54 protein-coding genes, 1 tRNA gene and 1 pseudogene (2 of these 56 cut by a window edge) are annotated in these 57671 nt (G+C 56.2%); 23 read left to right on the top strand and 33 right to left on the bottom strand.

Annotated elements, in window-relative coordinates:
• The 7 genes from ACR0CW_RS05405 to ACR0CW_RS05375 form a co-directional block, all read right to left on the bottom strand.
• A protein-coding gene (locus ACR0CW_RS05405; RefSeq protein ID WP_480787062.1) for a baeRF12 domain-containing protein crosses the window boundary here: on the bottom strand, positions 1 to 75 show its 5' end (the start). 390 nt of this gene lie to the left of the window's left edge; 75 of the gene's 465 nt are visible here — the first part of the coding sequence; its start codon is at positions 73 to 75; its stop codon lies off the left edge, out of view.
• 415 nt (positions 76 to 490) lie between these two features.
• Positions 491 to 1429, bottom strand: a complete 939-nt coding sequence (gene arcC, locus ACR0CW_RS05400) for a carbamate kinase (RefSeq protein ID WP_480787061.1) — start codon at positions 1427 to 1429, stop codon at positions 491 to 493.
• A 3-nt stretch (positions 1430 to 1432) separates the two neighbouring features.
• On the bottom strand, positions 1433 to 2431 hold the full coding sequence (argF, locus tag ACR0CW_RS05395) for an ornithine carbamoyltransferase (protein WP_480787060.1): 999 nt from the start codon (positions 2429 to 2431) through the stop codon (positions 1433 to 1435).
• Between the two features lie 55 nt (positions 2432 to 2486).
• On the bottom strand, positions 2487 to 3713 hold the full coding sequence (locus ACR0CW_RS05390; RefSeq protein WP_155151242.1) for an arginine deiminase: 1227 nt from the start codon (positions 3711 to 3713) through the stop codon (positions 2487 to 2489).
• Between the two features lie 29 nt (positions 3714 to 3742).
• Positions 3743 to 5089 (bottom strand): amino acid permease, encoded by a 1347-nt coding sequence (locus ACR0CW_RS05385; RefSeq protein ID WP_480787059.1) that lies wholly within the window; start codon positions 5087 to 5089, stop codon positions 3743 to 3745.
• A 9-nt stretch (positions 5090 to 5098) separates the two neighbouring features.
• A complete protein-coding gene (locus ACR0CW_RS05380) occupies positions 5099 to 6586 on the bottom strand; it encodes a YfcC family protein (protein ID WP_480787058.1) in 1488 nt (495 codons plus the stop codon).
• A gap of 405 nt (positions 6587 to 6991) precedes the next feature.
• Positions 6992 to 7591, bottom strand: coding sequence for a superoxide dismutase (locus tag ACR0CW_RS05375; RefSeq protein WP_170325347.1), 600 nt, complete (start codon positions 7589 to 7591; stop codon positions 6992 to 6994).
• Positions 7592 to 7690: 99 nt separating this feature from the next.
• Between ACR0CW_RS05375 and ACR0CW_RS05370 the strand changes: the two genes are divergently transcribed.
• Complete coding sequence (locus ACR0CW_RS05370; protein WP_480787057.1) at positions 7691 to 8452, top strand: FkbM family methyltransferase; 762 nt, start codon at positions 7691 to 7693, stop codon at positions 8450 to 8452.
• 631 nt (positions 8453 to 9083) lie between these two features.
• On the opposite strand, the gene ACR0CW_RS05365 is transcribed toward ACR0CW_RS05370, so the two are convergent.
• The 4 genes from ACR0CW_RS05365 to ACR0CW_RS05350 all read right to left on the bottom strand — a co-directional run bounded on the left by ACR0CW_RS05365 (position 9084) and on the right by ACR0CW_RS05350 (position 14360).
• Positions 9084 to 9650 (bottom strand): sarcosine oxidase subunit gamma, encoded by a 567-nt coding sequence (locus ACR0CW_RS05365; RefSeq protein WP_480787056.1) that lies wholly within the window; start codon positions 9648 to 9650, stop codon positions 9084 to 9086.
• Positions 9643 to 12657 carry a sarcosine oxidase subunit alpha family protein gene (locus tag ACR0CW_RS05360; protein ID WP_480787055.1) on the bottom strand — a complete coding sequence of 1005 codons (3015 nt, stop codon included), beginning with the start codon at positions 12655 to 12657 and terminating at the stop codon, positions 9643 to 9645. The genes ACR0CW_RS05365 and ACR0CW_RS05360 overlap by 8 nt, the downstream gene beginning before the upstream one ends.
• A 43-nt stretch (positions 12658 to 12700) precedes the next feature.
• Positions 12701 to 13030 carry a sarcosine oxidase subunit delta gene (locus ACR0CW_RS05355; RefSeq protein ID WP_155151273.1) on the bottom strand — a complete coding sequence of 110 codons (330 nt, stop codon included), beginning with the start codon at positions 13028 to 13030 and terminating at the stop codon, positions 12701 to 12703.
• Positions 13031 to 13115: 85 nt separating this feature from the next.
• Positions 13116 to 14360, bottom strand: a complete 1245-nt coding sequence (locus ACR0CW_RS05350; protein WP_155151276.1) for a sarcosine oxidase subunit beta family protein — start codon at positions 14358 to 14360, stop codon at positions 13116 to 13118.
• Between the two features lie 176 nt (positions 14361 to 14536).
• Between ACR0CW_RS05350 and ccmI the strand changes: the two genes are divergently transcribed.
• From ccmI to ACR0CW_RS05335, 3 genes are read left to right on the top strand one after another with little or no spacing between them, the layout of a single operon-like run.
• Complete coding sequence (gene ccmI, locus ACR0CW_RS05345) at positions 14537 to 15760, top strand: c-type cytochrome biogenesis protein CcmI (protein ID WP_480787054.1); 1224 nt, start codon at positions 14537 to 14539, stop codon at positions 15758 to 15760.
• The gene (ruvX, locus tag ACR0CW_RS05340; RefSeq protein ID WP_155151282.1) at positions 15757 to 16221 is read left to right on the top strand and encodes a Holliday junction resolvase RuvX; all 465 of its coding nucleotides are present in this window, start codon (positions 15757 to 15759) and stop codon (positions 16219 to 16221) included. The genes ccmI and ruvX overlap by 4 nt, the downstream gene beginning before the upstream one ends.
• Before the next feature lie 17 nt (positions 16222 to 16238).
• Complete coding sequence (locus ACR0CW_RS05335) at positions 16239 to 16472, top strand: DUF1289 domain-containing protein (protein WP_155151285.1); 234 nt, start codon at positions 16239 to 16241, stop codon at positions 16470 to 16472.
• A 612-nt stretch (positions 16473 to 17084) separates the two neighbouring features.
• Here the strand turns inward: ACR0CW_RS05335 and ACR0CW_RS05330 are convergent.
• The 5 genes from ACR0CW_RS05330 to ACR0CW_RS05310 all read right to left on the bottom strand — a co-directional run bounded on the left by ACR0CW_RS05330 (position 17085) and on the right by ACR0CW_RS05310 (position 20887).
• Complete coding sequence (locus ACR0CW_RS05330; protein ID WP_155151288.1) at positions 17085 to 17813, bottom strand: SpoIIAA family protein; 729 nt, start codon at positions 17811 to 17813, stop codon at positions 17085 to 17087.
• A gap of 36 nt (positions 17814 to 17849) precedes the next feature.
• Positions 17850 to 18635: a hypothetical protein gene (locus tag ACR0CW_RS05325; RefSeq protein WP_480787457.1), complete on the bottom strand. Its 786-nt coding sequence runs from the start codon at positions 18633 to 18635 to the stop codon at positions 17850 to 17852.
• A complete protein-coding gene (locus tag ACR0CW_RS05320; RefSeq protein ID WP_480740091.1) occupies positions 18629 to 19453 on the bottom strand; it encodes a sulfite exporter TauE/SafE family protein in 825 nt (274 codons plus the stop codon). Before ACR0CW_RS05320 ends, ACR0CW_RS05325 begins: the two co-directional genes overlap by 7 nt.
• Positions 19454 to 19481: 28 nt before the next feature.
• On the bottom strand, positions 19482 to 20444 hold the full coding sequence (dusA, locus tag ACR0CW_RS05315) for a tRNA dihydrouridine(20/20a) synthase DusA (RefSeq protein ID WP_480787456.1): 963 nt from the start codon (positions 20442 to 20444) through the stop codon (positions 19482 to 19484).
• A 356-nt stretch (positions 20445 to 20800) separates the two neighbouring features.
• Positions 20801 to 20887: transfer RNA gene (locus ACR0CW_RS05310), tRNA-Leu, on the bottom strand.
• 143 nt (positions 20888 to 21030) lie between these two features.
• Here ACR0CW_RS05310 and ACR0CW_RS05305 point away from each other — a divergent pair.
• Together ACR0CW_RS05305 and lipB are read left to right on the top strand one after the other, a co-directional pair.
• Complete coding sequence (locus ACR0CW_RS05305; RefSeq protein WP_480787053.1) at positions 21031 to 21690, top strand: DsbA family oxidoreductase; 660 nt, start codon at positions 21031 to 21033, stop codon at positions 21688 to 21690.
• Positions 21691 to 21726: 36 nt separating this feature from the next.
• Positions 21727 to 22386 (top strand): annotated as a pseudogene (lipB, locus tag ACR0CW_RS05300) (lipoyl(octanoyl) transferase LipB); the annotation flags it as partial.
• 306 nt (positions 22387 to 22692) lie between these two features.
• Here the strand turns inward: lipB and ACR0CW_RS05295 are convergent.
• Positions 22693 to 23637, bottom strand: coding sequence for a cation diffusion facilitator family transporter (locus tag ACR0CW_RS05295; RefSeq protein WP_480787052.1), 945 nt, complete (start codon positions 23635 to 23637; stop codon positions 22693 to 22695).
• A gap of 80 nt (positions 23638 to 23717) precedes the next feature.
• Between ACR0CW_RS05295 and ACR0CW_RS05290 the strand changes: the two genes are divergently transcribed.
• Complete coding sequence (locus tag ACR0CW_RS05290; protein ID WP_155151333.1) at positions 23718 to 24131, top strand: MerR family transcriptional regulator; 414 nt, start codon at positions 23718 to 23720, stop codon at positions 24129 to 24131.
• A gap of 13 nt (positions 24132 to 24144) precedes the next feature.
• Here ACR0CW_RS05290 and ACR0CW_RS05285 read toward each other — a convergent pair whose 3' ends face one another.
• Positions 24145 to 24561, bottom strand: coding sequence for an HIT family protein (locus ACR0CW_RS05285; protein WP_480787051.1), 417 nt, complete (start codon positions 24559 to 24561; stop codon positions 24145 to 24147).
• A gap of 145 nt (positions 24562 to 24706) precedes the next feature.
• Between ACR0CW_RS05285 and ACR0CW_RS05280 the strand changes: the two genes are divergently transcribed.
• The 6 genes from ACR0CW_RS05280 to ACR0CW_RS05255 all read left to right on the top strand — a co-directional run bounded on the left by ACR0CW_RS05280 (position 24707) and on the right by ACR0CW_RS05255 (position 31285).
• The gene (locus ACR0CW_RS05280) at positions 24707 to 25690 is read left to right on the top strand and encodes an AraC family transcriptional regulator (RefSeq protein WP_480787050.1); all 984 of its coding nucleotides are present in this window, start codon (positions 24707 to 24709) and stop codon (positions 25688 to 25690) included.
• Positions 25691 to 25807: 117 nt separating this feature from the next.
• The gene (locus ACR0CW_RS05275; RefSeq protein WP_480787049.1) at positions 25808 to 26998 is read left to right on the top strand and encodes a sterol desaturase family protein; all 1191 of its coding nucleotides are present in this window, start codon (positions 25808 to 25810) and stop codon (positions 26996 to 26998) included.
• Between the two features lie 162 nt (positions 26999 to 27160).
• Entirely contained in the window at positions 27161 to 28819 is a 1659-nt protein-coding gene (gene ctaD, locus ACR0CW_RS05270; RefSeq protein ID WP_155151342.1) for a cytochrome c oxidase subunit I, read from the top strand.
• Between the two features lie 208 nt (positions 28820 to 29027).
• Positions 29028 to 30056 (top strand): bestrophin family protein, encoded by a 1029-nt coding sequence (locus ACR0CW_RS05265; protein ID WP_480787048.1) that lies wholly within the window; start codon positions 29028 to 29030, stop codon positions 30054 to 30056.
• A gap of 93 nt (positions 30057 to 30149) precedes the next feature.
• Positions 30150 to 30749: a 2-hydroxychromene-2-carboxylate isomerase gene (locus ACR0CW_RS05260; protein WP_170335062.1), complete on the top strand. Its 600-nt coding sequence runs from the start codon at positions 30150 to 30152 to the stop codon at positions 30747 to 30749.
• A gap of 44 nt (positions 30750 to 30793) precedes the next feature.
• Positions 30794 to 31285: a DUF2244 domain-containing protein gene (locus ACR0CW_RS05255; protein WP_480740072.1), complete on the top strand. Its 492-nt coding sequence runs from the start codon at positions 30794 to 30796 to the stop codon at positions 31283 to 31285.
• 19 nt (positions 31286 to 31304) lie between these two features.
• Here the strand turns inward: ACR0CW_RS05255 and ACR0CW_RS05250 are convergent, their stop codons facing one another.
• A complete protein-coding gene (locus ACR0CW_RS05250; RefSeq protein WP_155151353.1) occupies positions 31305 to 31790 on the bottom strand; it encodes a GatB/YqeY domain-containing protein in 486 nt (161 codons plus the stop codon).
• Between the two features lie 183 nt (positions 31791 to 31973).
• Between ACR0CW_RS05250 and carA the strand changes: the two genes are divergently transcribed.
• Positions 31974 to 33140 carry a glutamine-hydrolyzing carbamoyl-phosphate synthase small subunit gene (gene carA / locus ACR0CW_RS05245; RefSeq protein ID WP_480787047.1) on the top strand — a complete coding sequence of 389 codons (1167 nt, stop codon included), beginning with the start codon at positions 31974 to 31976 and terminating at the stop codon, positions 33138 to 33140.
• An 88-nt stretch (positions 33141 to 33228) separates the two neighbouring features.
• On the top strand, positions 33229 to 35100 hold the full coding sequence (locus ACR0CW_RS05240) for a glycosyltransferase family 2 protein (RefSeq protein WP_480787046.1): 1872 nt from the start codon (positions 33229 to 33231) through the stop codon (positions 35098 to 35100).
• 6 nt (positions 35101 to 35106) lie between these two features.
• Here ACR0CW_RS05240 and ACR0CW_RS05235 read toward each other — a convergent pair whose 3' ends face one another.
• On the bottom strand, positions 35107 to 35754 hold the full coding sequence (locus ACR0CW_RS05235; protein ID WP_155151360.1) for a GntR family transcriptional regulator: 648 nt from the start codon (positions 35752 to 35754) through the stop codon (positions 35107 to 35109).
• 99 nt (positions 35755 to 35853) lie between these two features.
• On the opposite strand from ACR0CW_RS05235, the gene ACR0CW_RS05230 reads away from it, so the two are divergent.
• The 3 genes from ACR0CW_RS05230 to ACR0CW_RS05220 all read left to right on the top strand — a co-directional run bounded on the left by ACR0CW_RS05230 (position 35854) and on the right by ACR0CW_RS05220 (position 38105).
• Positions 35854 to 36498 (top strand): pyrimidine 5'-nucleotidase, encoded by a 645-nt coding sequence (locus ACR0CW_RS05230; protein WP_480787045.1) that lies wholly within the window; start codon positions 35854 to 35856, stop codon positions 36496 to 36498.
• Positions 36499 to 36585: 87 nt separating this feature from the next.
• Positions 36586 to 36834 (top strand): hypothetical protein, encoded by a 249-nt coding sequence (locus tag ACR0CW_RS05225; protein WP_480740067.1) that lies wholly within the window; start codon positions 36586 to 36588, stop codon positions 36832 to 36834.
• Positions 36835 to 36908: 74 nt separating this feature from the next.
• The gene (locus ACR0CW_RS05220) at positions 36909 to 38105 is read left to right on the top strand and encodes a UbiH/UbiF family hydroxylase (RefSeq protein ID WP_480787044.1); all 1197 of its coding nucleotides are present in this window, start codon (positions 36909 to 36911) and stop codon (positions 38103 to 38105) included.
• Positions 38106 to 38119: 14 nt separating this feature from the next.
• Here the strand turns inward: ACR0CW_RS05220 and ACR0CW_RS05215 are convergent, their stop codons facing one another.
• On the bottom strand, positions 38120 to 39247 hold the full coding sequence (locus ACR0CW_RS05215) for an aminotransferase class V-fold PLP-dependent enzyme (RefSeq protein WP_480787043.1): 1128 nt from the start codon (positions 39245 to 39247) through the stop codon (positions 38120 to 38122).
• 234 nt (positions 39248 to 39481) lie between these two features.
• Here ACR0CW_RS05215 and ACR0CW_RS05210 point away from each other — a divergent pair, with 234 nt between their 5' ends.
• A complete protein-coding gene (locus ACR0CW_RS05210) occupies positions 39482 to 40183 on the top strand; it encodes a GntR family transcriptional regulator (protein WP_480740060.1) in 702 nt (233 codons plus the stop codon).
• A 5-nt stretch (positions 40184 to 40188) separates the two neighbouring features.
• On the opposite strand, the gene ACR0CW_RS05205 is transcribed toward ACR0CW_RS05210, so the two are convergent.
• Together ACR0CW_RS05205 and ACR0CW_RS05200 are read right to left on the bottom strand one after the other, a co-directional pair.
• The gene (locus ACR0CW_RS05205; RefSeq protein WP_155151377.1) at positions 40189 to 40647 is read right to left on the bottom strand and encodes an Lrp/AsnC family transcriptional regulator; all 459 of its coding nucleotides are present in this window, start codon (positions 40645 to 40647) and stop codon (positions 40189 to 40191) included.
• Complete coding sequence (locus ACR0CW_RS05200; RefSeq protein WP_155151379.1) at positions 40644 to 41099, bottom strand: Lrp/AsnC family transcriptional regulator; 456 nt, start codon at positions 41097 to 41099, stop codon at positions 40644 to 40646. Before ACR0CW_RS05200 ends, ACR0CW_RS05205 begins: the two co-directional genes overlap by 4 nt.
• Before the next feature lie 131 nt (positions 41100 to 41230).
• On the opposite strand from ACR0CW_RS05200, the gene ilvC reads away from it, so the two are divergent.
• Positions 41231 to 42253, top strand: coding sequence for a ketol-acid reductoisomerase (gene ilvC, locus ACR0CW_RS05195; RefSeq protein ID WP_155151382.1), 1023 nt, complete (start codon positions 41231 to 41233; stop codon positions 42251 to 42253).
• A 187-nt stretch (positions 42254 to 42440) separates the two neighbouring features.
• Positions 42441 to 43343 (top strand): DMT family transporter, encoded by a 903-nt coding sequence (locus ACR0CW_RS05190; protein ID WP_480787042.1) that lies wholly within the window; start codon positions 42441 to 42443, stop codon positions 43341 to 43343.
• Here the strand turns inward: ACR0CW_RS05190 and glmM are convergent.
• The 9 genes from glmM to ACR0CW_RS05145 form a co-directional block, all read right to left on the bottom strand.
• Positions 43340 to 44683, bottom strand: a complete 1344-nt coding sequence (gene glmM / locus ACR0CW_RS05185; protein ID WP_480787041.1) for a phosphoglucosamine mutase — start codon at positions 44681 to 44683, stop codon at positions 43340 to 43342. The two genes, ACR0CW_RS05190 and glmM, sit on opposite strands and share 4 nt — an antisense overlap.
• Before the next feature lie 34 nt (positions 44684 to 44717).
• Positions 44718 to 45716 (bottom strand): dihydropteroate synthase, encoded by a 999-nt coding sequence (gene folP / locus ACR0CW_RS05180; RefSeq protein WP_480787040.1) that lies wholly within the window; start codon positions 45714 to 45716, stop codon positions 44718 to 44720.
• Entirely contained in the window at positions 45713 to 46633 is a 921-nt protein-coding gene (locus ACR0CW_RS05175) for a dihydroneopterin aldolase (RefSeq protein ID WP_480740049.1), read from the bottom strand. Before ACR0CW_RS05175 ends, folP begins: the two co-directional genes overlap by 4 nt.
• A gap of 102 nt (positions 46634 to 46735) precedes the next feature.
• Positions 46736 to 48112, bottom strand: coding sequence for a multicopper oxidase family protein (locus tag ACR0CW_RS05170; protein WP_480787039.1), 1377 nt, complete (start codon positions 48110 to 48112; stop codon positions 46736 to 46738).
• A gap of 73 nt (positions 48113 to 48185) precedes the next feature.
• Positions 48186 to 48860, bottom strand: coding sequence for a cell wall hydrolase (locus ACR0CW_RS05165; RefSeq protein ID WP_480787038.1), 675 nt, complete (start codon positions 48858 to 48860; stop codon positions 48186 to 48188).
• A gap of 154 nt (positions 48861 to 49014) precedes the next feature.
• The gene (locus ACR0CW_RS05160) at positions 49015 to 51576 is read right to left on the bottom strand and encodes a putative PEP-binding protein (RefSeq protein WP_480787037.1); all 2562 of its coding nucleotides are present in this window, start codon (positions 51574 to 51576) and stop codon (positions 49015 to 49017) included.
• A 68-nt stretch (positions 51577 to 51644) separates the two neighbouring features.
• Positions 51645 to 53885, bottom strand: coding sequence for a glycine--tRNA ligase subunit beta (glyS, locus tag ACR0CW_RS05155; RefSeq protein ID WP_480787036.1), 2241 nt, complete (start codon positions 53883 to 53885; stop codon positions 51645 to 51647).
• Positions 53886 to 53894: 9 nt separating this feature from the next.
• Positions 53895 to 55106, bottom strand: coding sequence for a sodium/glutamate symporter (gltS, locus tag ACR0CW_RS05150; protein WP_480787035.1), 1212 nt, complete (start codon positions 55104 to 55106; stop codon positions 53895 to 53897).
• 9 nt (positions 55107 to 55115) lie between these two features.
• Positions 55116 to 55640, bottom strand: coding sequence for a DUF6446 family protein (locus ACR0CW_RS05145; protein WP_480787034.1), 525 nt, complete (start codon positions 55638 to 55640; stop codon positions 55116 to 55118).
• 174 nt (positions 55641 to 55814) lie between these two features.
• On the opposite strand from ACR0CW_RS05145, the gene ACR0CW_RS05140 reads away from it, so the two are divergent.
• Positions 55815 to 56363, top strand: coding sequence for a MarC family protein (locus tag ACR0CW_RS05140; protein WP_480787033.1), 549 nt, complete (start codon positions 55815 to 55817; stop codon positions 56361 to 56363).
• Positions 56364 to 56371: 8 nt separating this feature from the next.
• Here the strand turns inward: ACR0CW_RS05140 and ACR0CW_RS05135 are convergent, their stop codons facing one another.
• Complete coding sequence (locus tag ACR0CW_RS05135) at positions 56372 to 57301, bottom strand: glycine--tRNA ligase subunit alpha (RefSeq protein ID WP_155151404.1); 930 nt, start codon at positions 57299 to 57301, stop codon at positions 56372 to 56374.
• A gap of 206 nt (positions 57302 to 57507) precedes the next feature.
• Here ACR0CW_RS05135 and ACR0CW_RS05130 point away from each other — a divergent pair, with 206 nt between their 5' ends.
• Positions 57508 to 57671, top strand: partial view of a serine protease gene (locus ACR0CW_RS05130; RefSeq protein WP_480787032.1) — the 5' portion only. The gene runs 1573 nt beyond the window's last position; only the first 164 of its 1737 coding nucleotides appear in the window; the start codon lies at positions 57508 to 57510; its stop codon lies beyond the right edge, outside the window.

The raw sequence follows: 57671 nt of genomic DNA, 5'->3' as shown, positions 1-57671 counted from the left end.
TGTGATATTTTCCATAAACAGCGCCTTTTCTCCGTCGGCGACAATAACCCAAGTTCCCTGTGCAAGTTCGACCATAGTGATCTCCTGATACGGTTTTTGTGGCTATCCCTCGCCTGTCAGGCACAGTTAACCTGTGACGCGCCCTCGGTTTTTGGCACGCTGCCCGATTACTTATCAATTGGTTGGCGGAACTCTCCCCTCCGCATCCTTTAGCTAGGAACTGCCAAGCACGGGTACAATAACTCTCAATTCGAAAGTTGACGTATAGGCAAGTTTCCACCTGTGCCGGCGAGGGCGACCAGCGATAAGTGAGGCATCGCTATGGGAGCTTGGAAGAGGGCGAACACATTTCGACAGGCGATATTTGCAGTGTTGACTGAGATCAGTAATGCCACCGTTCAATACTCGCAAAATATGCCGGTGCTTTGGAGGCAAAGCGCACGAACTATAACTCGCAGCATTACAATGAGCAGAAGACTACTTTTTACGCCTAATGAAACTGTGTTTGCCCCGCGTTCAATGAGATGGTTGTCCCTTTTTCACCACGAACGGCTGCGGGAACATCTGCCAATGCACAGATAATTGCCCTACCTCCGGATGAACGTACAAAGTCCTGTGCCGCCTGCACTTTTGGTCCCATTGATCCCGCTGGGAATTCATACTCATCAAGAGCATCGGGCGTAATTGAGCGAATGCCCTTCTGGTCAGGTTCGCCCCAATTCAGGAACACGGCCTCAGCATCCGTGGCGATGACAAAGAAATCCGCACCAAGGTTCTGTGCCAGCAGGCATGACGCGAAGTCCTTATCAATGACGGCTTCGACTCCCACCAGTTTACGATCGGCGCCTTTCTCATACATTGTAGGAATGCCACCGCCGCCTGCCGCGATGACAGTGGCGCCTTTCTCCAAAATCCAACGGATCGGTTCGACCTGAAAGATGCGCTTTGGTCGAGGTGACGGAACAACCCTGCGCCAGTACTCACCATCTGGTTTTACCGTCCACCCCTTGTCGGCAGCCTCTTTTTTTGCCTCCTCCTCAGCGTAGACCTGACCAATGAACTTGGTCGGGTTATCAAAGGCTGGATCGTCAGGATCCACCTCGATCATAGTCAGCAGAGTAGCGATGTGGTGTTCAAAAGGCAGGATGTTACCAAGCTCTTGTTCGATCATGTAACCGATCATGCCCATCGTCTCACCGACCAGAACGTCCAGCGGGTACTCCTTAACATCGGTGTACATGATTTCCTGCAGGGCCAGCATCCCGACTTGCGGGCCATTGCCATGGGTAATGACAGCCTCATGCGCTTCGCAAAGAGGGGCAAGGGCTTCGGCAGCAATCTTCGCATTCTTGCGCTGATTGTCTGCAGTCATCTCCTCACCCCGCTTGAGAAGCGCGTTGCCGCCCAGTGCTACAACAACGCGTCCCATAGGTCAGGCTCCTAACGTAGCGACAAGGATCGCTTTGATGGTGTGCATCCGATTTTCGGCCTGTTCAAAGGCGATGTTCATATCGCTTTCGAACACTTCCTCGGTCACTTCCATTTCGGTGATGCCGAACTGTTCATGAATGTCCTGACCGACCTTGGTGTCCAGATTGTGGAAGGCGGGCAGACAATGCATGAACTTGACCGCTGGATTACCGGTCTTCTTCATCAGATCCATGTTGACCTGATAAGGGCTTAGCAACTTGATCCGTTCAGCCCAGACCTCTTTTGGCTCGCCCATCGACACCCAGACATCGGTATGGATGAAATCCGCGCCTTCTACGGCAGATGTATCGTCCGTGATGGTCACACGTGCGCCCGTCCTTTCAGCCCGCTCCATCGCCAACTCCCGCACATCGTCATGGGGTTGCGTATCTTTCGGCGAAATCATCCGCACATCACATCCCATGATCGCGCCCAGCATCAGCAGCGAGTTGCCCATGTTCGACCTGCAATCGCCTGAATAGGCGTAGACGATGTCTTTGCGGGGTTTGTCGGCGTGCTCGATCATGGTTTGCATGTCGGCGAGCATTTGGGTCGGATGCCAATCGTCGGTCAGGCCGTTATAGACCGGGACACCGGCATAGTCTGACAGTGTTTCGACCATGTTCTGGCCCGCACCGCGAAATTCTATCCCGTCGAACATCCGCCCCAATACGCGGGCCGTGTCTCTCATGGATTCCTTGTGACCGATCTGCGAGCCCGATGGGTCCAGATAGGTGATATTCGCACCCTGATCGTAGGCGGCCACTTCAAACGCGCAGCGGGTGCGGGTCGAAGTTTTTTCGAAGATCAAACAGATGTTTTTTCCCTTTAGCGACTGCTGTTCGGCACGTGCGTATTTTGCGCGTTTCAGGTCGCGGGCCAAATCCAGCAGATACAGCATTTCACGCTGGCTGAAATCGGCAATTTTCAGATAGCTACGGCCTTTGAGATTGAATGCCATCTTGTCTCTCCCTAACAAAAATCAGTGGGCGCAGGGGGCTGCGCCCTTTGTAAATTCAATAGGCGGGATCGCGGTCGATCGGGCATGTCATGCAGTGGCCTCCGCCTCGACCGCGCCCCAGTTCCTGACCCGAGATCTCGATAACTTCGACACCAGCTGCCCGCATCTTGCCGTTTGTGAACGTGTTGCGCGCATAGCCCACGACCACACCAGGCGAGAGGGCCACGACGTTGTTGCCATCATCCCATTGTTCGCGTTCGGCCTGGAACTCATTGCCGCCGGTTGAAATGACCTCCAGCGAATTCAGCCCCAAAGCCTCTTTGTAGACGTCGAACAGGTGCCCTTTCTCCACGTGGATATCCAAATCTCCGCGGTCGCCGGGACGAATTGAGATACAGGTGATCTGGTCCGCCACTTCAGAAAACGCGGTTACCTTATCGTGGTCGAGACATGTGAAGACTGTATCCAGATGCATGGCCGCGCGGCTTTTGGGCATAGCGCAGGCGACAACACGCTCGGCGCCACCCTTTCTAAACAGCGCTTCGGCAACCTGTGCCACAGCCTGCCGGGTCGTACGTTCGCCCATTCCTATGAAAACCGTTCCATTGCCAACCGGTTGAACGTCGCCACCCTCGACCGAGGCTAGGCCGAAATCGTCATCACTATCGCCCCACCAGAATTCGAATTCGGCGTCTTTGAACAATTTATGATGCCGGTACACCGTGCGCATAATCAGGGTTTCCGGCTTACGTGCAGGCCAGAACATCGGGTTTGTCGTCACGCCGTCGAAAATCCAGCAGGAGGGGTCGCGCTGAAACTGCGCGTTGGGGATCGCCGGCAGGATGAAATCGCCCAATGAAACCAAATCACCAAACTGCTCGTCGATCATTCCCTTGGGAAGATCTGCAAAAATGATGCCACCCAGCATATGCCGGGCAAGAAGCTTGGCATCCATCTCATCCAGCCAGGCCCTCATTTCCACGGAAAACCCCAGCCCGACCATGTTGGGTGTGATCAGGCGATCAAGAAGGAAAGCACGTGCAGCAGGATCTGACCGGATTGCTTCGGCCAGCAGATCCTGGATATCATAAACCTCGACCCCGCGTTCGCGCATCAACGAGCAGAACTCGGCGTGGTCCTTGCGGGCCTGTTCGACCCAGATCACGTCATCGAACAAAAGCTCTTCGCAATTTCGCGGTGTCAGGCGGTCGTGCGCCAGTGACGGGCGCGAGACAATCACCTTGTTGAGCTTTCCGATCTCGGAATGAACGCCGAGCTTCATGGCAACTCTCCTTTCGAAGTATCCGTTTTCTAAATGTCTTCAACGTCATTGGCCTGGTTCCAGCGGACCCAGACATGGATGGGCACGCCCGCAAGCAGCAGGACAGAACCAATCAAAACAGTTTCCGCACCGGACCCGATGAATGCCCAGACCGAGTAAGTGAACCCAAGCATTCCCAGAACAGCTACTTTCGCCAGTTCCGCACCCCGCAGGACTTCGCCACCTTTCAGTCGGATCATGATCTCGGCGACTGAACAAATTGCGTATGGGAGCAGGCTGGCCATTACCGCCAGAAGGATCACAAAGTTGAATGCTGCAACCAGACCTTGCGCGAAGTTCAGGATAAGCAACAGGGATGCCAGAAGGTTGGACAGGATCAGCGCGTTGGCCGGAGTTCCGAATTTCGACTGCTGCCCAAGGGCCGCCGGAAAGACCCGATCAAGGGCCGCGCCGTAAGGCACTTGCCCGCTCAGCAAGGTAAACCCGTTCAGGGTTCCAAATGTCGAAATTACCGCCCCGAATGCAACAAGAAGACCGCCGAATGTGCCAAACATAACCTCACCCACTGCGGCGAGCGGAGCAGCCGATGCCGCCAGTACATCGGGCGGAAGCACACCCATCGATACAGCAGTGACTGAGATATAGACGCACGCTGCAATGATGACGCCGATCACGGTGGCGCGCGGGATCGTCTTTTCAGGTTCGATGACATCCCCTGAGGGCACAGTTGCTGATTCAAGACCAAGATAGGCCCACAATGTCAGCGCAGCCGAAGCAGAAATCGCGGAAATCGCGGTAGTGCCGCTGTGATTGATCGGAAAATAGTTCTCGGTATTGACCCAGAATATCCCCAACGTGCCGATCAGGATCAGAGGGGCGAGTTTCAGGATCGTCGTAATGATCTGAACAAACCCGGCCCCTTCGACACCGCGAATATTGATCAGAGTCAGCGACCAGATCGCGATAAGCGCCGTTGCCAGCCCATACATGGGGACATCGACTATAATCGGGAACAGAAAGCCCAGATATCCGACCAATGCCACCGCCACGGCCGCATTTCCGGTCCAAAGGGCGATCCAGTAGCCCCACGCAATGATGAAACCGGCAAAATCCCCGAACGCCTCTTGCGAGTAGGCATAAGGACCGCCCGGTTTGGTCACGACACGGGATAGTCTTCCGAAGATAATCGCCAAAACAAGGGCCCCGGCCGATGTCAGAACCCAACCTCCGATTGCGATTGGCCCAAACGGGGCCAACGAGGCCGGAAGCAAAAACACCCCTGAACCTATCATGTTACCCACTACCAACGCGATACACGCAGTCAGCCCAAGAGCACCTGATGTTGGCTTAGCCTTTGATGGGGAATGTTCAGTCATCGCGTGGACTCAGTTCGAAGTTGCGTCTGAAGTCTCCGTCTGAGGCGCGTCTATCCCCGGATCTGTCATGGCCCCAATGGTGAGCGCGGCGCAAATAATGACAGCAAGGATAACCAGCAATGGGAATACGAACCGCAACCATCGGTCGTAAGAAACCCGCCCAATGGCCAAACCGCCCATAACAACCGCGAACGTCGGGTTGAATAAGTTCACCCACCCGTTGGCGGATTGATAGGCAGTAACCACCAGATCGCGCCCGACACCTGCGAAGTCAGCAAGGGGCGCCATTATCGGCATCGAAAGCGTCGCCAACCCCGATGACGATGGCACAAGGAATGACATCAGTATCTGAATACCAAACATGGCGTTGATAAAGGCAAACTCGCTTAGGCCAGATACAAACCCCTCGGCCCCCGCCAGAATCGTGTCGGTGATCTTGCCCGCATCCATGATGACGACCACTCCGCGCGCCACGCCGATGATCAGTGCGACTCCCAAGAGATCACGCGCACCGTCGACAAAGGTTTCGACAAAGGTCGCCTCATCCATTCGGGATCCTTCATCCAGCTTACCGACCCACCAGACAATGATCGACATGACAAGGAAGAGGCCTGACATTCGGGCCATCCACCAGCCCAATGCAACCACACCATAGATCATCACAGCGAACGTAATTCCGAACAGGATCAGGATGATAGAACGAGTCCGCGTCAATTCCGGGAATGCGTCGCCGCTTTCCGAACCTTTCAGAAAATGAGCCCTGTTATCCTCGGCCTGATCCGCCACCACTGACAAGGATGGGTCAGCTTTCACCCGCTTTGCATATCGCATGACGAAGGCAATGCCTGCGGTCAGGCACAAGGCAAGAATGATGAACCTCAGGACAATCCCGTTCGTGAATGGAATACCTGCACCTTGCGACGCAACAACCGTCGCAAATGCGTTGAAGGTCGAACCCAAAGTGCCGATCCCCGCGCCCAGCATGATAACAGCGACACCAGTCAGCGAGTCATATCCAGCCCTTATGAAAACAGGAATGATCAACGCATAGAACGCCAGCGATTCCTCGGCCATACCATAGCTGGTTCCGCCAAATGCGAATGCGATCATCAGGATCGGGATCATCAGGATTTCCCGCCCTGCCAACCTGTGCAGCAACCATCCTATTCCGGCATCTATCGCACCAGTTTTTGTGACGACCATCAGAAAACCGCCAATGATCAGAACAAAAAACGCTACATCGATCGCAGCGCTGGACGAGCTTCCAAGTAGCCCCGGGTCATACATGCCGGCAATCGGCGCAAGTATTACCGATGCAAGACCCTGAGGGTTTGGTTCCACTTCATGATAGGTGCCTGGCACGGGGGCTTCGCTACCCAGAGCTTCGTTCATCTGGCGCTCATACTCGCCAGCGGGGATAACCCAAGTGAGAATTGCCACCACGGCAATTAGAATAAAGAGTATCGTGAAGGCAGTGGGAAATTTGAACTTAGACATACTAAACTCTCGAAAGATGAAGTTGAGTAGCGGAATAGTCAAACATTCGAATTTTTATTTTGCCACCTTAGTACTAACCTGACGACTTGTCACTTTCGTAAAACGTGAGGCAGTCAGACACTTGGACAATGTCTGCCTTGGACTAACACCGGCGAGTTTGGACGGGTCGCACAAGCCCTGAGCGGACGTTGATCGGATTTCGACTTTTTGCTCACGCAGCAAGCCGTGTGCCGCAGAAAGCGGAAGTCCAGACATCGCGTACCATTGGCGAGTTCGGACTCGAACCAGTCATTCGATGAAGAAAGAAAAACGCCGCAATGGCATTGGTAACAGCCACCCCAAAAAGAAAAAGCCTGCCAGCGTCACCGCCAGCAGGCCATTGATAAACCCATATCTGGTTAACAATTACATCCGCGATGCAACGTTTTCCCAGTTCACCAGGTTGTCGAGGAAGTTCGACAGGTAGGCCGGGCGCTTGTTGCGGAAGTCGATGTAGTACGAGTGCTCCCAAACGTCACAACCCAGCAGAGCGGTTTGGTTAAAGCACAGCGGGTTCACGCCGTTCTCGGTCTTGGTTACGGCCAGCGAACCGTCTGCGTTCTTGACCAGCCATGCCCAGCCCGAGCCGAACTGACCTGCGCCAGCTGCGCTGAACTGCGACTTGAATTCGTCAACCGAGCCGAAGCTTTCGGTCAGAGCTTTCTCCAGCTCACCGGGCATAGCGTTGCCGCCGGGGCCCATCATTTCCCAGAACTGGTTGTGGTTCCACAGCTGGCTGATGTTGTTGAAGATGCCGTTTTGCGCAACAGCGTTTGCGTCATAGGTGCCAACGATGATCTCTTCCAGCGACTTGCCGTCCCACTCGGTCCCGGCGATCAGCTTGTTGCCATTGTCGACATAGGCCTTGTGGTGCAGGTCGTGGTGATATTCCAACGTTTCCGCGGACATACCCTTGGCTGCCAGCGCGTCATGTGCATAAGGAAGATCAGGAAGTTCAAAAGCCATGTCGGCCCCCTGTTAAATATAAGTTGCGGTTCCCAAGGTTAAATGCTTTGGCCACGCGCGCAGGTCAAGAGCCGAGACGAGAAAACCCGGAGGCAGGCAATGCTTACACAGGCGCGCAAGATGTTCTACCGCGCCCGCGGATACTATGCGGGCAACCTGAATGGCGAGCCCTTCCGCCTTGACCCATATCATTCGAAATTCTGGCGCAAGGCATCATCCGGTGCGTGGGAACCTGAGACATTCGCGATACTCGACAAATACCTCTCGCCCGACCGTGACTATCTGGACATCGGCGCCTGGATTGGCCCGACGGTTCTATACGGTGCCCGCAAAGCCCGGCATGTCTGGTGTTTCGAGCCCGATCCAACCGCATTCCGCCATCTGGCATGGAATCTGGACCTCAACGACATCCACAACGTCTCTGCGTTTGGTGTGGCCCTTTCAGACAAATTCGGCGTCGCTCGCATGGCCTCAGTTCGCGGAGAGCCCGGGGATTCAACCAGTTCTCTGTTACACGACGGAGCGCATGGAAGCGATGCACTTACGATCGCTTGGGACCAGTTCGAATCCGTTAATGATCTGTCCAACATTTCTTTGGTCAAGATGGACATTGAAGGGGCCGAGTTTTTCGTCTTGGAAACTTTGTTGCCTTGGCTGAAAATGCACCGCCCTGCATTACTATTGTCGCTTCATGCTCCGCTTCTGAACGACGAAGTCAGGCTCGAAAGAACACAGCATCTCCTTGAATCGTTGTCGTTTTATGGCACTGCCTCTGACGAGAACCTGAATCCAGTTTTACACCACAAACTTCTGGAACCGGGCGCATTGAAACGGTTTCAGACAATTCTGCTATACGATTAAGAGACGCACGGCGGCGCGGTCACTAGACCCACGCCGCTAATAGCAGCTGAGCTGGTCTCTGGGCCGTATGCTATATAGCCTGGCCGCGTTCCCCGATCACTTAATCTGACTGACCTCGCATTTGCCGTGGCCCCTGGGACGATTATCGAAGCCAGCCACTGTTGCCCTTACCTGCATCTCAGCCTTACTTGGACTTACCGTCGCACTCCAGGATGCGCTACCCTTTCCGTTTCCACGAACCGGGATACCGGAGACCTCCCATTTGACGCGAAACTTTCCGTTACTGAGTTCCGAGTAAGATACGGGAATGGGTTCTCCGTGCACATGCTGGATGTAAGCATCCAGGACAGAGGCTGTCTTGGCTTTCCCGTCAACGAAAACAAGAATACGTTCCGATATCCACCCATAACGCTTTTCAATATTGAACGGAGTACAATCGTAAAGTGTAACTTCGGCCGTGGCCGCATTTGTTATAGAAAAAAGGATACCCGTAAAAAGGGATAGTTTTTTTATCATGAATCAACTCCTATTTGTACACCAACAAACAGAAAACGTTCCATGTTTCAACATGGAACGTTATCGATTTCATACGACTGAATATCGCGCCCGAAGAGTATCGACTGGTTTCAGATCAGTAGAACCCAACTTCACTGCCGGGCTGTGCTGCAACCTTGAGCAGTTTGAATACATAGTCTGCTGCCGAACGGAAACACACCACGCGGAAAGTCTCGGTGTCATCCATCCAGAACGCCCCAGCTACCTGAGCTAAACGTGAACGGCGGATCTGCCCGGGCTGGAAGGCTTCGGCCGACAGTTCGACCGGGGCCAGCTTACCCAGAACTTCGCGTGCATTCCCACCCGAGATACGGAACACCGCACGCGCGTCCGATACGTTGACCGCAAGTGCATGTGTCCCGCTAAGAGCATTGGTCATCGCTGCCAGTTTGGCCTCAACCTCGGCATATGGCACCAAAACAAGCAACTCATCGGTCGACATCCAACAAACGCCGGTATCTGCATCAACGAAGACTTCGCGCTGACCGGGAACCTTCTGCCCTGTCGCATCTTTGACTGCCTTGATCAGAACCTTGTCTGAAAGATCACCACGCAAGGTGATCATACCCTGCAGGCCGCACTCCTCGACCTTGGCAATGCCATCATAGCTGGCGTGGTTCAATGCGCTGATGGGTTCAGACATTCTGCTTCTCCCCGTCCTTGTCAAAGAAGATCGGGTCTACGATCTTGGCTTTGTAGATTTTGTCGTCTGTACCCGGGAACTCGACGATTTCACCCATGCGGTCCGGACCATGTTTGATCAGACCCATGGCAATTCCCTTGCCCAGATTGGCCGAGTAATAGGTCGAGGTTACACGCCCGATCATATTGCGCTGACCGTTGGCGTTTACCCCCTCACCCACTGCGTAGGCCCCATCAGGGATTACGGAACCATCCACAGTCTCGAGACCGACCAATTTCCAGCGGTCGGGATCGATCATGTGCTCGCGTTCTTGCGCACGCTTGCCGAGGAAGTCCTCTTTCTTTTTCGAGATCGCCCAGTGCAGCCCCAGATCCTGCGGGATCACGGTGCCATCGGTTTCGTCCCCGATCATGATAAAGCCCTTCTCGGCCCGCAGGATGTGCAGACATTCGGTGCCATAAGGCATCACGCCGAATTCCTTGCCTGCGTCCATCAAGGCATCCCAGAACGCCTGACCCTGGCTGGCAGGGACGGCGATCTCATAAGATAGCTCACCTGAGAACGAGATGCGGTAGGCCCGGCAATCAAACTCGCCGATCTTGCCGTCACGCCACTCCATGAACGGCAACGCCTCTTTGCTGACATCCATGCCGCCCAGCTTCTCCAACACCTTGCGGGCGTTGGGGCCCACAACGGCGACCTGCGCATATTGCTCGGTCACGTTGGCAACGTAGACTTTCCAGTCCCACCATTCGGTCTGCAGCCACTCTTCCATATGGCCGTGGATACGTTCCGCTCCACCGGTGGTCGTGTGGCAAAGCCATGTATCCTCATCGATACGCGCAACGACGCCGTCGTCGATCAGGAAGCCGTTTTCTGAACACATCAGGCCATAGCGGCATTTGCCAACCTTCAGTGTGGACATCATGTTGGTGTACATCATGTCCAGGAACTTGCCGGCATCAGGGCCTTTGACGATCAGTTTACCAAGCGTCGAGGCGTCCAGCAGGCCAAGGTTGTCGCGGGTGTTCTTCACCTCACGGTTCACCGCGTCATGCACAGACTCTCCGGGGCGCACATAGGCGTAGGTCCGGCGCCAGTGGCCGACCGGCTCCCAATCGGCGCCGTTCTTGTCGTGCCAGTTGTGCATCGGTGTTTGACGGATCGGCTGGAAGACATCGCCACGAGCCTCACCGCCAATCGCACCCATCGAAATGGGGGTGTAAGGCGGACGGAAAGTGGTGGTTCCGACCTGAGGAATCTCAGAATTCAACGAGTCAGCAAGGATCGCCAGGCCGTTGATATTGCTGAGTTTACCCTGATCCGTTGCCATGCCCAGCGTTGTGTAGCGCTTGGTATGCTCAACGCTTTCATAACCTTCACGCGCGGCCAGTTGAACGTCGGACACCTTGACGTCGTTCTGGAAGTCGAGCCAGGACTTCATGCGCAGCTGAATTTCAGCATTCGCCGGCATCAGCCAGACTGCTTCCATCGCAGCCTCGTCAGTCGTCGCTCCCTCTGGTGCCTTGGTGTTTTTGGGTTTGAAACCTGCCGCCTTGGCTGCCGCTTTACCAGCAGCATGCGCATCGGTCAGAACGTCGCACAAGCCCAGCGGCCCGTTGGAGGCACCGGCCGCCAAAACGAACCCTTCTCCGTTGGCGCCCAGTGGCGGACGATCCGGATCAGGACGGAAATGCGCATTCGCTTCATCCCAGATCAGTTTGCCACCGCAGTGTGACCACATGTGAACGACCGGAGACCAGCCGCCCGACATGGCAACGGCATCACATTCGACCTCTTCCCGGGCACCACCGATGCCTTCCTGATTGCAGATCGCAACCTTCTTAACGCGCTTGCCACCTTTGACCTTGGCAATCGCCTTACCGGGATCAACACGAATGCCAAGCTGGCGTGCTTCCTCAGCCAATGGCCCTGCTGCGGCACGAGCATCAACGACACGCAGGACGTCAACACCGGCCTGTTTCAGGATGATTGCGGTACGATAGGCATCATCGTTGTTGGTGGCGATGATCACGCGGTCACCCGGGGTCACACCCCAGTTCACGACATAGTCGCGCATGGCCGAGGCCAGCATGACACCCGGCACGTCGTTACCAGCAAAGGACAGCGGGCGTTCAATTGCACCCGTCGCAGTCACGACCTGTTTGGCGCGGATGCGCCACAGACGATGACGAGGGCCTTGCGTGCCCGGCTTATGATCCGTCAGACGCTCGTAACCCAGTACATAACCGTGGTCATAGACGCCTGCCCCCATGCAGCGTGACCGCATGGTTACGTTATCCATTGTTTCGAGTTCGGAAACCAATTGTTCCACGAACTTATCCACAGGTTCGCCGTTGATGGTTCCACCATCAACCGGGGTGCGACCACCCCAATGCGCGGTCTGCTCAATCAGCATGACCTTTGCGCCTGATTGCGCTGCAGACTTAGCCGCCTGAAGACCAGCGACACCGCCACCGATCACCAGAACATCGGTGAAGGCGTAGAAGTGCTCATAGGTGTCGGCGTCGCGTGTCTCTTTGTCCGGTGCCTTGCCCAGACCGGCGGACTGACGAATGAACGGCTCATAGACGTGCTTCCAGAACGGTTTGGGGTGGATAAACGTCTTGTAGTAGAAACCGGCCGGCAGGAACCGGGCCAGCGCGGTGTTCACAGCGCCGATGTCGAATTCGAGGTTCGGCCAGTGGTTCTGTGAAATTGCGGTCAGGCCATTGAACAGTTCAGTGGTTGTGGCGCGCTGGTTCGGTTCGAACCGGCTGCCCTGCCCCAGACCAACCAAGGCGTTCGGCTCTTCAGCGCCGCTGGCGACAACGCCACGCGGACGGTGGTATTTGAACGACCGGCCCATCATCATCTGATCATTGGCCAGCAAGGCCGAGGCAAGCGTGTCGCCCTCATAGCCCTGCATTGAGGTGCCGTTGAAGGTAAAGGTGACCTGTTTCGACCGGTCAATCAGCCGGCCTTGTTTTGCGAGACGGGTGCTCATGTTGCGGACCTTTCGCAGGCGGAATTACAAATGGCGAAGCGGATCATTCAAAGTCTCTCCACTTCCAGCCGGGGCGCTTGGCCGAAATGGCTTCGCGAATTTCCTTTGGTGGCTCGGTAGTCTGAGCGGAATACGTTCCGAATACTTCAAGCGTATTTGTACAGCGCGCAGCGTGAAACCACTTGCCGCAGCCATTTGCATGGCGCCAGCGTTCAAAATGAACACCTTTCGGGTTTTCACGCATGAACAGGTAGTCGTGGAAATCACCATCCGACGACCCGGGGCCAAAGCGCTTCAGATGCGCTTCACCGCCAGCGGCCAGTTCCGACTCTTCAGCATCCACGCCGCAATACGGGCAATTGAGGATCAGCATATGTTCATCCTTTCGGCGGTAGGTCAGCAACAAAGCCGACCTGAAATCTATCGTTTGACACAGTCAGGACCAGTTCAACCGGACCTTAGTGCGCCACCCCGGCTGCAACGCTTTCGTCGATAAAGCGACCTTCTTTGAAACGCTCCAGCGAGAAAGCTTCGGTCAGCGGCGAGTGGCCCGTAGCCATAAGCTGCGCCATGCCCCAACCAGAACCAGGGATCGACTTGAAGCCACCGGTACCCCAACCACAGTTGATGAAGCAGCCACCCAAAGGCGTTTTCGACAGGATCGGAGACCGGTCACCGGTCATATCCACGATGCCACCCCACTGGCGCAGCATTTTCAGACGCGAGATCATCGGGAAAGTTTCGACCAGCGCTCGGACGGTCTCCTCGATGTGATGGAAAGACCCGCGCTGAGTGTAGTTGTTGAATCCGTCGGTACCGCCGCCGATCACCATCTCACCCTTGTCGGACTGAGACATGTAACCGTGCACGGTGTTGGCCATTACGACCACATCCATGCAGGGTTTGATCGGCTCAGAAACCAAAGCCTGCAGCGCGAGTGACTCCACCGGCAGACGGAAGCCTGCCATCTCGGCCAACTGACCGGAATGGCCCGCAACCACGATGCCCAGCTTGTCACACTCGATCGCGCCTTTGGTGGTTTCGACACCTGTTACGCGGCCGTTTTCCTGACGGACACCGGTAACCTCGCATTTCTGGATGATGTCCATGCCCATGTTCGAGCAGGCACGAGCATAGCCCCAAGCCACAGCATCGTGACGCGCGGTGCCACCGCGTTCCTGCCACAGCGCCCCAAGAACGGGATAACGCGGGCCGTGGATATTGATGATTGGCACCAGTTCCTTCACGCGCTCGGGGCCGATCCATTCGGTCTTTACACCCTGCAGCGCGTTGGCATGGGCCGTACGCTGATACCCGCGGATTTCGTGCTGGGTCTGGGCCAGCATCATAACGCCGCGCGGGCTGAACATAACGTTGTAGTTCAGGTCCTGGCTCAGGTCTTCATAGAGGCCACGTGCCTTTTCGTAGATCGCGGCGGATGGATCCTGAAGATAGTTCGAGCGGATAATGGTCGTGTTCCGACCAGTGTTACCACCGCCCAGCCATCCTTTTTCGATTACTGCAACATTCTGGATGCCATAGTTCTTGCCAAGGTAATACGCGGTCGCCAGACCGTGACCACCAGCGCCTACGATGATGACGTCATAGCGCTTTTTAGGCTCGGGCGAACGCCAGGCGCGTTCCCACCCGGTGTGATAACGCAGCGCCTCACGCGCTACAGCAAAGGCTGAATAGTGTCTCATGTGCGAATCCGTCAGGTCTCGTGATTGGGCGCAGATATGCATTGTGAGGGCAGAATACCCCTGCCGCACAACGCCGCAATATAGTGCTATTGCGACATGTGCACCATTCGCGGCCATTTGTCCCTTTTTTTGAGGGGCTCACAGGTCTAAGTCAGGGCAACGAATTCGGAGATAATATGCCATTCACGGTCCTGACTATTCTGGCCGCGCTGCTGATCGCAGCATTTTTGGGTTACACGATGCTTCGGGGACGTCGCAGCGACGAGCCAACTGCAGCCTATGACCTGCGCGTTTATCGCGAACAGCTGGCAGGCGTGGACCGCGATCTGGCGCGCGGCGTCATCGGGCAGGCAGATGCAGAACGTGTTCGGACCGAGATTTCGCGCCGCATTCTGGCCGCTGATGCACAGATGCGGGGTGAAAAGGCTCAGGCTGGCCCATCCAGCGTGACGTCCGCAGTTGCTGTGATCGCAGTTGCCCTTGTTCTGATTGGTGGCGCATGGTTCATGTATCATCGCATCGGCGCAGCAGGTTTTCCCGATATGCCGCTCTCAGAACGGTTGGAATTGGCCGAGGAACTGCGCGTGAACCGCCCAAGCCAGGCCGCTGCCGAAGAGCAGACGACGCCGGTTCAGCCCCCCAAACTGGAAGAGAGCTATGCGCAACTCTTGCAAAAACTGCGCGACACGGTTGCCCAGCGCCCCGATGACCTGCAGGGGCATATCCTGCTGGCACAGCACGAGACCAACGCAGGCAACTTCAAGGCTGGATACGAAGCCCAACGTCGGGTGATAGAATTGTCCGGCCCCGAGGCATCAGCTGAGGCCTATTCAAACCTGGCTGAAATGATGATTCTTGCAGCAGGCGGATATGTTTCGCCCGAGGCCGAGGAAGCCTTGCGCCAAGCGCTTGAGCGTAGCCCCGACCTTGGCCCTGCCCGATACTACTGGGGACAGATGCTGGCTCAGACGGGACGCCCCGATATAGCTTATCGCGTCTGGCTGGATACCTTGCGATCTGCCCCCGCCGGGGCGCCTTGGGCCGATGCGATCCGGTCTCAAATGGACGATCTCGCCTTCCGCGCTGGCGTCTTCAATCCACCTCAACTGCCTGTCGCTTCACCTGGCCCAACCCAAGAAGACATGGAGGCCGCGGCAGAACTGACAACCGAAGAACGTCAGGACATGATCAGAGGTATGGTCAACCAGCTGTCCGATCGGCTTGCGACCGAAGGTGGGTCGCCGGAAGAATGGGCGCGTCTGATTGCTGCACTTGGTGTGCTCGGTGATAAAGAACGCGCAATCGGAATTCGGGATGAAGCGCTAAGCGTTTTCGCAGGAAACGACAGCGCGCTGCAGATGATAGCTGCCGCTGCACAACAGGCCGGGATTGCCCAATGATTCACGATGCATTCGAAGATTTTGCTGCCGACCTGCAGCCGATGACGGCGCTGATGGGCCTGGATCTCGGTGAAAAGACCATTGGTGTTGCCGTATCAGACCGTATGCGTGGTGTCGCCAGTCCACTGGAAACCGTTCGGCGCAAGAAATTCACACTGGATTCTGCCCGCTTGATGGAAATCGTCACCGATCGCGAGATTGGAGGGATCCTGCTTGGATTGCCCAAAAACATGGATGGAACCGAGGGCCCCCGCTGTCAGTCCACACGTGCTTTTGCGCGAAATCTGTCGCGTCTGACCGAATTGCCCATCGGTTTCTGGGACGAACGGCTCAGCACGGTTGCGGCAGAAAAGGCACTGCTTGAGGCGGATACGACACGAAAACGTCGCGGACAGGTTATCGATCATGTCGCGGCAGGTTATATCCTGCAGGGAGCCTTGGACAGGCTGCGCTTTCTGTAACGGGTCGGAGACCTCTGATGACTAATATGGTTTGGAAAAGGAACGAGGTTGAAAGCCCTTGTGTCCAGATCTGTGTCGTTCATCCGACCGAACGCATCTGCACCGGCTGCTATCGCACCATTGATGAAATCACACGATGGTCGAAAATGGACAGCAACGAACGCGCCGAAATCATGCAGGATCTGCCCGAACGTAAGCCCAGACTGGCAAAACGTCGTGGTGGCCGTGCAGCGCGGTTAGAGCGCAGTTAAACCGCCCCCCGGATTGCACGAAACGACGGCACCTTAGTTATTCCCTCTCGGGGCCGCCTGCTGTTGGGTTTTCCAACTCGGCTTGGAAGATCTTTGAAATCTCTGAGCGATTGGTCGCCGGTTTCTCAGTGGCCCGCTGCAGTGTTTTTTGCACTCCGAGTGGAACAGGGGTGCTCACGTCTTTGATCAGAAATTTGTACTTCAATCTTTCGAGCAATCGCATCTGGGTGTTCCAATACCTGTGATACCTGTGTCGCTGCGGATCCGATCCGAACTCCGAGGGGGAGAGCTCGAGGACTTCAAGTGAGTGAGTGGAGACCCGCAGCGACGCGGTGCCAATACAAAAAATGGATGCAGGGATTAGGGGGAAAATCCGGGTAGTCTACATCATTTTTTTACCGCATGATAAAAAATCATTCGAAACTCAACATTTATTCGCAACCACATTGGCACCCGAGTGCGTTTACGACGCAACGTCACCGAGCGTTTAGTATCTCAAAGGCGTAGTTTCAGCTGTTCGCACGAGGTCTGACACCAAACCGTTTGAGCATCCCCATGCCTGCGCAGCACAACAATATGTGGCGGAGGAATCCGATTCCTCCGCCAGCACACCTATCCTGCAGCCAACCAGGATTTGGCATTCTCATATTCATCTGAGGGGAAATACTGTGTCCGCGTGCCCAATACGTGGCTTGCCAAACGCTGCGCCATGTGTTGCCACGCTTTGTCTCCGACAATAGCCGCCCGGTCGAGTAGCCCGATGTGTCCGCGCGCCAACCGAAAGTGCGCCGCCATCGCTGTCAGACCCTGCCAGCCGTCAAACTCACGCAAATCAATCAACAGCCTAAACCCGTCGCGATCGCGCAGCTTGTCATCCAGATCACGTTCGGCCTGCTTGTACTCTTCCGGGTCAAGCTTTCCCATCAGGCTGACCTGAACACAGGGGCCACCCAGATCGATGACATGGATCGCACCAAGGGATTCACGAATCCAGCGCCGGGCGGTTTCGACTTCGGTCATTTCAAACACATGCACGGGACATGGCAAAATCGGTGCCGCCAGTCGAATACTGGTTTGCACCCACCCCTGATCTGCCACCACCGCGATCCGGTCAAAGCCGCGCCAATGGCTGAGGCCCAGCTTGGTGTCCGACCAGGCGGCACCCAGATCATATCCTTTGAACTCGGGTGACACGATCGCCAACAGACGAACCGAGTCGTGTTCGGCTAGCGCCGCCTCAATGGCCGGAACCAGTGTGGTGGCATAATCTGCGCTTGTCACTTCCCCCGACAGCTCAACTTCGATCAGCGCGCCATCGGAATTCGTGTGGACCGTAATCATTGAACAAACCCTCCAAATCCTAAGAATGACAGGACGTTACGGGGATTCGATCCATTCCGCCACACCACCAGTGAACTCTGGCCGAAAATAGGCAATCATCCGTCCATCCGGTCCTGCGCTTGCATTTTTTCCCCAAGGTGCAACGCCGTGCAGACAATGGCGGTGTAGCAGATAGGCCTCGCCCGGTGCGGCCGGAAGTTCGATCCGAGGACAGGTATCAAAAACCTCACGTCGCGCCGATTGATAGATTTCAGTTACGTCTGTGCATCCCAACTGCGCAGCGGGCACTCCGGCGACAGCCCGCCTGAACGCCGCACCCATGATCTTATGACTGCCTTCCCACAATACCATGGGAGAGGCATCAGCACTGGCCTCACTTAACGGGATACCCAATATCCAGGCATGCGGCTCATCCACCTGACGTCGCCTGTTCGGCCCCATGGGTTTTAGCCCATCTACATGGGCTGCATCCCGATTGGCACGATAGCGCGCAGCAGCTTCACCCTCTCCTCGTCTCGGTCGCGGATAACCCGGATATATGATCGAGACCTGCCCTTTGTGCAGATCAAGCCGTCCATAGTGATTTTCCACAAAGTCGATCGCACTCCCGGACAAAGCAGCAGAGCCCCCCACCCTGCCCCGAGCGTCATTGTCCAATGCATCGACCCCGATGAACCAGGTACCCTCGCAATCATGCCACTCAGCATGTGCAGGATCAGACACCGATGTTTTTGCCGAAGGCAGAACCTGCTCTACCCATTTTGACAGTACCGGGTCATGGGGGAACTTGATCCAACCCTTTTCGAGAAACTCGTTCACCAGCCCAGCGCCTTTCGCAACATGTTCAAAGCCACCAGCGTCAGGAACACCGCAAAAACCCGCTTGAGCGGTTTGGGATCCATCGCATGTGCCAACTTAACACCCCACGGGGCGGTTATCATTGTCATCGCTACCACGATGCCAAACGCGATCAGGTTCACGGCTCCGATTGTCAACGGTGGACGATGTTCAGGAGCGATATCCAGAAACAGGAAACCCAGAACCGAAGGGACTGCGATAATCACGCCAAAACCAGCGGCCGTGGCGACCGCGCGGTGGATCGGGGTGTTATACAGACTCATCAACGGCACACCGAAGCTGCCTCCGCCGATCCCCATCAGAACAGAGAGAAAACCAACCGAAGGGGACAGCGCAGCGCGCCGAAGACCTTTGGGCATAGCATCACCCAATCGCCATTCTGAGCGACCAAGCCCCAGATAAGCCCCGATCACCATTCCCAATATGCCAAACAAGGCCTGAAGCATTTCGGTATGCAGCGCTGATGCAACCAGAACCCCAAAAATCGCCCCGATCACAATTCCCGGACCCCAACTGCGCAGGATATCCCAGTCGACCGCACCCTTTTTGTTGTGGCTCATCACCGATCGGACCGACGTCACGATGATTGTCGCCAGCGAAGTCGCCAGACACATCTGCATCAACTGCGGCCCGCCATATCCTAGCGTCTGGAAGGCATAAAAAAAGGCGGGAACCAGAACAATACCACCTCCAACGCCAAGCAATCCGGCCAGAACACCGGCCAAAGCCCCGATTGCAAGCAAAAGGCCCAGCATCTGGGCCAGCAACATCGTCTCGGGCATCATCCCCCCATACCGGCTCAGGGCCGTATCAAACTGCTCTCTGCACCTGTTCCTGCGGCATCACGCGATCAAGCGCCTGCAACAAAACCTCTGGTCCTGCATGATCCCGAACCGCACCCTCAGACAACATTCTGCGCCATGCACGTGCGCCGGGACGGCCCGCAAACAGGCCCAACATATGCCGGGTGATCTGGTGCAACCGACCACCGTCGGCAAGGTGTTGTTCGATATAGGGCACCATTTTTCCGACAACTTCAATCGGATCAGCAGCCTGCTCGGTCTGGAAAATCAACGGATCAGCCTCAGAAAGGATATCGGTTGGTTGATGATAAGCCGAACGGCCAATCATGACACCGTCTAGTCCCGCTTCCAAATGTTCGCGCGCCTGTTGCAATGAGGTGATGCCCCCATTGATCGAAACATGAAGATTAGGAAACGCAGACTTCATCCGATGCACCAGATCGTAGTCGAGTGGTGGAATGTCTCGATTTTCTTTTGGGCTTAGTCCCTGTAGCCAAGCCTTGCGCGCATGAATCGTCACCCTTTGGCACCCAGCGGCCTGAATTCGTTCGAGGAATTCTGGCAAGACCTCTTCCGGCTCCTGCTCATCCACCCCGATCCGGCATTTGACGGTGACTTCGACATCGACTGCTTGGCGCATAGCCTCGACACACTCGGCCACTCGCCCCGGATCTTTCATGAGCACGGCACCAAAAGTCCCGGATTGTACCCGGTCCGAAGGGCAGCCGCAGTTCAGATTTATCTCATCATACCCCGCATCAGCCCCCATCCTGGCCGCCTGCGCCAGTTCCTGCGGGTCCGAGCCCCCCAGTTGCAGCGCAACCGGATGCTCCTGAGGATGATACTCTAGCAAATGCAGCGCCCCACCACGGACCAACGCCGGCGCGGTGACCATTTCAGTATAGAGCAACGTTTCCGAACTAAGCAGCCTATGCAGATAGCGACAATGTCTATCCGTCCAGTCCATCATTGGAGCAACGCTCAATCGCGCACTCCGCCAAAGATTTGCTTTTACGTCAGGATTTGTCATCTTCAACTCTGGCGCGCTATCCGCAGGATGGTGTGGTTTTTCACTTTGCTGTCTTCCCGAAGTACTCGTTGCACTGCAGGAAGCAAGTCGCTGATTACCAGCGAAACAACAGTACGATTGTCTCTCTCGCATATATGCCCATCAAAAGGGAAGTGGAACGGAGCAGCGCCGTGTGATCGATCAATAACAGCTCTGTTCGGTATCAGTCGCCTCCAAGCCAATCGCGATGGTCCGAAGCCCTTCAAAGTCTGGGATTTGAGATGGCGACTAATCCATTGTCACACTTCTGGATCAGTTGGTGCGGTCGAGAAGACTCGAACTTCCACGGGAGTTACCCCACAGCGACCTCAACGCTGCGCGTCTACCAATTCCGCCACGACCGCACTGTCTGTGACTTGGTAGAGCGGCGTATAGACGTTGAACGCGGGGATGTGAAGAGGCAAAAACACACAGGTTTGAAATCCCCGGCACAACCCATATCTCTAGCCTCAATAGACTGCCACACCTACCCCTTCAGGAGTTCCAGATGACATCGCCCGATTCCCGTCCCGTAGTTCAGATCGACATCGTCTCGGACGTCGTGTGCCCGTGGTGCATCGTTGGATTTCGCCAGTTGGATCAGGCGTTACAGCAGCAAAATGTACTGGCTCAGCTCAGATGGCACCCATTCGAGCTCAACCCCACCATGGGATCCGAAGGCCAGAACCTGCGCGAACATATAATGGAGAAGTACGGTTCGACCGAAGAACAGAGCCAGCAAGCGCGCGATCGCCTGACCTCGCTCGGCTCGGAACTCGGATTCGATTTCAATTTCACAGACGAAAGCCGCATGGTGAATACCTTTGCTGCCCACCAATTGTTAGACTGGGCGGAAACGCAGGGACGACAGCATCCGTTGAAACTGGCCTTGTTCAAAGCGTATTTCAGCGACCAAAAGGATGTGTCGGACGTGGACGTACTGGCAAACGTTGTTGCCTCCGTTGGTTTGGACGAGGTCGCCGCCAAAGCAGTGCTTGAGTCGCAGGCCCATGCAGCCTCGGTCAGAGAGAAGCAACAGTTTTGGACCAGTCGCGGTATATCGGGCGTACCTTCAATGGTTTTTGGCGGAAAGTATCTGCTAACAGGTGCTCAGGGCACCGAGACCTACGCCCAAGTTCTGCAGCGATGCCTTGCCGAGGCCGCTTGACCCCTTTCGCAACCATCGCATGCGCGATATGAGCCGCCTATGGAATGGAAGATCTCTGACGGGCTGACCGATTATCAAGAGGCCGTTGCCTTCATGGAGGCGCGGGTGGCTGCGATTTCTGCGGGTGAGGCTGACGAATGCATCTGGCTGCTTGAACATCCCCCGCTGTACACCGCGGGCACTTCGGCGCGCCGAGAAGACTTAACCGATCCGGATCGCTTCCCCGTGTATGAAAGCAAGCGCGGTGGTGAATATACCTATCACGGCCCGGGCCAGCGCGTCGTCTATGTCATGCTCGACGTCGGCAAACGGGGGCACGACGTGCGCCGGTTCGTGAAGCAACTGGAAACCTGGGTGATCTCAGCTCTGGCGGAATTCAATGTCCAAGGTGAAATACGCGAAGGGCGCGTTGGCGTTTGGGTTCAGCGCAAAGACAAACCACTGACGGTTACCGGCCAACCCGCGGAAGACAAGATAGCCGCAATTGGTATCCGCCTGCGCAAGTGGGTCAGCTTTCATGGTATCTCAATTAACGTTGAACCCGAACTTGATCATTTCACAGGTATAGTACCGTGTGGCATCCGGGAGTACGGTGTCACATCACTCGTCGATCTTGGGCTGCCAGTAACCATGCCGGATCTGGACGTGGCATTGAGAAAGACGTTTTCAGAGGTTTTCGACCCAGCAACGGCCTGAGAGTCTGACGTCAACGAATCGAATTTTGACGCTAGGTAAGCAACAGTGCCAAATCTGACGAGGCTCTGTTTCCCAAAATGCCCGAAGTTTTCCGAAAATTTACACGATTTAGTGTAAAATTTAGAGAAACTTCATCTGCCCTCAATACATCTGTCTCTGTTACGAGTAACATGAACCTACCGTTCTAGAGTGAGTGGTGTGTTAAACCGGTGATCCTGGGCTTGCCCGCGAAATCCGATAAGTGTTTGGTTACGAGTCTGCCGTTCCGACCCCATAATCGGAACGGCAATTCCTTTTTAAGGCCCCTTAATCTTCCTGATGCCCGAACCGTAGCGAGCCAACACAGGCGCTTTCTGAGCGTTCGATTTCGAGTGTGACATGTCCGATGGCGAAATCTTCACTCAGTGAGCGTTTTACTTCGCTACGGATTGCCTCTGCCCGATGCCAGGCCTCATCAGCGATAACCAGATGTGCAGTCAGCGCGGGCTGCCGTTCCTGCATGCTCCACAAGTGCACATGATGCACTTCGCTTACCCCATCTGTTTCTTCGATTGAGGTTGCGACCTGTTCGGGCTCCAGCTCAGGCGGTGCACCCAACATCAGCACGCGGACAGTTTCACCAATTTCAGATTTGACGTGCCAGAGGATGTAGACCGAAATCATGATGGTCACCGCGGGATCAACCCAGGTCCAGTTGAACAGAATGACAGCAGTGCCCGCGATGATGACCGCAACCGAGCCCAAAGCATCCGCCACGTTGTGCAGGAAAGCAGCGCGTATGTTCATGCTCTCCTTGGCCATCGTGTAGGTCAGAACAGCGGTGATCACATCGACGATGAGCGCTATGGCGGCGATCCAAACAACGATCCAGCCATTAACGGGCTCGGGTTCAAAGAACCGCATTACACCTTCGTACATCAGATAGACCGACAGAACGACGAGCGTTGTGTAGTTGACCAATGCCGCAACCACTTCGGCACGGCCATACCCGAAACTCATTCGCGGGTCAGCAGGGCGACGGGCAATTTTGCGAGCAAAGAACGCAATGACCAGCGCGATCGCATCGGAAAGGTTGTGCAACGCATCTGCAATCAGCGCCAATGAGCCGGACAGGACCCCTCCAATAATCTGGGCAAGGGTCAGAAACATGTTCACAGCAATGGCCCATGCAACGCGCGCATCCCCTGCCGACGGATCGATGTGATTGTGCGAATGATGGCCATGCCCGGAATGCGAGTGTTGATGAGCCATGTTTTGTGCGTCCCTTGTTCTGGTTCGACACACAATGTAATTCCTCTAGTCACTAGAGGTTCAAGGGGACTTGGAAAAAAATGTTCTCAATTGGTGACTTGTCGCGCAAGACCGGAGTGAAAGTGCCAACGATCCGGTTCTATGAAGACAAGGGTTTGCTACAACGACCCGAGAGAACTGCGGGCAATCAAAGGCGCTATGACGAAACTGCCCTGAAGCGGTTGCAGTTCATCAAACACACACGTGATCTGGGCCTGCCGCTGACAGATATCGAAGCGCTGCTTTCGCTCGAAGGAGCAAAGGGCGCAGATCTGAACCGCGCCCATGACATTGCCGAAAGGCAACTGGCTGATCTGCGTGACCGGATCGCCCGTCTCAGCCGACTTGAAGCTGAGTTGGCCCGTATCACCGCCGCCTGTGATGGCAGACACGATCATGTCTGCGAGGTAATGCATGCGTTCGGCGACCACGAAACCTGCTCAGGGTCGCACTGAACTGCTGCTCTGATCAACCCAGCGTTGCTTTGATCTTATCGGCTTGTGCGGCGATGACCTCGAAATCGCCCATGTTTCCGGGTGGGCGCATAGATACACCTTCGTAGCGCGGCAGAACGTGGAAATGCAGGTGAAACACTTCCTGCCCTCCGGCGGCCTCGTTGAACTGCTGGATAGTGACGCCATCAGCTTCAAAGGCCTTCATTACGGCCTGCGACAGCTTTTGAACCGTCTTCATAACCGACGCCAGTTGCTCGGGCGATGCATCCAGGACATTGCGACACGGGGTTTTGGGGATCACCAGCAAATGTCCATCAGAACGAGGCATGATATCCATGAAGGCCAGCGTCTCGTCATCCTCGTAAACACGGGTCGACGGAATCTCCCCACGCAGGATTTTTGCAAAGATGTTTTCGGGATCGTAGCTCATGTCGCACCTTCTTCGTTGCCGCTGTTCATGTTCTTGCGATCCATGCGGCAGAGGTCAAGCAAACATGTTCAACCGATTGATTTCTGACGACTGAAATTCAGAATCGACAAGACTTACCGTGCGCTGGCTGGCAATCTAGCCTGCAATGGAGACCAACTGGATCATAATTTCTGACCTCATACTTCGTGGTATGGCAATCGGCGCGATGGTCGCGGCCGTACTGGTCCTGATTTCGCACTCGCGTTCGCGCGGCACATCTTCGGTGGCAGCGTTGGGACTGTGCACCGTTTGCTATCTGTTGATTTCAGCTCCCACGATCATGCCAAACGCTTTGCAACCCTTACTGGTCGCAGGCGCTACGCTTTTGCCGCTGGCGCTGACCTGGATGGCGACGGTCCAGCTGACAGACGACGCATCTCAGCGCAGGCCCGTATTAGTTCTGGCCCTGCTGACCGTCGTCACAGCCGCACTCATCCCGTTTTGGCCCGCAATGACACTCATCCGCGGAATTTTGGCTATCGCCTTGTATCTGGGCCTCATCATCTTGGCCTTGGCAACTGACAGTGACGATCTGGTCATCGATCGCAGACGGTTCCGGCGCGGCTTTCTAGCGGCAATGGGCGCACTGGGGCTGATCGTCTCGGTGGTCGAAGCCAGCGGATTGGACGCCAACCTGCCCAATTGGATCTATCCGCTGCAAGCCTCGGCCATCCTTGTATTAGCCCTGCTGTTCGCAATTTGGGCGCTTGAACCCGTTGCAGATGAACCCATCAAACGAACAGGGTTCAAATCAAGGGCCGACCTCACCGAGCGAGTTGAACAGGCCATGCGCCGCGGTATCTGGCAGCGCGAAGGACTGACCATTGGTGCTTTCGCTGAAGAACTTGGTGTTCCCGAGCATCAATTGCGTGCCACGATCAATGGTGAAATGGGGCATCGCAATTTCTCGACCTTCATAAACGTTGCTCGGATCAAAGCTGCGAAGGCGCTTATGGACGATCCCTCTCGGGGCCGAACAACGATTCTTGAGATTGCTCACGAAGTGGGCTTTGCCTCGCTCGGTCCCTTCAACAAAGCGTTTCGCGCGCAGACAGGCTCCAGCCCCCGCGAGTATCGCAACCGCGACTGATCGTTTCTGAAAAAACAGGTTCATTTCGAAAATCTCTCATTGTTTTCGCAATCGATGAGACCTGTGGCAATCCTGACCGCACCATTTTCAGCATCCTGACAACCAAGGAGAGCGAAAATGGCCGAGTTCCACCTGACCGACCTGATCATCGGCACCCTAACCCATGACACATTGCGTTATGCTTTTGGTGCCGGAGGGACATATCTGATCATCAACATGTGGTTGGCACGTAGGTTACGAAATCGAAAAATTCGCGAGCAAATCCCCAGATGGCCTCAAATCAGACGAGAGCTTCAGATCAGCGCCCGAACAATTCTGATCTTTGCCACGACCGGCATTCTCATCGGGTTGGCCCACGCAGCAGGTTTTGCACCCATTTACGATCAAATCGACGACTATGGTGTGGCGTATCTTATAGGTTCATTGCTCCTGATCATTATCGCCCATGACGGATGGTTCTATTGGACGCATCGCCTGCTTCATCACCGGCACCTGTTCAGGCTCATGCATCGCACGCATCACCGGTCACATAATCCCACACCATTCACCTCTTATTCTTTCGACACTTCGGAAGCTGTCATCAATGCGGTCTTCCTACCGATCTTTGTCGTGCTGATCCCAATGCATCCGCTGGCTTTGCTCGCCTTTGTCTTTCACATGATGCTACGCAATGCGCTGGGTCATTGCGGATACGAGGTCTTTCCGGCGCGTTCTAACGGGAAGCCCCTGTTCGACTGGCTGACCAGCGTGACTCATCACGATCTACATCATGCCAACGGGCGCTATAATATGGGCCTATATTTTACATGGTGGGATCGGTTGATGGGTACCGAACACCCGCGCTACCATCAGGAGTTCGCACGGGTCGCCCCTCGCCCCAGCGTACGACCCGGTGATCTTATGCCAATCCTCCTGTTGTCTTGCATGTTCGTCCTGGCAAGCACCTCGGCCAAGGCAGCCGAGTTGCGAGGAACGTATTCAGCGCCTTACCTCGGGGCTGTTGTCCGCTTCGAATCCTGCCCAAATGACTCCACACTAACTTGTGGTCGGCTGCTCTGGGGATGGGATGTGACCATCTGGCGACAAATCCAACCCGGTGATCTGATGATTACGGGCCTCAAACCAGACACCACCGGATGGTCCGAAGGGCACTTGCGGCATCCTGAAACGGGATTGACCTTTCGCGGCAATATCCATCAGTTGGCCGATGGTCGGCTACGCCTCAGAGGATGCGCCGGACCGATCTGCGCAAGCCAGATCTGGGTCCCGCTCCGACAGCTCAAGAACACCCTCGCCGACCTTCAGTAACACGGGATTCAGCGCGTCCCCTTCAAGAGGGTGCGGCTATTTATCTTGATCCAGATCAAACTCGGCCATTGAAGGTCACCCCTTCGCATTCTAAAACCAGCAGGAATCCCGCGCGCTGGAGAGGTCTGGCTGCGCGGTGCAGTTGCAACAGGAGGCACCTAAATGGCAGACGCAGCCATTCATGGTCACGAGCATGAAGACAATCGCGGTTTCTTTACCCGCTGGTTCATGTCGACCAACCACAAGGACATCGGGATTCTCTACCTGATCTTTTCGGCACTGGCCGGCCTGATCTCGGTTCTGATGACCGTCTACATGCGGCTCGAGCTGATGCACCCGGGCGTTCAGTACATGTGTCTGGAAGGCTTTATGGCCGACCCATGTACCCCTAACGGACACCTGTGGAACGTTATGATCACCTACCATGGTGTTCTGATGATGTTCTTCGTTGTCATTCCGGCCCTATTCGGCGGATTTGGCAACTATTTCATGCCGTTGCAGATCGGCGCGCCGGACATGGCGTTCCCGCGGATGAACAACCTGTCCTTCTGGCTGTACGTCGCTGGTACCTCGCTGGGCGTGGCTTCGCTGCTGAGCCCCGGTGGTAACGACCAGCTCGGTTCGGGCGTTGGTTGGGTTCTCTACCCGCCGCTGTCGACGACCGAAGGCGGCATGTCCATGGACCTTGCGATCTTCGCCGTGCACGTATCGGGCGCCTCCTCGATCCTCGGCGCGATCAACATGATTACCACCTTCCTGAACATGCGTGCCCCGGGCATGACCCTGTTCAAGGTGCCGCTGTTCAGCTGGTCGATCTTCGTCACCTCGTGGCTGATTCTGCTGTCGCTGCCGGTTCTGGCGGGCGCAATCACCATGTTGCTGATGGATCGCAACTTTGGCTTTACCTTCTTTGATCCGGCCGGTGGCGGTGACCCGATCCTGTATCAGCACATCCTGTGGTTCTTCGGCCACCCGGAAGTGTACATCGTGATCCTGCCCGGCTTCGGCATCATCAGCCACGTAATCGCGACCTTCGCACGTAAGCCGATCTTCGGTTACCTGCCGATGGTTTGGGCGATCATCGCGATTGGTGTTCTGGGCTTCGTCGTTTGGGCGCACCACATGTACACCGTTGGCATGTCGCTGCGTCAGCAGGCCTACTTCATGCTGGCCACGATGGTCATCGCGGTTCCGACAGGGGTTAAGGTCTTTTCGTGGATCGCGACCATGTGGGGCGGATCGATCGAATTCAAGACACCGATGCTGTTTGCCTTCGGCTTCCTCTTCCTGTTCACCGTTGGCGGTGTAACCGGTGTGGTTCTGTCGCAGGCGGGTATCGACCGTGCCTATCACGACACCTACTACGTGGTTGCTCACTTCCACTACGTGATGTCACTGGGTGCCGTATTTGCGATCTTCGCGGGTATCTACTTCTACTTCGGCAAGATGACGGGTCGTCAATATTCGGAGTTCTGGGGCAAGGTTCACTTCTGGCTGTTCTTCATCGGCGCCAACCTGACCTTCTTCCCGCAACACTTCCTGGGTCGTCAGGGCATGCCCCGCCGTTACATCGACTACCCCGAAGCGTTCGCACAGTGGAACTTCGTGTCGTCGATCGGTGCATTCGTCTCTTTCGCTTCGTTCCTGCTGTTCTTTGGTATCGTGATCTACGCCCTGCTACGTGGCGCACGGATCACCCAGAACAACTACTGGAATGAGTACGCGGATACGCTGGAATGGACCCTGCCCTCGCCGCCGCCCGAACACACGTTCGAGCAGCTGCCAAAGCAGGAAGACTGGGACAAAGGCCACGCGCACTGATCCGGTCAGAAGAAATCAAAAAGCCCCGCCCAGTGCGGGGTTTTTTTTGTGCGCAACGAACGGGCAATCGGGGAATTTCCGTGACAACAAAACAGTGCTCGACTAATTTTCCTCAGTAAATCAATTACCTTTCGATTGTCAGGCGACTGGTGAATATCCAGACCTTGTCTGACACATCCCGAGCCATTTAAGCAGAGGATAGCGCGCAATGCTTTTGCACGACGGCATCAAGTTTCAGCAAATGGTCAAGGGGTCCATTGGCTTTATCTGCCTCGTTTTGGTCTGGATATTTCTCGTCGTGCTGGTTGACGAACTGACCCCCATCGAAGTCATCAACAACCCAAGTCCGCCGGTCACCATGCTGGGCCTCGCGGTCGCCTTCTTTCTGGGTTTCAAAAACACATCTGCCTACGCCCGCTGGATCGAAGCCCGAAGCGTCTGGGGCGACATCGTAAACGGTAGTCGCGATTGGGGGTACACCATAGGCAATCTTGTCCAGTCTGACGGCACTCCTCTCGATGCGAACATCCGACAAGATCTGATTGATCGGCATATCGCATGGCTGAACATGCTCGCATACCAGCTTCGGCAATCATCACCCAGCGGCCGGACACGTCGTCCCTGGCTGTTCGGCCATAAACCCATCTCAGACCGTGCTGACCTACATCAGAATCGGGACAGTTGGCGCGATTATCAAATCGCAACCGACCTGCCGCTGCTTGAAGGGAAGAACAACAAAGCTGCTTATCTCTTGTTCTTACAAAGCCAACAACTGGCAGCGTTGGCGAGCGAGAAGAAAATCGACTCCTATTGGCACATCGCCCTGCTCGACCGGATCGCAGATTTTTCTACGTCTCAGGGCCGCAGCGAACGCATCAAGAATACACCATTCCCCAGACAGGTTGCCGAGGTTGGCCGCATCTTCAGCTGGATATTCATTTTCCTGCTCCCTCTGGCGTTCAACGACGAACGTTCGTTTTTCGCCAGTGCGGATGCCCCCCTTCTCCAAACTGTGATTTCCGACTGGCTCACGTTCGCCCCGGTCGGAGCGTTGGTGTGCTGGATTTTCTTTGTAACCGAGCGGGTGAGTGCCTCGATGGAAGACCCGTTTGAAGGCGATGTAACTGATGTTCCGATTTCGACAATCTGCCGGAATATCGAGATCGACCTGCGCCAGATGATGGCCACGGACGAGGCGCCAGCCCCGCTGAAGCCAATAGACAAAGTGCTGTTCTGATTCAGGTTTTACTGCTCAAAACAAAGGGATGATCGAAAAATCAGTCGATTTAGGGTATCCTGTATCATGAAACTCTGAATCCGGAGCGTTCTGATGCCTGAAATCGACTTTTGGTTTTCCATTGGCAGTACTTACAGTTTCCTGACCGTGATGCGTCTGGATGAGTGGTGCCGCGAGCATGAGACTACCGTCAACTGGCGTCCATTCAATGTGCGTACGGTGATGGCCGATCAGCAAAACACCCCTTTTGCGGGAAAGCCTATTAAATCAGCATATATGTGGCGCGACATCGAACGCAGAGCAGCCAAGTATCACATCCATGCAAATCTACCGGCCCCCTACCCGATCTCAGATCTGGCGCTGTCCAATCAGGTCGCGCTGCTTGGCATGCGTGAAGGCTGGGGTAAGGACTTTACCCAAACGCTCTATCGCATCTGGTTCGAAGAAGGGATGGAAGCTGGCGGTGAGAACGCTGTGTCCGAGGCCCTGTTCCGATGCCAACAGGATCCCCGTCTGATGTTGTCGCGCGCGCGCAGCCCCGAGATCGAGGAAGCACTGGAATCTGAAACGGCGAAAGCAACAGATCTGGGCGTATTTGGTGCGCCGAGTTTCGTTGTGCGTGGTGAGGTGTTCTGGGGTGACGACCGCCTCGACGACGCATTCTCGTGGTCGCGTGTGGGCCATGTTGTTTAGCGAATCCCCATCGACTCCGGCTTTCATTGCGTTATTTCTTACCCATGCCCTACCGATGGAACCAAACCTCTGACACCGAACAGGAACTGCGCCTATGGCCGCATAATTCGCTGCCCCCGCGTGGTGCCATGATCGTTGTTCTGGCAGTATTTCTGTTCGGGCTCATCCCGTTGTTGGCGGTTCTGGGTTCCGTCCTGCTTTGGGGTCTGCTTCCGTTTCTGCTTCTGACGGTTTTGGGGCTGTGGCTGGCCTTCGAAATGAATTACCGGGCGCGAAGTATGTTCGAGGTGCTGACCTTGACCGGCACAAAGGCCCGGCTTGTGCATCACAGCCCGCGCTCAGGTCAGAAGGAATGGAGCTGTAACAGGTATTGGGCACGTCCCGAGATACACAAAAAAGGTGGGCCGGTACCAAACTATGTCACGCTGGTCGGCGACGGGCGAGAAGTCGAAATCGGCGCCTTCCTGTCAGAGGAAGAGCGTATCGCGCTATATGATGATCTGTTGAATCGATTGAAGGGACCTGCCGCAGCTTAGCCACGGCAGGTTCTGAAACTTAGCAGTTTCCGTTGGCAGAAGCGCAAAGATGGTCTTTGACCATCGGGCCAACTTTGCCGAAATCCATCTGGCCGGTGTAGCGCGATTTAAGCTCGCCCATTACCTTACCCATGTCACGGATCGACCCCGCACCAGTGGCAGTGATTGCTGTTTGGATGGCCTGCGCGACCTCATCATCGTCCAGCTGTTTGGGCAGGAATTCTTCGATGACCTCAACCTCGCGCAATTCACGCTCGGCCAAATCCAGGCGCCCGCCTTCTTCGTAGGTGCGTGCGCTTTCTTTTCTCTGCTTGATCATTTTTCCAAGAATTTCAAGAACATCCGAGTCCCCGCACCCCTTGGCTTCTTCGTTGTCCGACCCGCGCGTAGCGATGTCGCGGTCCTTGATTGCCGCATTGATCAACCGCAGCGTCGACAGACGCTCGGCTGCTTTGTCTTTCATTGCTTGCTTCAGGGCGGTGTTCACCCGTGATCGCATATCCATATGGTTTGTCCATCCCCATGGCAAAGGAACCCTGAACATATCTAAACAAAAAGCGTGATACAACAGCAGAGCAATATGGCTAAGTTATTGAAAAGTAACAATAGCCCAAAAATTGATCAGACTTGACCCAGCGGCCTAACCCCCTTAGGAATGCGCCGATTTACCCAGCAGGAGAGTCGCGCCATGGCACATACCGCCACGCCCAAGCCCACCGCATGTCTGGCACTGGCCGACGGAACCCTGTTTTATGGCATCGGTTTTGGGGCAACCGGCCAGACGGTGGCTGAACTCTGCTTCAACACCGCGATGACCGGGTATCAGGAAATCATGACTGATCCGTCTTACGCCGGGCAGATCGTGACCTTTACTTTCCCGCACATTGGCAACGTTGGTGTGAACCCCGAAGATGACGAGACCGGTGACCCTGTAGCAGCCGGGATGGTCGTCAAATGGGATCCAACCGAACCATCGAACTGGCGCTCTGCCGAAGAACTCAAAGGATGGTTGGCGCGGCGTGGTCGCATCGCAATCGGCGGCGTTGACACCCGCCGCCTGACACGGGCCATTCGTCAGCAGGGTGCTCCGCACGTTGCACTGGCCCACGATCCAGAAGGCAACTTCGATATTGAAGCCCTGGTTGCAGCTGCGCGCGGCTTTGCCGGTCTTGAAGGAATGGACCTGGCCAAGGATGTAACCTGCGCCCAAAGCTACCGCTGGGATGAAATGCGTTGGGCATGGCCTGCTGGATACCAGCGTCAGGAAGCACCGGTGCACAAAGTTGTCGCGCTGGACTTCGGGGCCAAACGCAATATCCTGCGCTGTCTCGCCTCAGCCGGATGTGATGTGACTGTGTTGCCCGCCTCGGCGACTGCGGCCGAAGTTCTGGCACATGAGCCTGACGGGGTTTTCCTTTCCAACGGCCCTGGCGATCCAGCAGCCACAGGTGAATATGCGGTGCCAATGATCAAAGAGGTTCTGGATACGACAGACCTTCCGGTCTTCGGCATTTGTCTGGGCCACCAGATGCTGGCACTGGCCCTTGGCGGTCAGACCATCAAGATGAACCACGGACACCACGGTGCGAACCACCCGGTCAAGGATCTGGACACCGGCAAGGTTGAGATCACCTCGATGAACCACGGCTTTGCAGTTGACGCCGAGTCCCTGCCCGAAGGTGTGGTCGAAACTCATCGCTCGCTGTTTGATGGCTCAAACTGTGGTATCCGCATGACCGACCGCCCTGTGTATTCGGTCCAGTATCACCCCGAAGCATCGCCCGGCCCTCAGGACAGTTTCTATCTGTTCGAGCGCTTTGCAGCAGCCATGGCAGATCGCAAGGCACAAGCCTGATTGCTTGTGGTTTCCTACGGGCGACCGTTAACTGCAAATTAACCGTGATTTAGCAACCCTGACGTCACTATTGGCGACGGGGTTTGAAATGGTTGAACTGAATCTTCAGGGTCTTGCACCCGCAACACCCGTCCCCGGCACAAGACCGCGTAAACCGCTGGGTGCATGTTTGGTCGGCCGTGGCGTTATCAATCAAACGCAGTTGCAGTGGGCCTTGAACCAGCAAACAAACCAGAACGCGCGTCTGGGCGAAATATTGTTGAGCGAGGGCTGGATAGACCGCCAGAACGTACTGCAAGCTTTGTCCGATCAAAATGGGTTGCAGATTGCAGATCTCAAAGCTTCACCGCCATCTGCCGATCTGTTCGCCATCCGGCCTGCAGAATTCTGGGTGTCTCACGGCGTTGCACCGTGGATGCGGATCGGACCAATCCTTCAGATCGCGACTGCCCGTCCTGATCAATTCGAACAAGTCGCAAATGAACTTAGCGATTGCGGACACACCGTGGTTCCGGTTCTGGCGTCCGCTGAGCAAATCAATGCTGTTATCGCTGCACAATTCTCTTCAACACTCGCAGAAGCAGCAGAGAACCGCGTCGATGCCATGCACAGCTGCCGCAATTGGACTGCCCGTTCACGAGTCGGGCCCGTTGTACTGCTGCTGGCTGCATTGGTCGTGTTTCTCGCCTATCCGCCAATTGGACTAGCCTTTTTCTTTTGGGCAGCTGTTTCAACGCTGATCTTGTTTCTGACGCTCAGAATATTCGGATTGGGTGCCTATCTGCTCAGCCCCAAAACCCTTTCCGCTTGTCAAGAAGCGACACAGACCCGAATGCCGGTCGTATCGATGATGGTACCTTTGTACAAAGAGCGGGAAATCGCGGATGCACTGATTGTCCGACTTGGGCGCCTGACTTATCCCAAAGCTCTTCTGGACGTCATTCTGGTGCTCGAAGAACATGACGATGTTACCCGAACAGCTTTGAAAAACGTAGATCTGCCTTCGTGGATTCGTGTCTTGGAAGTGCCCGAGTTGGGGAATCTAACCACGAAACCCCGCGCAATGAACTATGCTTTGGACTTCTGCCGAGGCGATATTATCGGGGTTTGGGACGCCGAGGATGCGCCACAACCCGATCAAATTGAAACTGTCGTTCGACATTTTGAACAGGCCGCAGATGACGTGGTGTGTCTGCAAGGTGTTCTGGACTACTATAACCCCCGAACAAACTGGCGATCCCGTTGTTTTACAATTGAATACAGTGGCTGGTTTCGCGTTATCCTGCCAGGAATTGCGAAACTGGGTTTGGTCGTCCCATTGGGCGGAACAACATTCTTTTTCCGTCGCGACAAACTGTTGGAGCTGGGCGGTTGGGACGCCCACAATGTAACGGAAGACGCCGATCTGGGCGTTCGCCTAAGCCGTGCGGGTTACAGAACCGAAATCGTCGAGACCACGACCTATGAAGAGGCTAACTTTCGCGCCTGGCCCTGGGTTAAACAGCGCTCGCGCTGGCTGAAAGGGTTCATGGTCACCTATCTGGTGCACATGCGCGCACCGTTACGTTTCCTGAACGAGCTTGGGCCGCTGAGATTCATGGGCGTACAAGCATTCTTTCTGGGCACTGTCGGACAATTCCTGCTTGCACCGGTTTTATGGATGTTTTGGCTGACATCGATGGGTCTGCCTCATCCCTTTCTCAACGTTGTATCGCCAGAAATTCTAAAGGCCTGCGTCTATCTCTTTCTGGCGGCCGAAGCCACCAATATCATAGTTGGTGCACTAGGCGTTAACGCAGGTGGCAGGCGCTTTCTGCTCCCGTGGGTTCCGACATTGATTCTCTATTATCCGCTCGGTGTTCTGGCTGCCTACAAGGCCCTGTGGGAACTCGCGGCCAAGCCTTTTTTCTGGGACAAGACCCAACATGGTCAGGCCCACGAAGAGGCGACCATGACCTGACGCAGACTATTTCTCGCGACGCACTGCATCCTGTTTCAGGCGGGTCATGAAAGCGATCGAGATATGGTCTTTCAACGCCCGTTCCGCTGCGTCTTCATCCCGCGCGACAATGGCCTCAACGATGCCCTTGTGCTCACTTTGCGCGATCTCACCACGCCCCTGCACTGCCAATGATGTAGTGGCCATCAACGCCATCGTCCGATGCACCAGATCAAGTTGCTGGACCAGATAACGGTTGTGCGATGCCAGATGAATCTGCTCGTGGAACCGGCGATTGGCCCGGGACAGCGCGGTGGGATCATCTACCAGGGCATCATCCGCAGCGACCATGTCCTGCAGAACCTTGACCTCTTCTTCGGTCGCATGTCGGGCAGCAAGGCGGGCAGCCAAACCCTCCAGCTCACGCCGAACCACATACAGTTCTGCCATCTGATTATGATCCAGCGAAGCCACAATCAGAGAGCGTCCGTCCCGCTCAAGCAACGACTGCGTCTCCAACCGCTGCAACGCCTCGCGGATCGGGGTACGCGACACACCAAAACGTTCAGCAAGCTCGCTTTCCACAAGCCGATCACCCGGTTTGTAGACGCCAACGTCGATGGCCTCCAGAATCAGGCTGTACGCATCTGTATGAGATTGTCGGGACTGGCTCATTTGATTTGTTTCTCCTCGTTCGGACATGTCTATCCGTCTGATGGCCTCGCAATCAAGTGCGCCATTGAAAACTGCGCCACCACGCCCTAAACCCAAGCCATGGTCAAACCTGCCTTTTCTCATGTCACGCAATGGGTGTTCGACCTCGACAACACCCTCTACCCGCCACATATGCGCCTGTTCGATCAGATCGAGGCGCTGATGACCGATTATGTCGTTCAGGCCATAGGTGTTGATCGGGCCGAGGCCGACCGTTTGCGGTCTCACTATTGGCGGCAATATGGAACAACATTGGCAGGCTTGATGGCCGAGCACGATCTGGATCCGGACCCCTATCTTCATGCCGTTCATCAGGTCGACATGAGCCACATGGACCCCGACCATGAGCTTGCTGCGCATATCCGATCCCTCCCGGGTCGCCGCATTGTCTATACCAATGGCAGCGCGCCATATGCCGAACGGGTGCTCGCCGCGCGCGGGCTGACCGGATTGTTCGATGCGATCTATGGGGTGGAACATGCCGGATACAGGCCAAAGCCCGAGCAAGCGGCGTTTGAAACGATCTTTGCAAAAGATGGGATCAAGGCCGAAAATGCAGCCATGTTCGAGGATGATCCACGCAATCTGGCGGCACCTCATGCTATGGGAATGCGCACCGTTCATGTCGCGCCTGACCCGCACGAGGCTGAGCATATTCATCACCACACGGATGACCTGACAGGGTTCCTCGCGCGTCTGGTCTGAGCTTCGCAAACTGCGACGATCTGCTCATTACGCAGGTGCAGCATCGCACCTATATGCGCCGCAGATGTGAACAGAACGGAGACCCCGATGAGCGCGATCGAAATGCCCCGCCGCCTGCCCGTCTGGCAGCGCCTGCTTTATGCAATTCCTCTGTTTGGCTGGATGGCGCGTGATGTCGCCGACGGAGAACCCGAAGACCTGGGCTATACCGCTGCAGCGATCTTCAGCATGTGGGGCTGCTCTGCGCTTCTGTTTGGCCTGCCTGGCCTTTACCTTCCGGCGCTCGCGATGGTCCCGGTCATGTTCCTGATCCTCATCCTGATTTCACGCGGCTGATAAACGGGACAGGATGTCACTTGGCCTCTGGCACAGATCAGCACTAGGTTCTGCTCAGAACGGAGTAATGTGCCATGACTGACAGCTGTGACATCCTGATTTCTGGTGGCGGAATCGCCGGTTTGACCGCAGCGGCGGCCTTTGGCGCAGCAGGTTTTGACGTAATCTGTGTTGATCCGGCTCCTCCGATTACCGAACGCGACGTCGATGGTTCGGACTTGCGAACAACGGCTTTTCTACAACCCGCTCATGGCTTGCTGGAACAGTGCGGATTGTGGAGCCGGTTGGATGAATATGCGGCCCCTCTGCAAATCATGCGTATCGTCGATGCGGGCGGTGACGAGCCGGAACCGCGTGTCGTAAGGGATTTCAACGCAGCAGACATCTCGGACCAGCCGTTCGGCTGGAACCTCCCCAATTGGCTACTACGACGCGAAATGGTGGCGCGGCTGGCAGAGTTGCCCAATGTCGATTTCCGCCCTGGCACCGGTACAACCAGCTTGTTTACCCGCACCGCCGAAGCGCGCGTAGGCCTGAGCGATGGCAGTCGCATTCGTTGCAAGCTGGTGATTGCTGCGGATGGCCGAACCTCTCCGATGCGTGAGGCTGCCGGTATCAACGTCCATACCACGCGATATGGCCAAAAGGCGCTGGCCTTTGCGGTCACCCATCCAATCGCACATGAGAATGTCTCGACCGAGATCCATCGGTCCGGCGGGCCTTTCACGCTGGTCCCCCTGCCCGATTGGCAGGGTCAGCCTTCTTCGGCGATTGTCTGGATGGAGCGGGGACCGCGCGCGGTAGAGTTGCTGAATCTGGACACCGACGCATTCGAAGCGGCAATGACAGAACGATCCTGCGGTTTGTTCGGGCCACTCAAGCTCGCGTCACGCCGCACGATCTGGCCGATCATCAGCCAGTCGGCTGAACGTCTGTCCGGAGAACGTATCGCACTGATGGCCGAAGCGGCTCATGTCGTGCCCCCGATCGGTGCGCAGGGATTGAACATGTCGCTGGGCGATCTGCGCTGCTTGCTGGATCTGGCTCAGAGCAGACCTGATGGGTTGGGCGACGTGCAGATGCTGGAAGCTTATCACAAGGCGCGCCACACCGAGATCGAATTGCGTGTGAAAGGTATCGACCTGCTGAACCGGGCGTCCATGATGGAAACGCGCGCCCTGCGGGACGCGCGTGCGATGGGTCTGAATGCGCTTTACTCTCTTGCGCCGGTTCGCAAGACGCTGATGCAAATGGGTCTTGGCGTTCGCTAAGGCCCAATTTCAGTTTAAAGAACCTGATCCAGCACCCGTCTCAGGCGAGCAATTGTGGCATCAACATCATAGAGTTTATCAAGTCCGAACAGCCCGAGCCGGAAGGTACTGAACCCTTCGGGCTCATCACACTGAAGCGGCACGCCAGCTGCGATCTGCATCCCCAGCGCGGCAAACTTCTTACCGTTCTGAATTTCAGGATCGGATGTATAACTGACAACCACACCGGGTGCGCCAAATCCATCTGCCGCGACTGACATGATGCCCTTGTCCCGCAGCATTTGCCGCACACCATTGCCCAAGGCCCACTGCGCTTCACGCAGTTTCTCAAATCCGTACTCGCGGGTTTCGGCCATGGTGTCTCGGAACGCACGCAGTGCATCCGTGGGCATCGTCGCATGGTAGGCGTGGCCACCATTCTCATAAGCCTGCATGATCTGACGCCATTTTTTCAGATCAATGGCAAAGCTGTCAGACGTGGTTTCATCCAACCGTGCCTCGGCACGCTCGGACAGCATCACCAGCCCGGCGCAAGGCGAAGCGCTCCAGCCTTTCTGGGGTGCCGAGATCAGAACATCGACACCTGTGGCCTTCATATCGATCCAGGCACAACCTGACGCGATGCAATCCAGTACCATCAGTGCGCCAACCTCATGCGCGGCTTCGGCCATGGCCGTCACATATTCGTCCGGCAGGATCACACCGGCTGCGGTCTCGACATGCGGGGCAAAAACGATATCCGGGCGCTGTTCGCGGATGGTGGCAACTACCTCTTCGATCGGCGCAGGCGCGAAGGGAGAAGGGCTTGCATTCCCGGTTTCGCGAGCCTTGAGAACTGTGGTGGAGGCGGTCAATGAACCCGACTCAATAATCTGACTCCATCGATATGAAAACCAGCCATTACGAACCACCAGAACATTCGCTCCGCGGGCAAATTGACGGGCCACTGCTTCCATAGCATAGGTGCCACCCCCGGGAATCACTGCGATACCATCTGCGTTGTAAACATCCTTCAGCATCGAGGAGATATCACGCATCACCTGCTGAAAAGCTGAAGACATGTGATTGAGCGAGCGATCCGTGAAAACGACCGAAAACTCCTCGAGACCATCAGGGTCAACAGTACTCAAAAGTGCGGGCATTGTGCGTCCTTTCCTAAGCTTTGTGCAATTTCTGGACGCTTGAGTCGCTTTGGTAAAGTACCAATGCGACCTCTTGTGCTGACGTGACGGAAACCGTGCAAAGATTGACGATCCTGTTCACCATCAATGGGGAAATCTGAAGAAATGACGCCAATTAGTGTCACCCTCTCTTTACACCATGGCGCGATTCTGAACAGATACGCACACTTTGAACAAGAAAGGACGTGCTCGCCCGTGCCTGCACAAAAACGGATTAGTTTCCAGGTCGTTCGCGACGAAGTAAAACGGCGGATTGAAACCCGGATCTGGCCTCAGGGCTCTTTGTTGCCCACCGAAACTCAACTGGCAGAAGAGTTCAATTGCGCCCGCGCGACCGTCAATCGCGCCCTGCGGGAACTAGCCGAACAAGGATTTGTCGAGCGTAAGCGCAAAAGCGGGACGCGCGTCAAAAAAGCCCCCAGCAAGCAGGCAAAGCTCGAGATTTCTCTGACCCGCCAAACGGTCGAGAATCAGAACGCTACATATCGCTATTCGCTGGTTGAGCGGAACGTGGTCCCGAGCCCTGGTTGGCTGAGTTCACAGCTCAGTGTTTCCCCCGATTCGCGCGTACTGCACGTCATCTGTATGCATTATGCCGACAATCGTCCCTTCCAGCTTGAAGAGCGTTGGATCAACATCGACGCCGTCCCGGATGTGGAACATGCAGACCTGCAGGAAACCGGTCCGCATGAATGGCTGTTGGATGCGGCACCGTTTACCGAAGCGGAAATTGCCTTCTGTGCGATCTCGGCGGACAGCCGACTGGCTGAATACATGGGCACGACCGCTGGTACGTCCATGATTCAACTTGAGCGGACGACATGGAAAGATGGTCAGCCGATGACGTTTGCGCGCATGACGCACCACCCTGGCTTTTGCATCCGTACAAAGTACTGATCCAGTCAACCGATCGGTCCCGGCAAACGCTCTTCACTTAACAGAACGTTTGCCTCGACATCACCCGCACCCGGCAGGGTCATGATGCGCCGACGTAATACACGTTCGAAATCTGACAGATCACGCGCAACGACCCGCAATCTATAGTCATACAAACCCAAGACATGCTCGACTGTTTGTACCTCGGGGATCGCGCTTACGGCGCGTTCAAAATCCTCAAGGCTAACCTGCCCTTTCCGAGCGAGTTTAACCCCCAGAAAAACAGTGACACCAAATCCCAGCGCTTCGGCGTTCAGCCGCAACCTGCGCCCTTTGATCACCCCCGCCTCCTGCAGGCGCTTGATGCGTCGCCATGTTGCGGGTTGTGACATTCCCAGCTTACGCCCCAAAGCACCTGCGCTAAGCGTTGCATCCTGTACCAATGCACGCAAAAGCTCGCGGTCGGTTTCATCCAGTTCGATCATACCGGCAAAACCTCATCCCTTTTGACCCGCGCGATGTGCATCAACGCCTCGATATCCGCGATATGCGGCAGGGTCAGAATACGATCCCGGTAAACCTGCTGATAATGAGACATATCCCGGGCCAGAACCGACAGCCGAACATCCACGCGCCCCAGAAACGTCTGTATCTCGATCACTTCAGATACTTCTCGGGCGGCTACAGTAAACTCGTCAAAGGCACGAGGCTGAGTCTTGTCCAGCGTAACCCGCAGTGAAACCTCTACTGCGTAACCCAATGCCGACCAGTCGATCACAGCCTCCTGCCCCTCGATCACACCACTCGCCTGCATTTTTTCGATACGGCGCCAGCATACCCCAGGACTGATCCGGCATCGCTCAGCCAATTCAGCCGTCGACAGGCTTGGATCAGCCTGAAAATGGCGCAGGATTCGACGATCGATATCATCAAGCATGATTTTTACGACTTTCTCTCGTTTCAAGAATGATGATTTTGAATTTATATGCATAGCCACCTTCGCGGCTATCGCCAATACCGAATTGGCTGGGTAAAAGCACAGCAATCGAAACAGAAAGGACCAGCGAAATGCGCGTCTATTACGATCGCGATTGCGACATCAACCTGATCAAAGACAAAAAAGTTGCCATTCTGGGCTATGGTTCGCAAGGCCACGCGCATGCGCTGAACCTGCGCGACTCAGGTGCCAAGAACCTTGTCATCGCTCTGCGTGAAGGCTCCCCTTCGGCCAAGAAAGCCGAAGCCGAAGGTCTGCAAGTTATGGGTATCGCCGAAGCCGCAGCATGGTGTGACGTGATCATGTTCACCATGCCCGACGAACTACAGGCCGAAACCTACAAAAAGTACGTCCACGACAACATCAAACCCGGTGCAGCAATTGCATTCGCCCACGGCCTGAACGTCCACTTCGGCCTGATCGAGCCGAAAGAAGGCGTCGATGTCATCATGATGGCACCTAAGGGCCCCGGCCACACCGTGCGCGGCGAATACACCAAAGGCGGCGGCGTGCCCTGCCTGGTAGCCGTCGACAACGATGCAACCGGCAAAGCGCTGGAAATCGGCCTGTCCTATTGCTCGGCCATCGGTGGTGGTCGCTCGGGCATCATCGAAACCAACTTCCGTGAAGAGTGTGAAACCGACCTGTTCGGTGAACAGGCTGTTCTGTGCGGTGGTCTGGTCGAACTGATCCGCTGCGGCTTTGAAACGCTGGTCGAAGCGGGCTATGCGCCCGAGATGGCGTACTTCGAGTGTCTGCACGAAGTGAAGCTGATCGTTGACCTGATCTATGAAGGCGGCATCGCCAACATGGATTACTCGATCTCGAACACTGCCGAATATGGCCAGTACGTCACCGGCCCGCGTATCCTGAAATACGACGAGACCAAAGCCCGCATGAAAGAGGTTCTGAACGACATCCAGCAGGGTAAATTCGTTCGTGACTTCATGCTGGAAAACGCTGTTGGCCAGCCGACCATCAAAGCGTCGCGCCGTGCCAATGACGAGCACATGATCGAAGAAACCGGAGCGAAACTGCGTGGCATGATGCCATGGATCTCGGCCGGCAAAATGGTCGACAAAGAAAAGAACTAAGTCTGATATTTCTCAGCATCGGGCGGCCTATCTGGCCGCCCTTTTTGTCAGGTTCAGCTAGGTGAGCTACGAACCGCAACATATTACAAACATGCCTTTATCGGTAAATTGGTCGCATCACAGCTCAAGTATAGCAAACCTTTGGGCAACCACGTGATCAACGCAGGCCGATTGAGCAGAGGGACGAATGGTAAAGCAGCCGGATTCTCGTGACTGGAGTGGCGTCGCAGCCCTTGGCCTCATCTGGGGCGGAACCTTCATGGTCGTCGCGATTGCTCTGGAAGGTTATGGGCCAATAACGGTGGCAACCGCGCGGACCACTTTGGGGGCATTGACGCTGCTTGTGCTGATGATGCTCACGGGCCGCAAGCTCCCAGCCCCCAGCCCCGCCTTATGGGGTGCCATCGTGGTGATAGGCATATTGTCTACCGCCCTGCCCTTTGTGCTGCTGAGCTGGGGTCAACAATATGTACCATCGGCCTTTGCCGGCCTATCGATGGCCGCTATTCCGCTTATGGTCCTGCCGCTTGCACATTTCTTTTCAGACGAACCCCTGAATGCCCGCAGACTCTTTGGTGTGACACTTGGGTTTTCCGGTGCCCTCGTCCTGATCGGTCCCGGCCTTGCACAACTTGGCGAAGGTGCCGAGCCGCTGGCGCAACTTGCCTGTATCAGCGCTGCTTTCTGCTACTCGTTGGCCTCCATCTTCACACGGCGCTGTCCACCGATTGACCCAATCGTTCTGGCAGCACTTACGCTGGTCGTCGGAGCGCTCATTCTGCTCCCCATTATGTTGGTGACCGAAGGTATTCCGGATTGGCAGGGAACGCGTTCCGGTTTTGCGATCATCGTACTCGGGCTAGTGCCGACAGCATTTGCCACACTTCTGCGCGTATCCATCATCCGCAGTGCCGGTTCAGTATTTCTGACGCTCGTGAACTATCAGGTGCCAATCTGGTCAATGGTGTTCGGAGCATGGATTCTGTCCGAGGCCCTGCCTTTGCGCTTCTACATCGCGCTTGCTCTGATCCTGACCGGAATGGCGATCAGCCAGTGGTTTAGCCTCAGAAAAATGCTGATCGGGCGTTAGCCTGCGACCGCTTCGACCTCGGATACGATTCCGTCGACGACCTGCTGCAACAGCGCATCGTCTTCGCACTCTGCCATAACACGGATCAACGGTTCTGTACCCGACTTCCGGATCAGCAACCGGCCCTGTCCATTCAACCGCTTCTCGGCATCGGCAATTGCAGCCTTAACGCTGGCATCCTCCAACGGGGTTTGCCCTTCGCCATAGCGCACGTTCTTCAGAAGCTGTGGAACAGTCTCGAATTGTTGCGACAATTCAGATGCTTTGCGCCCGGAATGCACCATTTCGGCAAGAAAATGCAGACCCGCCATCAACCCGTCACCTGTGGTTGCGTAATCTGACATGACGATATGCCCGGATTGCTCACCACCCAGATTAAAGCCGCCTTCACGCATCCGCTCGACAACATACCGGTCGCCAACGGCAGTGCGTTCCAGACGCAGGCCCTGCGATTCCAGATGTCTTTCCAGACCAAGGTTCGACATGACCGTTGCAACCAAAGCACCACCTTTCAGCGTGCCTTCCTTTGACCAGGCCGAGGCCAGCAGCGCCATCAACTGATCGCCATCGGCGACCTGCCCGGTTTCATCGACCACAACAACCCGGTCTGCATCGCCGTCCAGACAAATGCCAACGTCTGCGCCATGCGCGACAACCGTTTCTGCGGCAATACGTGGTTGGGTTGAACCACAACCAAGATTGATGTTTTTACCGTCGGGTGACGTGCCAATCGGTATGACATCGGCACCTAGTTCCCACAGCACTTCGGGGGCTGTTCGGTGCGCTGCACCATTTGCACAGTCGATTACCACTTTCAGCCCATCCAGCCGCAGATTACGGGGAAGCGAGGATTTGACCCTCTCACCATAACGGAACCGGGCATCATCGACCCGACGCGCGCGGCCAATGTTCTGCGCCTGAGCAGGGCTGACCCCCTCCTCAATCAGTTTCTCAATCTCTAGCTCCGCCTGATCAGAGAGCTTGAACCCGTCAGGCCCAAAGAACTTGATTCCATTATCTTCGGCGGGATTGTGACTGGCTGAGATCATCACCCCAAGATCTGCCCGCATCGATCGGGTCATCAATCCAACGGCCGGCGTGGGAACAGGACCAAGAAGCAGCACGTTCATCCCTGTCGACGTCAAACCTGCAGTCAGAGCGTTTTCAAGCATATAGCCGGATAGTCGCGTATCCTTTCCGATCACGACCCGATGCACGCCGCGTGAATCCCGGCGAAAATACCGCCCGACCGCGGCCCCGATGCGCAACGCCATTTCTGCCGTCATCGGATAGGTGTTGGCTGTGCCTCGCACCCCGTCAGTTCCGAACAGCTTGCGCATACCTGTACTCCAAATATTCCTGCCTGCGACCGGATTACCGGACGGCGGCCCACAGGCGCAAGGCCTGAGAGGTTTCGGCCACGTCATGGACCCGAATGATCTGCACACCTTGCGACAATCCAGCCAATGCTACGGCGATTGATCCCGGAGCGCGCGCATCCTTGCGCGGTTCCTGCCCGATGTTGCCAATGAACCCTTTGCGCGAGACGCCTAACAGTATTGGGCAACCCAGCCCATGAAACAGGCTCAGGTTTCGTAGCAATGTCAGGTTGTGCTCTTCTGTCTTGCCAAAACCGATACCAGGATCGGCCACGATCAGTTCGCGGCTGAGGCCGAGATTTTCCAGATGAGCGATTTGACCTTCAAGGAAATCATACACATCCAACAAGACGTTATCGTATTGTGGATCATCCTGCATCGTAGCCGGATCACCCTGCATGTGCATGACACAAACAGGAGCACCGATACGCGCGCAGAGAGGTGCAAGTTCAGCATCGAAAGTGAATCCCGATACATCATTGACCAGCCCGGCACCTGCTTGCCAAGCGGCCTCGGCAACTTTGGATTTACGGGTATCAATGGAAATCAGTGCGTCGGTTTCCGCCTTTATCGCCTGAATAAGTGGGCGCGTACGCTCGATTTCTTCATCCTCGGGGATAAAATCCGCCCCCGGCCGCGTCGATTCACCGCCAATGTCGAGGATCGTCGCCCCATGTGACACCATCTTCACGGCGGCCGAGCGTGCAGCGTCCACGGAGTTATGCACCCCGCCGTCTGAGAAACTGTCAGGCGTCGCATTCAGGATGCCCATGATCTGCGACTGCGCCATATCCAGCCCCGCTATGGCTGGACGAGATCGGGTGAGACGCTCCAGGATATCTGCAGGGACATCTGCAGCCTCGACGATCTCGGCGGGTCCACCGCGCGCCAGCTTTTCGGCGTGGGTAAACCAAAGCGCTTGTCCGGCAAGGTGCTTTGCTCCGACAGGCTTTGTCGGACCGTGTTGAACCAGAGGTCGAAAGTACTCGGTCACAGTTGCTTCTGCTCGATTGAAACAGATCGAAGCGGAGTTTTTGGTGCTTCGGGCAATTCACCACCGATTACAAGCATTTCACTGGCTTCAAACGTTGCTGCGAACCATGCAGCAAGCGCAACTGCATCAGATGGCGCGGCCGACGGACCGTCAACAGCATCCAGAACGATCTTGGAAGGCGCCCAGACACAAATCTGTCCATTCTTCATCGCCCAATCCAGTTCGGTCCGGGTGGAAACCACCACACAGCGATGGTCCCGTGCCGCCAGAACCCAAGCGTTCTGTTCGATTGCCAGCAGATCAATCCGCCGCTGGGTCATGGCATGTCCAGTTTGAGGCACAGCCAGATCAGCAGCTCCGACGCACAGGATCAACGGGCGTTGGCGGTTCTCAAGCTGATCGATCCAGCCGGTCAGATTGTCCGATGTAATCGCTTCGTTCGACAGGAATGCAAGTCGTGGATGGGGACGTTCTTCTTCCACAACGTCGTGATGAACAGCGTCTTTGCCACGTACTATTTCTACTCCCAGCGCACCGGGGCCACGATCGAGTTTTTCAATGCGTACAAAAGCTCTTACAGCCTGAGGCTCAAGCAGAATGCGCTCAGCCACGCGGTCAGCCAAAGTTTCCAGCAGATTGAGACGCTCCGCCGACAACTCATAGGCAATCGCTTCGGTCACGCGGTCGTAGGACAGGATGCGATCCACATCATCGTCAATCGGATCGGTTATTGGCCGTACTTCAACCACGATATTAAAGCAGATGCGCTGCGTTGTTCCGCGCTCGGCCTGAAAAGCGCCGATCTCAACCTCAACGATATGATCACGCAGCGAGATGCGATCCAGCGGACCGCGCGGCGCGGTCGCTTCGGACCGTTCAGACGGGTGCGCAAAGGCTAGGCGGATTTCAGAACTCATGGTGCGCGCCTTTTCGGGCTCAGTGGACAAGTTTGCCCAAATTATACGATGCGCGCGCCTATAGCACCCAAACAAACGCCATTCCAGCCGTCGAATGCGGCGTCAGCTCACCTTGTACCAGCTCATCATACCAGATGCAGCGTGCCCCAGCATATGGCAATGCAGCAGCCAATCGCCCGGATTATCCGCAACCAGCGCGATTTGTCGGGTTTGCCCTCGGTCGACCAGCACTGTGTCGCGCCACGGCCCCAATGATCCGTCCCCCAAGACCAGCCGGAAGTGATGACCGTGCAGGTGCATTGCATGCGGAAACACCGTTTCATTGACGAATTCAATTCTGTGGACGCTGCCCAGCCGCGCATCAAGAAACGGGTCAGAGGGACGTTCTGCATATCCGTTCAGCGCCCAGAACCGCCCGAGTTGCGCCAGTTCCCGCCCGGACAGCTCTGCATCTCCGATCCTGGCACTCTCCAGCCATCGCATCGCCCCACCCTGCAGCACCATTCGATGCACTGGTGCCTGATCTATGTCCTTCAACTCAGGCAGCGGGTTCAGAGGGAGCGGGTCGATCCGCGGTCTGATCTGATCTCTGTTTTGTTCTCCAATGGTGAACCGAGCCAGACCAAACGCACCGTCCCGCTCAAAGCTGACCAAACTTGCTGTGCCCTGAGGTTCCGCGACGACATCAACAATCAGGTCTGCACGCTGCGCCGGAGCCAGCGGAAACGCCTCGGTTACAGGTAATGGCGTCTCAAGAGGCATTCCGTCCAAAGCTAAGATCCAGCCCGACAAACCTTCTAGCCCAACATCGAAAATCCGCGCGTTGGAGCTATTGATCAGGCGCAACCTCAGGCGTTCATGGCGCTTCACCTCAAACATCGGGTCAAACTGTCCATTGACCGATACAAGATTGCCGAGACGCCCGGCGTGGCTCAGATCATGACCGTTATCAAAATCATCAACAATCAAAGCCGTCTCAGGATCCAGACGCCAGTCGTCCAGCATCAGCGTCAGGTCCTGATCCACATCGGGCTTGTTTGCCTCGTCTACGATCAACGGACCACTAAGGCCGCGGGCAACTTGCTCCATTGATTGGTTATGCGCGTGATACCAATAGGTTCCGGCATCCGGCACAACGAAGTCATAGTCAAACGAACCACCCGTCGGAACAACGTCCTGCGTCAGGCCAGGCACCCCATCCATTGCGTTATCGATACGGATGCCATGCCAATGAACTGACGTTGGCTGCGGTAGTTGATTTAGCAATCTGCGCTGTACCCGCGAACCCTGTGGGACCCGGATCGGGGCACCGGGAACTGTACCACCGAAACTCCAGACCCGAGTCTCTGGGAAGCCTTGAGGGGCGATACGCTGTATTGCTTCGCGCGCCTCCAGAACCTGTGGAGTGGCGCGGGCGGCAATGGGCAATAGCGAAAGAGCCGCCGCCGATTGCAGGATTTGTCTGCGGGTGAATTTCATTACGGGCCTCCTGGCCCGCAATATAGGACTTAGATTACCCCGCGCCATCAAGGTTCCAGCGCAGGTGCGTCAATCAGTTGCTCGCTGTCCGGTAGTTGTGGCGATAGAAGATGTGAACGCCGATCCGAGCAGTTTCCTTGTAGACACGCGACCAAGACGGGCGCACTGCCTTGGTATGGTAGTGCGTCGCCCCTTCGGTCAGCTCTTTGGCAACACCGTCGATGGCAGCGCGGGCAACCTTGGCTACGCGTTCATACGCCTTCTTTTCGTGAATCACTTCCTTGTGCCCATCACAGGTATAGGTGAACTGGCACTGGTATTTCTTGCCGGTTCCCTGACGGATGACACCGCAGAGTGAATTCGGAAAGCGACCGCTTTCAACCCGGTTCAGGATTACTTCGGCCACGGCAAACTGACCACGAACGCTCTCACCGCGCGCTTCGAAGTACAGGGCCTCGGCCAGGCATTTCCAGTTTTCATCACCGGTTGCCTTGGGCTGTTTGTCCAGCCAGTCATTGGAATACGATATCTGAACGGGCTCAACCACCTTTCGTGGCTTAAACAAGTTCAGGTAGTCACGGAAGCTCTGTCCCGGCAATTCGCTTCGGGCAACCAGTTCTCGCTTCGCACTATTCGTTGCTTCCCTCTCAGCGAAGGACGCACTCGGCAGCACGGTTGCTGCCGATACGGCAACAGCCATTATGTAACGTAGCATCAGATAACCTCGCACAGGCACTTCACGCGCCATACCCTCCCCCGGCGGGCGCGACGAGGCTAATACCCCAGACAGGGGCAAACGTCTAGTTCTGATGAAAAAGCAAGAAAAATCTTGCCCGCGGGGCCAAATAAATTTGACCACAGGTCCATCCCAAACCCACTAATCCTTGGGCTTTCGGCCTCTGTCAACCCCCAAGTTTGGACGAAATCGCCAGTTGAGCGGCAGCCAGCCGAGCGACGGGTACACGGAACGGAGAACACGACACATAGTCAAACCCCAGATCCCGGCAAATGGCGATTGATTCGGGGTTACCGCCATGTTCACCACAGACTGAAAGTGTAACATCCGGCTGTGCCGCGCGCCCACGCTCGGACCCCAATTTCAGTAATTCGCCGACCCCATCAGGGTCCAGAACGTGAAATGGGTCCTCTGTAAACACACCCTGTTGCACATAAGCTGACATGAAACGGCCAGCATCATCGCGGGACAGCCCATAGGTCATCTGCGTCAGGTCATTGGTGCCAAAGCTTAAGAACGCTGTATTGGGTGATATCTCTTCAGCGCGCAAACACGCGCGCGGTGTCTCGACCATCACACCCAGCCGGTACTCGAACTCTTGCCCCTGCTCGGCGGCCACCGCGGCGGCTACGGAATCGATGCGGGATTTGACCAGTTCAACCTCACGTTTGGCAGATACCAGCGGGATCATGACTTCGGGCACCACAGGGGCGCCATTCTTGCTGGCTTCCAGCGTTGCCTCGAAGATCGCGCGCGCCTGCATGTCATAAATTTCAGGAACGGTGACCCCAAGCCGGACGCCGCGCAAGCCAAGCATCGGGTTGTACTCGGTCATCGCCGCAACGCGCCGCTCAACATCCGAGACCGGCAGATCAAGTGCTTCAGCCAGTTCACGCTGGCCGCCGCGTGTGGTGGGCAGGAATTCGTGAAGGGGTGGGTCGAACAGACGGATGCAGACGGGCTGCCCTTCCATGATCCGAAACAGCTGAACAAAGTCATCACGCTGCATCGGCAACAAACGCTCCAACACAGCTGCACGTCCTGACGAAGTCTGCGCAAAGATCATCTCGCGCATCACGATCAGGCGACCGGGATCAAAGAACATATGCTCGGTCCGACACAGCCCGATCCCTTGGGCCTGGAAATTTCGCGCGGTTTGCGCATCGGCAGGCGTATCTGCATTTGCGCGGATTGCAATGTCACGCTCGGCATCCGCCCAAGCCATCAGGGTCTGAAAACAATCATCCAGAGCGGCTTCCAGCATTGCTGGTTGTCCAGCCAGCACCTGCCCCGAGCTTCCGTCGATTGTCAGGATGTCACCGGTCTTGAATACGCGCCCATCCGGCGCGGTCAGCAATTTCTTCTTGGTCTGGAACCTCATGTCCGAGGCACCGACAATACATGGCAACCCCAAGCCGCGCCCGATCACAGCTGCATGGCTGGTCATGCCACCCTTTTCCGTTAGAACAGCCACGGCCGCATGCATGCCTCGCACATCTTCCGGCGACGTCTCACGACGCACAAGTACACAAGGTTCCCCACGCGATGCACTGGCCTGAGCTTCGGCAGCGGTGAAAACGATACGCCCTGTCGCAGCCCCTGGGCTTGCGGCAATCCCGGTGGTCAACACGTCCCGGGTTGTTTCGGGATGGACCTGTCGGTGCAGTAGTTCATTCAGCGAATGCGGATCGATGCGCATAACCGCCTCTTGCGGCGGAATGATGCCGTCTTCGGCCAGACGCACCGCGATCCGCATGGCAGCCCGTGCACTCCGCTGCACGCGTACACCATCCAGAATGTGGATGTCGCCATTGTCGATGACAAATTCGACCTGCATTTCCTCGCGCAGCTTCTCTCGCATCAATGCCGCATGGGCCTTTAGATGCGCAAAACCTTCGGGAGCGACCTCTTCCAGCGACCGTCCACGCGGGTCTTTCTCCAGATACAGCGCGGCGACCCCCTCACCTAACGCATCTCGGCCCTGGCTTTGGCTCAGATAGCGGCCGGTAATCTGCTGGGTTCCAGTTGTCGAATCCACCAGTTGCAGAACGCCCGATCCGCACTCGCCCTGCCCGACGCCCGGGATCATTTCCTGAATGACCAACCCCAGCCCCGCGTCAGCAGGTGCGCCCTTGGCCTGACGCAACAAGCGGGCCGAGGTACCGTCCCATGCACGCGCCATCGACCGCAGGACACCGATCAGCTGCTCGCCGCGGTCCTGCGGAAAGGCTTCGTCTGTCTCATCCTCATAGGCGCGCAGCGACTGACGCAATCCTTCGCGACCGTCTGCTTCGATATCGTCGAACACATCCGCATCCAGCCGCGCCACATGGATCGCATAGCTCTGAACAAACCGCAGATAGAGCGCCGCCGCAGCCTCGGCCCCCATCTTGTCAGACAGATCGACATAGCGGGCGTCGTTCATACCGATGTTAAGAACGGCTCCGGGGCCGCCCCAATCCGGATCTTCCGAGCTGGGCCGGACACATAGCAGAGCCGCTGTATCGAACTGCTCAAGCACCGCATCAATGTCGGGCACGTCCCCCTCGGCCAGCCGGTGCACCGCATCGAAGGATAGCGCCACGGTTCGTGGCACCGGCAAATCCAGCCGGACCAGACGTTGCAGGCATTTCGCCCGGCCACCATGGGTGTTGGCGGCGACGGGCGCGTCGGGAGTGATAAGCGTGGTATGCGGATTATTCTGCACTGCGGCACCTTTTGGTTTCACCGCAGCATAAGCGCCTTTGCCCCTCGTGCAAGGGCGTTATGGGCGCGCTATCATGCGCGCCCGCAGGTTTAACCTTCGATCTTGGTCAGATCCGCAACGCTGGAACAGACCTGACGGATCTGGCTCAGCAGGTTCAGGCGGTTACGGCGCAGGATGTCATTGTCGGTGTTGACCTGAACATCCTCAAAGAACGCATCCACCGGGCCGCGCAAGCTTGCCATTGCGGACATTGCAGCCGGGAAATCCTCGGCCTTGAGGGCCGGATCGATCTTGGCCTGCGCCGCATCCAGCGCTGCGAACAGAGCCTTCTCGCTGTCGGTTTCCGCAAACTTGATATCCGCTCCATAGGAGTACTCGACCCCGTCCTTTTCCTCGGCCTGCGTCAGGATGTTGTTGGCGCGTTTGAACCCCTGTACGAGGTTTTCTCCATCCTCAGTCGCGATCACCGCATTCAGCGCGCGGGCGCGTTTGACCAGCAGGTTGAGGTCGTCATTCCCCTCCATCGCGATACAGGCATCGATGATGTCGTGGCGGATGCCCTCATCGCGGAGGAAGACTTTGAGACGATCATGGAAGAAGGCGAGGAGATCGCGCGTTGTTGTATGGTCACGCACGACCCATTCCTTGAGCTTTTCTTGAAGATTGGATTGAAGGTCAGCAAAGAAATCCTTCACACCTTCTTCAGGCAAGCCTTCGAGTCCATAGCGTTTAAGGGTATCAGCATCCGCCTGAATTTGGTTTCTGGAGATTTTTTGCAGATGTTCTAGTTCTCTGTCAGTTCCGCATTTATTGACGCATTTCCAAGCGGTAGACTGAAATCCAAAGCGGAGATCATTCTCTAATACCAATCGAATAACCCCGAGTGCCGCTCGACGCAGGGCAAAGGGGTCTTTCGACCCGGTCGGTTTTTCATCAATTGCCCAGAACCCGGTCAGCGTATCCAGCTTGTCGGCCAGCGCCACGGTCACCGACAGCGGCGCGGTTGGCACGTCGTCCGAGGGGCCAAGCGGCGAATAATGATCCTGCGCCACAGCGGCTACCGTGGCGTCTTCGCCTGCGGCTTCGATGTAGTAGCGGCCCATAAGCCCCTGAAGTTCAGGAAATTCATAGACCATCTCGGAGCTCAGATCGGCCTTGGCCAGACGCGCGGCTTTCTCGGCCTGATCAGCATCCGCTCCGGTCACCGGGGCCAGTTCACGGGCCAGGGCGGCGATGCGATCGATGCGCTCGGCCTGTGTGCCGAGCTTGTTGTGGAACGTCACATTCTCCAGCGCGCGGGTCCATTGGGCGATGTCCGTTTTGGCGACACGCAGGTCGTTTTCCCAAAAGAACTTGGCATCCGCCAGACGGGCCGAAAGCACCTTCTGGTTCCCCGCCAGAATGGTCGCGCCATTGTCGCTGGTTTCGCGGTTGGCCACGGTGACAAAGCGCTCGATCCGGCCGGTTTTCGGATTGCGGACCGAAAAGAACTTCTGATGCTCTTTCATCGAGGTTTGCAGAACCTCGGGCGGCAGTTCAAGGAATTCGTCGTCGATCTGCCCCATCAAGACCACCGGCCACTCGACCAGCCCGGCAACCTCGGCCAGCAACCCTTTGTCCTCGACCACTTCCAGACCGGCAGCAAAGGCCATGTTCTGGGCATCGTTCCAGATATGCTCGGCCCGCTCTTCGGGTGACAAAACAACAAAGGCGCGCTTCAGCTTGGCGGAGTAATCCTCAAACGAGGTCACAGAAAACCGGCCCGGAGCCATAAAGCGATGGCCCTCGGTTGTATCGCCCGATTTGATCCCTTCGACCTCCATCGGCACCACCTGGGCGCCAGCCTCATCGGACAGAATACACAGGATCGAGTGCAACGGGCGCACCCAGCGCATCCCGCCACTGCCCCAACGCATGGATTTAGGCCACGGAAAGTTGCGGATCGTGGTCTCAAGCACCTCGGCCACTATATCTGCCGCCGGACGGCCGGGCTTTTCGATGGTGGCGAAATAGACTGCGCCTTTGGGCGTGTCGCGTTCTTCCAGCTGGTCGCGTGTCAGACCTGCGCCGCGCAGGAACCCTTCGATGGCTTTATCTGGCGCGCCAACCTTGGGGCCTTTGCGCTCTTCCCGGATTGTCGGGCTTTCCGCCAGCAACCCTTCGACCGCCAGCGTCAGACGGCGCGGTGTGGTCAGTGCTGCAGCCCCAGCATAGGTCAGACCGGCCTCGACCAGACCATCGGTTATCCGCTTTTTCAGATCCTCACCCGCACGGCTTTGCATGCGCGCGGGGACTTCCTCGGAAAACAGTTCGATCAGCAGGTCGGGCATTTTCGGTCCTTAGAAATTTACAATCGTCTGAATGACGATGGCATTGGCGATATCCACAAAGAATGCGGATACAAGGGGGAGCACGATAAAGGCAATAGGCGACGGACCATATCGCTTGGTTACGGCGGTCATATTGGCAATTGCCGTAGGTGTGGCGCCCAGCGCAAAACCCCCGAATCCGGCAGCCAGCACCGCAGCACGGTAATTTCCGCCCATTAGCGGGAACAGAACCCAGATTACAAAGGCAACCGCAAATAGCGTCTGAGCGGCCATGATGACCGCGATCGCCATGCCAAGCTCGGCAATCGTCCACAACTGCAGGCTCATCAGCGACATCGCGAGAAAAGCGCCCAGCGCAAATTCAGAGATCAGCGCCAAAGACGGGGTGCGCGACACCGGAGGTGCCGAGGGCGCAATCGCACTTCGCAGGTTCGAGATCACGATCCCCATGATCAAGCAAGGGACAAACAATGGCAGTTTCAGGCCCGCCGCCTGAATTGCTTCGCCCAAAACATAGCCTGATATGATCGCAAGGTTCAGATACAGCAGAACCCGCATGATGGTCAGATGATCAATATCGTTGGGTTGTTCAGTGGTTTCCTTTGGTAAACCGACGGTATGTTCCTCATCCGGGCGTTCCGGACTCAGGTTACGACCCTCGATCAGCAAGCGACCAATCGGACCACCAACCAGAGCGGCCAGCACGAGGCCTAACGTGGCGACCGCCACACCGAGCTCGGTTGCGCCATCAAGACCAGTGGCTTGTGCAACATCGGGGGCCCAGGCAATCGCCGTACCGTGCCCCCCAATCAGTGCGGCCGAGCCGAACAGAACGCCAGACTGGGCCGGGTATCCAAAGAACAATGCCCCCGCTGCACCAATCAGGTTCTGGAACACAATCGTGACTAAAGTCAGAAGCAGGAGGATCAGCAAAGGCTTACCACCCGCGATCAGGTCTGACAGCCGGGCGTTGAGACCGATCCCGGCAAAGAACAGCACCAGCAGGAAATCCCGGGTATTCAGTTCAAATGAAAGCTCTACGCCAAACAGAAGATACAGCAACAGTACCACAAGCGAAGCCAACAGGCCGCCAGTGACCGGCTCGGGGATATTGAAGCTGCGCAGGGTCGCGACGCGGGCATTGATCTCGGCGCCCAGAAGATAGACGGCGAAGCCCAGCGTTGCGGTCAGAAAGTCTGGGATCTCAAGCGTGTATCCCATGTTGCTCCCTCAGTTCTGCGGTCTGGGCGGACATTCCTCGCCAACGACAGTGCCATCATAGGCTTTCTCGCCGCAATTGTTCAGTGAATGCCAGATGTAACCTTTGCCATCCTCTGTCACTGCTACGATCCGATCAACACCGTAGTGGATGTTCTTGGTGCCGATAAAGGCACTAGCCTTTCCCGATATCAGCGCATCCGCAAGGGAAACGGCATCATAACAATCAAACCAACCCGGCGCAGTCAGTGGTTCCGGCTTCTCTGCGGGCATAAATGCTTCGGCCAACTGATCCGGTCTCAGATCGGTTTCGAAACATGCACGGAACCGGATCGGAGAGCTGTCGGCATCAATCGCCTGAAACTGGCTGTATTCGATAGGTTCGGCCTGCTCGGTCGTCGCAGACAGCAACACTACGTCCTCACCGGGTTTGGATTCGACCTCATAGTAAAACCCGTAAACCTGCAGGTAATACATGCCAACACCAGCGGTGACGGCGCACACCACAAGAATGATTGCCAACAGTTTTCCTGTCATCAGTCTGCTCTCCTGCTCATGCCGCCTCTTTCAAGATCGTTGAAAATAGGACAGGTTTAAAGCCAATACAGTTGGTTACGAGGCTCTTTGAATGGATACGACCCTTGCCGTGGGATTTTTTGGCGCGCTGTTCGCGATCATAACCCGATTACAAATCTGCCGGTGTTTCTGAGCGTGACAGATGGTCTTTCGGTTTCGGACCAAAGAAAGGTCGCTGTAAAAACATCGCTTTACTGCCTGATCCTCGGCAGTGCCTTCGCGGCCATCGGCAGTCAGGCTCTTGGCCTGTTTGGTATCAGCGTTGACGATCTGCGTGTTGCGGGCGGCCTCGTGGTTCTCATGATCGGGTTGAACATGCTGAACGGTGGCGAAAGCAGCTCGCATCACGGCACCGAAAGCGAGAAGCAATCCTACCCTGCCCCCGAAACCGTCGCCTTCTACCCGCTGGCCTTTCCGATCCTCGTGGGTCCGGGCACGATCACAACTCTGATCCTTTATGCCCATCATATATCCGGGGCGGCTGATGCGATTGCCTTTGCCGTCGTCTTTCTGGGTGTAGTGTTCTTGTTGCTGGCAACCTTCTGGAACGCCTCCACGATTGCGCAACGCTTGTCCGAGAACGCACGTGTAATAATGAGCCGCTTCATGGGCATGATCCTGTCGGCCATTGCAATCAGCATGATCGCGGACGGCCTCAAGGCATTGCTTCCGGGGCTTGCCTGAATGGCCCATCAGGCCACGTGCCCAGCGGCCTCTGTCTGAACAAACGCATCCGCGCATTGCTTGGCCAGTGCGCGGACGCGCCCGATATAAGCCTGCCGCTCGGTCACCGAGATCACTCCGCGCGCATCCAGCAGGTTGAAGATATGGCTCGCCTTGATGCACTGGTCATAGGCGGGATGCGCCATGATGATGCGTTTGCCGGTCTTGGGATCGTCGTGCTCTTGCGCCAGGATGGCCGCACACTCGGCTTCAGCTTCTTCGAAGTGACGCAACAGAACCTCGGTGTTGGCCACGTCAAAGTTCCAGCGGGCGTATTCCTCTTCGGTCTGCTTGAAGATGTCGCCATAGGTCAGCGGGCTGGGCGATTGCGGATCATTGAATGGCATGTCCATTACATGATCGATACCCAGCACATACATCGCCAGACGCTCGAGACCATAGGTCAGTTCACCGGAAACAGGTGCACAATCATGGCCGCCAACCTGCTGGAAATAGGTAAACTGGCTGACTTCCATCCCGTCACACCAAACCTCCCAGCCCAGGCCCCAGGCACCCAATGTCGGGCTTTCCCAGTCATCCTCGACAAAGCGGATATCGTGCAGCTCCATATCGATGCCGATGGCCTGCAACGAACCCAGATACAATTCCTGAAGGTCTGGCGGGCTGGGTTTGATCAGCACCTGATACTGGTAGTAGTGCTGCAACCGGTTCGGGTTTTCGCCATAGCGCCCATCCGTCGGGCGGCGTGATGGCTGAACATAGGCTGCTGCCCATGCTTTTGAGCCCAAAGCACGCAGTGTCGTCGCCGGGTGGAACGTACCAGCACCAACTTCCATGTCATAAGGTTGCAGGATCGCGCAGCCCTTCGACGCCCAATAGGTCTGAAGCCGCAGGATAATCTCCTGAAATGAACGTGGTGCGCTGGACGTATCGGTCATGACATTCCCTTTGGACGCGTCGGCGCCCGGTTCCGGTCGGTTTTGCCCTTCCTATGCAAGGGGCCAAGGGGCGTCAACGGGCCAATGGCACGATGCTGTCACTGCGCGGCCACACCAGAAATTCCCCGTATTCCAACCATGGCGTTCAGCACATTAAATCGCGTAATCTGCGCCAAAGATAAAACACTGCATAACACGGGCAGAAAATGACACGCGCATTAACGGCAATTCTATTCCTTTTTCTCTTCGGCCTTCGGGCTGCTTTCGCGCAACAGGATCAGGGCGTCTGGGTCCAGGTCGAGGCGCAACCCTCGCTGCGCGAGGCGCAGGATCGCGCACAAGCGTATTCCAGCACCCTGCCCGACGTGAA

Source organism: Ruegeria sp. CH6 (genome assembly GCF_056537005.1).
This window is presented reverse-complemented; position numbering and strand designations above follow the sequence as displayed.

Coding starts and splice junctions, on each gene's coding strand:
- ACR0CW_RS05235 (WP_155151360.1), bottom strand. CDS start 35,754: ATGAGCCAGTCCCGACAATCTCATACAGATGCGTACAGCCTGATTCTG.
- dusA (WP_480787456.1), bottom strand. CDS start 20,444: ATGATGGACTGGACGGATAGACATTGTCGCTATCTGCATAGGCTGCTT.
- ACR0CW_RS05295 (WP_480787052.1), bottom strand. CDS start 23,637: ATGGCTCATCAACACTCGCATTCCGGGCATGGCCATCATTCGCACAAT.
- ACR0CW_RS05305 (WP_480787053.1), top strand. CDS start 21,031: ATGACATCGCCCGATTCCCGTCCCGTAGTTCAGATCGACATCGTCTCG.
- ACR0CW_RS05285 (WP_480787051.1), bottom strand. CDS start 24,561: ATGAGCTACGATCCCGAAAACATCTTTGCAAAAATCCTGCGTGGGGAG.
- ccmI (WP_480787054.1), top strand. CDS start 14,537: ATGCCATTCACGGTCCTGACTATTCTGGCCGCGCTGCTGATCGCAGCA.
- ACR0CW_RS05255 (WP_480740072.1), top strand. CDS start 30,794: ATGCCCTACCGATGGAACCAAACCTCTGACACCGAACAGGAACTGCGC.
- ACR0CW_RS05220 (WP_480787044.1), top strand. CDS start 36,909: ATGACTGACAGCTGTGACATCCTGATTTCTGGTGGCGGAATCGCCGGT.
- ACR0CW_RS05350 (WP_155151276.1), bottom strand. CDS start 14,360: ATGAGACACTATTCAGCCTTTGCTGTAGCGCGTGAGGCGCTGCGTTAT.
- ACR0CW_RS05240 (WP_480787046.1), top strand. CDS start 33,229: ATGGTTGAACTGAATCTTCAGGGTCTTGCACCCGCAACACCCGTCCCC.
- ACR0CW_RS05320 (WP_480740091.1), bottom strand. CDS start 19,453: ATGCCCGAGACGATGTTGCTGGCCCAGATGCTGGGCCTTTTGCTTGCA.
- glyS (WP_480787036.1), bottom strand. CDS start 53,885: ATGCCCGACCTGCTGATCGAACTGTTTTCCGAGGAAGTCCCCGCGCGC.
- ACR0CW_RS05280 (WP_480787050.1), top strand. CDS start 24,707: ATGGAGACCAACTGGATCATAATTTCTGACCTCATACTTCGTGGTATG.
- ACR0CW_RS05170 (WP_480787039.1), bottom strand. CDS start 48,112: ATGAAATTCACCCGCAGACAAATCCTGCAATCGGCGGCGGCTCTTTCG.
- ACR0CW_RS05215 (WP_480787043.1), bottom strand. CDS start 39,247: ATGCCCGCACTTTTGAGTACTGTTGACCCTGATGGTCTCGAGGAGTTT.
- ACR0CW_RS05385 (WP_480787059.1), bottom strand. CDS start 5,089: ATGACTGAACATTCCCCATCAAAGGCTAAGCCAACATCAGGTGCTCTT.
- ACR0CW_RS05290 (WP_155151333.1), top strand. CDS start 23,718: ATGTTCTCAATTGGTGACTTGTCGCGCAAGACCGGAGTGAAAGTGCCA.
- ACR0CW_RS05265 (WP_480787048.1), top strand. CDS start 29,028: ATGCTTTTGCACGACGGCATCAAGTTTCAGCAAATGGTCAAGGGGTCC.
- ACR0CW_RS05145 (WP_480787034.1), bottom strand. CDS start 55,640: ATGACAGGAAAACTGTTGGCAATCATTCTTGTGGTGTGCGCCGTCACC.
- ACR0CW_RS05175 (WP_480740049.1), bottom strand. CDS start 46,633: ATGAGTTCTGAAATCCGCCTAGCCTTTGCGCACCCGTCTGAACGGTCC.
- ruvX (WP_155151282.1), top strand. CDS start 15,757: ATGATTCACGATGCATTCGAAGATTTTGCTGCCGACCTGCAGCCGATG.
- ACR0CW_RS05335 (WP_155151285.1), top strand. CDS start 16,239: ATGACTAATATGGTTTGGAAAAGGAACGAGGTTGAAAGCCCTTGTGTC.
- glmM (WP_480787041.1), bottom strand. CDS start 44,683: ATGCGCAAGCTGTTCGGAACTGACGGGGTGCGAGGCACAGCCAACACC.
- ACR0CW_RS05330 (WP_155151288.1), bottom strand. CDS start 17,813: ATGATTACGGTCCACACGAATTCCGATGGCGCGCTGATCGAAGTTGAG.
- carA (WP_480787047.1), top strand. CDS start 31,974: ATGGCACATACCGCCACGCCCAAGCCCACCGCATGTCTGGCACTGGCC.
- arcC (WP_480787061.1), bottom strand. CDS start 1,429: ATGGGACGCGTTGTTGTAGCACTGGGCGGCAACGCGCTTCTCAAGCGG.
- ACR0CW_RS05355 (WP_155151273.1), bottom strand. CDS start 13,030: ATGCTGATCCTCAATTGCCCGTATTGCGGCGTGGATGCTGAAGAGTCG.
- ACR0CW_RS05390 (WP_155151242.1), bottom strand. CDS start 3,713: ATGAAGCTCGGCGTTCATTCCGAGATCGGAAAGCTCAACAAGGTGATT.
- ACR0CW_RS05370 (WP_480787057.1), top strand. CDS start 7,691: ATGCTTACACAGGCGCGCAAGATGTTCTACCGCGCCCGCGGATACTAT.
- ACR0CW_RS05380 (WP_480787058.1), bottom strand. CDS start 6,586: ATGTCTAAGTTCAAATTTCCCACTGCCTTCACGATACTCTTTATTCTA.
- ctaD (WP_155151342.1), top strand. CDS start 27,161: ATGGCAGACGCAGCCATTCATGGTCACGAGCATGAAGACAATCGCGGT.
- gltS (WP_480787035.1), bottom strand. CDS start 55,106: ATGGGATACACGCTTGAGATCCCAGACTTTCTGACCGCAACGCTGGGC.
- ACR0CW_RS05200 (WP_155151379.1), bottom strand. CDS start 41,099: ATGCTTGATGATATCGATCGTCGAATCCTGCGCCATTTTCAGGCTGAT.
- ACR0CW_RS05360 (WP_480787055.1), bottom strand. CDS start 12,657: ATGAGCACCCGTCTCGCAAAACAAGGCCGGCTGATTGACCGGTCGAAA.
- ACR0CW_RS05190 (WP_480787042.1), top strand. CDS start 42,441: ATGGTAAAGCAGCCGGATTCTCGTGACTGGAGTGGCGTCGCAGCCCTT.
- ACR0CW_RS05225 (WP_480740067.1), top strand. CDS start 36,586: ATGAGCGCGATCGAAATGCCCCGCCGCCTGCCCGTCTGGCAGCGCCTG.
- ACR0CW_RS05250 (WP_155151353.1), bottom strand. CDS start 31,790: ATGGATATGCGATCACGGGTGAACACCGCCCTGAAGCAAGCAATGAAA.
- ACR0CW_RS05230 (WP_480787045.1), top strand. CDS start 35,854: ATGGTCAAACCTGCCTTTTCTCATGTCACGCAATGGGTGTTCGACCTC.
- ACR0CW_RS05135 (WP_155151404.1), bottom strand. CDS start 57,301: ATGACCGATACGTCCAGCGCACCACGTTCATTTCAGGAGATTATCCTG.
- ACR0CW_RS05165 (WP_480787038.1), bottom strand. CDS start 48,860: ATGGCGCGTGAAGTGCCTGTGCGAGGTTATCTGATGCTACGTTACATA.
- ACR0CW_RS05375 (WP_170325347.1), bottom strand. CDS start 7,591: ATGGCTTTTGAACTTCCTGATCTTCCTTATGCACATGACGCGCTGGCA.
- ACR0CW_RS05260 (WP_170335062.1), top strand. CDS start 30,150: ATGCCTGAAATCGACTTTTGGTTTTCCATTGGCAGTACTTACAGTTTC.
- ACR0CW_RS05365 (WP_480787056.1), bottom strand. CDS start 9,650: ATGTCTGAACCCATCAGCGCATTGAACCACGCCAGCTATGATGGCATT.
- ilvC (WP_155151382.1), top strand. CDS start 41,231: ATGCGCGTCTATTACGATCGCGATTGCGACATCAACCTGATCAAAGAC.
- ACR0CW_RS05205 (WP_155151377.1), bottom strand. CDS start 40,647: ATGATCGAACTGGATGAAACCGACCGCGAGCTTTTGCGTGCATTGGTA.
- argF (WP_480787060.1), bottom strand. CDS start 2,431: ATGGCATTCAATCTCAAAGGCCGTAGCTATCTGAAAATTGCCGATTTC.
- ACR0CW_RS05275 (WP_480787049.1), top strand. CDS start 25,808: ATGGCCGAGTTCCACCTGACCGACCTGATCATCGGCACCCTAACCCAT.